The following is a 57,671-nucleotide window of genomic DNA, read 5'->3' as shown; positions in this document are numbered from 1 at the left end:
CCAAATAATGTGCCGCGGTCCCAAACAAGATTAAACTCAACATAACGACCACGACGATACAATTGAAAGTCGCGTTGCTGATCGGTTGTTGGCGTGTCTTTGCGGCGCTCAATTATAGGAAGGTAAGCATCTAAATAGCCATTTCCTACCGCCTGCATAAAGGCAAAGCTTTGTTCAAAGCCAAGCTCATTTAAATCATCAAAGAATAAGCCACCAACACCACGTGTTTCACTGCGGTGTTTTAGATAAAAGTAATCATCACACCAGTTTTTATATTTATCATAAACCTCTGCACCGAATGGCTGACATAAATCGCTAGCCACCTGATGCCAATGTTGTACATCTGCAAAAACAGGGTAATAAGGGGTTAAATCAAAACCACCACCAAACCACCAAATTGGCTCTTCGCCTTCTTTTTCGGCAATAAAGAAACGGACATTGGCATGGCTAGTTGGAATATGTGGATTATTAGGATGGATCACTAATGACACACCACATGCATGAAAGCTACGACCAGCGAGCTCTGGACGATGTGCTGTTGCTGATGCTGGCATTGACGCGCCAAATACATGCGAGTAGTTTACCCCACCCTGTTCGATGACATTACCACCTTGGATAACACGAGTACGACCACCACCGCCTTCTGCACGTTGCCAATTGTCTTCAACAAATTTTGCTTTGCCGTCAGCATTTTCAAGGCCCTGACAAATTGTATCTTGTAAGGCCATTAAATAGGTTTTAACTTGTTCGAGTAGCTCGCTTTGCATGTTTATCCTCTAAATACTTTACCGGTCGCTGCGTCTTTAATCACACTTGGTTGGCTGTTGCCACCTAACGGCTCATCAACATAAAAATCTACTGTGTCTGCAAATTCGCTTTTCGCTTGTACGATAGTCATTACAGTTTCTTGACCGGTTAAGTTTGCACTTGTTGAAACCAACGGCTTACCAAATTGCTGACACAGGGCTTTTACCGTTGGATGATCAGTAACACGTACCGCAATAGTATCAAACTGGCCTGTTAGCCACTTTGGCGTTTCTTTTGCTGCTGGCATCACCCAAGTGATAGCACCTGGCCATTGTGAAAAGATATCAGCACGTTTATCCATCGGGATTTTGGCATCATCTACATACTTTAATAACTGGCCATAATTGTCAGCAATTAAAATTAAGCCTTTTTCTACAGGGCGTTGTTTGATGGCTAAAAGCTTTTCAACCGCAGCTTGGTTATCAGGATCGCAACCAAGACCAAAAACAGCTTCGGTTGGGTAAACAATTACACCGCCTTGCTGCAAAGCGTCAATTGCATTGGCTGGTTGTGCAACAGGATCAGACAAAGAAACTCTCCTAAATAAACAAATTACAAGTGCATTAAGATTCGACTAACTTATGCATACACGACTTCTGCGGGCATTGTAACACAACACCTGAAGCTGTTTTCTTTTCGGTCATAATTGGCCACTGGCAGGCCGGGCACTCAGTCGCCACAGGTTTGTGATTAAGGGTATATTTACAACGCGGATAGCCATCACAAGAATAAAAGGTTTTGCCAAACTTATTATTACGCGCAACCAGCTGGCCTTTTTTGCATTTAGGGCAAGCAGGTAATTGAGGGGCATCGTCAGGCTCTTCATCATGAGCAATGTAATGGCACTCAGGATAGCCGGTACACCCAATAAACATACCGTAGCGGCCATTTTTAATTACTAATGGCTTACCACACTCTGGGCAGGCACTGTCTTCGAGTACTTTTATTTGTTGGCTATCGTGATGAGCTAATGGGCGGATAAAGTCACACTTTGGGTAACTGGCACAGCCTAAGAACGGCCCTGACTTTGAGTTGCGCATAACCAATTCAGAACCGCATTTAGGGCAAACCTCATACTCTTTTTCGAGTGCATGTTTATCTGCAGAAAAAAGAGAATGGTCGATTTTACTCATAAGATTCCTTTGGGGTTGGCTAATTTTCGCCTAATATACCCAAACTCAACAAAGATACAAGCAAAGTCGAATTAATGTAATACATCGGCTGGCTCGTCAAATATTAAGTCTTCCATTTGTGCGTAAGCTTGCTCTGACCCTGGTACATTAAATAACACCATAAGCACTACCCACTTTAGATCTTCCAAAGAAATAAATGGTTTATCTAGAGCACAAAGCCTATCTATCACCATTTCGCGAGTTACGGTGTTAATTACACCTATTTGCTCGATAAACATTAAAAAGCCGCGACACTCAACACTTAACATTTGGCATTCACTATCAGTGTAAATACGCATAGCATGTTGTGGTTGGGCATTAAGGTACGGGTAGATATCGCTTTGTTGTAAGTCAGCAAGTTGCTCTAGCCAATCAAGGGCTTTGTAGATTTCAGGTTTATTGAAGCCAGCACGAACCAACTCATCGGTAAGTTCGTTCTCTTCAGTAAAGATTTCAGCTTCACTATGGATATAGTTTTCAAAAAGATACATGAGGATGTCAAACATGTTTATGTCCTCCTAGTCTTATATAACCATCTAGTACTCGTTCGATTTTATCTGCGAGCTCTAGGTCGAGTAACCGAGCTTGTACTTCGTCTACAGGTAATTGGCTGCGCTGTGTTATTTGATCAACACTTGTTACCTCATACCCTATACTTTTGAACACTGGGCAGTCGGGTTCATCTGCAATAGGCTGTTCTATACTATATAGACTGTTTTCACAGAAAAAGCTCACTTCATCAAGAATATCAGTAATATTTTCTGTCAATTTAGCGCCTTGCTTAATTAAAAAATGGCTTGCCTCTGATAGTGGGCTTTTTATCGAACCCGGCACGGCAAACACCTCTTTATTTTGCTCAAGCGCATAGCGCACTGTCACCAATGAGCCACTTTTAATTTGCGCTTCGACAATCAATACACCTAATGACAACCCAGAGATAATGCGGTTTCGGCGCGGAAAATTAGCGGCATTAGCAGCCGTTCCCGGTAAGAACTCAGAAACCAACAAGCCCCGCTCAGCAACCTGTTTAATGAGTAAGCGATGGCGTTTTGGATAAGCAATATCGATACCCGTACCAAGTACGGCAATCGTATTGCCTGACCCTGCTAATGCGCCTTTATGGGCTGCACCATCAATTCCCATAGCCATACCTGATGTCACCGTCATGCCAACAGCAGAAAGTTGATGGGCAAACTCAGCAGCGACTTCAAGCCCTGTCGGTGTTGCATTACGGCTACCGACAATTGCTATTTGCGGTGACAGTAGTAGATCCGTATTACCTAAACAAAATAATAAGATAGGTGCACTGGCTATTTGTTTGAGTAAAGGCGGATAGCTGCTATCAAAATAGCTTATGACTTTGATTTTAAGTCTTGCTATTAATTCTTGGTAGTGGGCTACTAACTGCCAGTCAGTATTAACTAAGTTATCGGCTTGGCTTTGTGATAAACCCAGTTGCTGAAGCTCTAAACTAGATAGCTTAAATAGCTCATCCAGTGGCTGTCTTTGACTTAATGCAATAAGGCTTTTTATTCCAAGCCCTTTACATAAATAAAAGGCAAGCCAATGGGATAGCTTGCCTGAAACCTGTGCCATGCTCCCTCCTTAGAGCGCCCAAATTGTGAGTTAGTTTATAACTGCATAATCTCCAACTCGGATCGGGTGCTGATTCTTAACAATCAATGCATAGCTAACGTTGTCATATACCTTAAACACCATTAACTCACCGACTTTTTCCTTTGGCATGTGCCATACATTACTGTCTTCGTCGCTTTCAATTCCTAACACATCATTTGCATCAGTCATGAATTTCTCAAGACTGTTTGAATCTTCGCGGTAACGCGGACCATTGCGGCCGTCATACACTTCAGGTGATTGACGCTGAATATCAAGTACAAAACCTGGTTTCACTTGGTCTGAACCTAAGTTTAGTACAACAATGTCCATGGTACTAAATTCACGCATTTCATTAGCTGCGGCGATAATAGTGCCATCTAAAGTAGCTTCAGGGCGTTTCATAGTGAAATAGGCTGGCAACATTTGCCCTTCCATCGCCGGCATTAAAAAGTCATGCGGCTTAATTTCTTGTTTTACCAGTTCAACTTTAACTGAGGCAGGTACGCCGTTTTCTACGTCACCGCTTCTAAATGCGCGAACAATCGCCACTAATTCCGCTTTATTCGCTAGTACTTCATTGGTATTTGGATCAACAAGATCATTGCCTTTACGGTATACGCCATAAGCTTCGTTAAGTGTTAAGTCACCTTTAACGTAAAGCGTATGGCCCATAGTATTCATTTTGGTATTAACACTGGCACCCAAAATATATGGTTTTTGTGCAATAACATCGGCGCTAATCGCTTGCTCATAACTCAAATATGGGCGCAGCAACTCCAAAGGCAACGTCGGCACTGCTTGCTTGCCTTTTGGTGTAATTCGCCCTTCTGGAGAGAGTTTTTTATAACGCGCATTTTTAACTAAACGAGGATTTCCGTCTTTATCGTAAATTAAAGTGAGCGCATCACCCGGGTATATTAAATGCGGATTCGCAATTTGCGGGTTCATTTGCCATAAATCAGGCCATTGCCAAGGTTCATCAAGATACACGCCCGAGATATCCCAAAGCGTATCGCCTTTTTTGACAACATATTGTTTTGGTGCATCTTTTTTAATTGTTAAAACATCAGCAGCTACCGGAAAAGCACAGCTAATGGCTAACAAAGCCGCAACTAGTGGGTATCTCATTTGGCTTCCTTGAGTTGTTTTTAGATTATTATCGACCAAAACCTGTTAAAGGTGAACACGAATGGCTAAAATAAGAGCATACAATACCCTAAATGAATCACAAGTGTAAAAGGTAACTATGGCTAGGTTAGAAGTTTTGAGATTTCCGGATGAGCGTTTACGTACAATCGCGAAAGAAGTACCAGAAGTAAACGATGAAGTTCGTCAAATCGTCAAAGACATGCTTGAAACTATGTATGACGAAAACGGTATCGGCTTAGCAGCGACGCAAGTAGATATCCACCAGCGAATTGTGGTGATCGACGTATCTGAAGAGCGCGACCAACCGTTAGTGTTAATCAACCCAGAAATCACCAAAAAAGATGGTTCAACTGTGAGTGAAGAAGGCTGTTTATCTGTTCCTTACTCATACGCAAAAGTTGACCGCGCAGAAACAGTTACTGTTAAAGCGCTTAATGAAAACGGTGAAGAGTTTAGCCTTGACGCTGACGAGCTATTAGCGATTTGTATTCAGCATGAGCTTGATCACCTTAAAGGCACCCTATTTATTGATTATCTATCGCCTTTAAAGCGCCAACGTATCCGTAAAAAGCTTGAAAAAGAAGCTAAGCTGGCTGCTAAATCATAAGTTAATCAATAGGAATATCTGTGACACAACCATTACGCATTATTTTTGCTGGTACGCCGGATTTCGCTGCGCGCCATTTACAAGCACTGATTGACTCAGAGCACGAAGTTGTTGGTGTATATAGCCAACCGGATCGACCAGCGGGCCGAGGTAAAAAGCTAAAAGCCAGTGAAGTTAAAGAACTGGCACTTGCTCATGATTTACCTGTATTTCAACCGCAATCACTAAAATCAGATGAAGCATTTGCAGAGCTTACCAGCCTGAACGCCGATATTATGATTGTGGTGGCGTACGGCTTACTGTTACCAAAAGCGATTTTAGATGCACCGCGCTTAGGCTGCTTAAACGTGCATGGCTCTATTTTACCGCGCTGGCGTGGTGCTGCACCGATCCAACGTGCTATTTGGGCTGGTGACAATGAAACCGGTGTAACAATAATGCAAATGGATGAAGGCTTAGATACCGGCGATATGCTGCATATCAGCCGTTGCCCGATTGATAGCACAGAAACCAGTAGCTCTTTATACGATAAATTAGCTGCACTGGGTCCTGATGCACTGATCAGTACAATCAATCGTCTTGCTGCAGGTGAAATCACCCCAGAAAAGCAAGATGACGCACAAGCAAATTACGCCAAGAAGCTATCAAAAGACGAAGCCAATATTGATTGGTCAATGGATGCTGCGCAAATTGAGCGTAATATCCGTGCCTTTAATCCATGGCCTGTTTGCTTTACTGAAATGGCAGGACAAACGGTAAAAATTTGGCAAGCCGAAGTTGTATCGCAAACTGCACAAGCCGGTAAAATCATTGCTGCTGATAAGCAAGGTATTACCGTTGGCTGTGGGCAAGATGCACTTAAAATCACCCTTCTTCAACCACAAGGTAAAAAACCAATGGCTGTTACTGACTTTTTAAATGGTCGCAGTGATTGGGTTGAACCTGGCTCAGTATTAGGTCAAAGCAATGAGTAATGTAAGAGCACTTGCTGCTGAAACCCTCTATAACGTGGTCGATAAAGGTGCATCGCTAAATCAAGAACTACCTTTTGCAAGCCAAGGATTATCGCCGAAAGATAAAGCCCTACTACAACAAATTTGCTACGGTGTGCTGCGCTATTTACCTAGCCTAGAAAATTATTGTCAGCAACTTTTAGATCAACCACTAAAAGGTAAGCGCCGTATTTTCCAGTTCTTGTTGTATGTGGGTATTTACCAACTTCAACACATGCGTGTACCGCCTCATGCAGCAATCAGCGAAACGGTTAATGCGCTTCAGCAAATGCGCGCACTGGGTTTAAAAGGCCTGATTAACGCTATTTTACGCAGTTTCCAACGTGAACAAGTTGAGCTTGAAGAAAAAGCAAAGCAAATTCATGTTTGCAAATTTAACCACCCAGGTTGGTTTATCAGACAAGTAACCGCTGCTTACCCTGATAACTGGCAAGAAATCCTTGAAGCGAATCAGCTGCAAGCACCTATGTGGTTACGTGTAAACCAAGCGCAATATAGCACCCAAGAATACAGCGAGATGCTTAAAGCAAATGATATTGAGCATACCCTTAATGCTGATTTTCCTGATGGTATTAAACTAGCTAAACCGTGTGATGTATACGCACTGCCAGAATTTGATACCGGTGCCTGCTCAGTTCAAGATGCTGCGGCACAATTAGCAGCACGCTTTTTAGATCCACAAAATGATGATGTCATTTTAGATGCGTGTGCAGCGCCAGGTGGTAAAACGTGCCATATCCTAGAGCTTGCTGATGCCGACGTATTAGCACTTGATAGCGACAGCGAGCGCCTAGAACGCGTTAAACAAAACTTAGTGCGTATTGGTTTAGCTGCCGATTTACAATGTGCCGATGCTTCACAACCTCACATCTGGTGGGATGAGCAGCAATTTGACCGTATTTTGCTTGATGTGCCTTGTTCAGCTACTGGCGTGATCCGTCGTCACCCTGATATTAAATGGTTACGTCGTGCATCTGATATCGAAGATCTGGCTAATTTACAAGGCGATATCTTAAATAGCATCTGGCCTCTACTTAAGCCAGGTGGTACGTTAGTTTACGCGACCTGCTCAGTATTACCGCAAGAGAACCAACAACAAGTTGCTAAGTTCCTTGCCAATAATCAAAGTGCTGAACACATACCTTTGCATGAAAACGACACCCCAACGATGCCTGGCCTGCAATTACTGCCTGGTGAAAGTGACGGTTTCTATTATGCAAAGCTAGTTAAAAAACACTAATAAGAACACGCTATGAAAATAATCATACTCGGTGCCGGACAAGTTGGTGGCACACTGGCAGAAAACCTCGTAGGTGAGCAAAATGAGATCACCGTTGTCGATATCGACGGTAACCGTTTGCGAGAGCTACAAGATAAGTACGACTTACAAGGTGTTACTGGTCACAGTGCGCATCCCGATGTATTGCGTCGCGCAGGCGCAGAAGACGCCGATATGATTATTGCCGTAACCAGTTCTGATGAAGTGAACATGGTTGCTTGCCAAGTTGCTTATAGTATTTTTAACACGCCAACCAAAATTGCCCGTATTCGCTCAGAGCAATACTTAAAGTACCGTGAAAAGCTATTTCATAACGACGACTTACCTGTTGACCACTACATTGCTCCAGAAGCGCTGGTAACTAAGTATATTCGTCGCTTAATCGACTATCCGGGTGCTTTGCAGGTATTACAATTTGCCGATGGCATGTTATCGCTGGTTGCGGTAAAAGCCTATTACGGTGGTTTGCTGGTGGGTTATGCTCTTTCAGCCTTGAAAGAACACATCCCGAATGTCGAAACCCGGGTAGCGGCTATTTATCGTCAAGGTAAAGCGATTAAACCGCTTGGCACAACGGTTATCGAAGCGGACGATGAAGTGTTCTTTATCGCTGCAACAAAGCATATTCGAGCAGTCATGAATGAGCTTCAAAAGCTCGAACGTTCATACAAAAAGATCATGATAGCCGGTGGTGGTAATATCGGTGCGGGCCTTGCGCGTTCACTTGAGAAAAACCACAGCGTGAAGCTGCTTGAGCGCAATAAAGAGCGCGCAGCACAGCTCTCAGAAATGCTTGATAACACCGTAGTGTTCTGTGGCGATGCTTCTGATCAAGAGCTGCTATCTGAAGAACATATTGAACAAGTGGATGTCTTCATCGCAGTAACTAACGACGATGAAGCAAACATTATGTCTGCGATGCTGGCAAAGCGTATGGGCGCACAAAAAACCATGGTGCTTATTCAGCGTGGCGCTTATGTTGACTTAGTACAAGGCGGTGAAATTGATATTGCTATTTCGCCTCAGCAAGCCACTATCTCGGCGCTGTTAACACACGTTCGCCGTGGTGACATTGTTAATGTTTATTCGTTACGTAAAGGCGCAGCAGAAGCCATTGAGGCTGTCGCTCATGGTGATGAGCATACTTCTAAAGTTGTTGGCCGCGCAATTGCTGATATCAAACTACCAGCTGGAACAACCATTGGTGCAATTGTGCGTAACGATGATGTACTGATTGCCCATGACGATACAGTTATTCAGTCGGGTGACCATGTAATCATGTTCTTGATTGATAAAAAGCACATTACGGTTGTTGAAAAACTATTCCAAGTAAGTGCTATCTTCTTGTAAACGAACGCATATAAACGAAAAAAGCAGCCATGACAGCTGCTTTACGACTCTTGAAGTGAAAGTACCTAACTTTTCTAAAAGATTCTATTGAATTTGAGCGAACTCTTCTTTTGAAAGTTCGCCATTACCATCGCTATCTAGCTCTGGAAATAACTTTTCAAGCTGCATATTTGCAGACGCTTCTTCTTTGCTGATCACACCATCACCGTCGGTATCGAATGTTGAAAAGCTTACGCCTTGTGCAAAGGCTGCTGATGATGTTGCTAGTGCTAAAATTGCGACTGTTGTGCTTAACTGTTTCATAATAACTACCTTAAAATTTGAAAAGAGTGAAATCCGTTTCTGAGATCCCTGTTTAGTGGAAATTGGTATAACTACTTATTAATTCAGTTATTCGGCTTCAGAGAACTCAGCTTCTGTAAGAACGCCGTCGCCATTCACGTCTAATGTTTTAAACTGCGACATAATTTTTGCGTCAACGGCTGCTTCACTTTTGCTAACCACGCCGTTACCGTCTACGTCTAAGGTGTCAAAATCAGTTGCTGCAAAAGCTGCTGAAGAAGATACAAGTGCGATTAAAGCTAATGTTTTGTTTACTGTTTTCATAATCATATTCCTTCAATTTTAAGAGTGTTAGCTGATCACACTTCCAGTGTTGTCCTTTGTCATGGATTCCCTTATCCATTTAGGCTGTCTTTGGCAGCTCAGAACTAATCAGCTAAATAAACTGATTTGCTTAATCACATTAAGCTTTTGAAAATTCTTGTTTCGATAACTCACCGTTACCGTCAGTGTCTAATTCACTGAATTTGCTCATTAGCTCTGCATCTACCGATGCTTCGCTTTGGCTGATAACACCATTGCCATCAACATCTAGAGTATCGAAATCACTCATCGCAAACGCTGCAGATGAAGATACAAGTGCCATAAGTGCTAGTGTTTTATTTACTGTGTTCATAATGTCATTCCTTCAAAATGTGTTGTCTTGAGTTAGAAGTCCTTTTCAGTGTGTCCTTACAATGAAATTAAGCTTTTGAGTACTCTTGTTTAGACAGCTCACCGTTGCCGTCTGTATCAAGCTCTTTAAATTGGCTCATTAACGTTTCGCTTACTGATGCTTCGCTTTTGCTGATAGCGCCATCGCCATTAACATCCAGTGTGTCAAAGTCAGCGGCAAACGCTGCTGATGAAGTTGCAAGAGCTACAAGTGCTAAAGTTTTGTGTAACGTTTTCATAATCACTATTCCTTCAATGTTGTCTCAACTGTGATAAAGGATATGTTCCTGAATCAGTTTTTCTCTGTGTTCGCTAAGACTATTTCAACTTCGATGCCAAAGTTAAAAAGAACAATAAAATCAGTGCATTAAATTAAAATAGCGAGAATTAGGGGTAAATAACGCGATTTATTTGTTGCTGTTTTGCAACAAGCTCGGTGGTTGGTTTTACGCTTCTTTTAAAATCAATAACTTACAAAGATTAAAATGGAGACAATAGCGATTAACTCGGATTAGAAAACAGAAAAATTAGAAATTTGAAAATAAACTCTATCTGAACAACAAAACTTGAAGAAAAAAATCGAAATTAATTTAATTAATAAAACATTGATTTAATTGGTTATTTAAATTTATTTATAAGTTAATTTTAATATTTATAGGGTTAAACCGGAGGAAATAGCCATTTTGTTGCAAAATGGCGAATTGGTATTAGTTATCCAACACAGAAAGGTCAATTAAGTGCTCTTTCATAAACGCTTTCATTTCATCTTCACTCGTATCAAGCTGTACACCGAACATAAAACCGCCTGCTCTTTTGCGCACGCTACATACTGTGCCATTAAACTCACGTTTACTAAGTGTGATTTGGCAGCTTTGCCCTTTAAAAGCGCTTAAGTCCTCCTTGCTATTAAGATCAAACTGCACGCCTGTGAGTGAAATATCTTTAATAAGCCCTGCCAGTTTTTGCTCTGCAATGACTAAGTTTGCAGGGAATAACGTAGGAATACGTGCTTCACTACGTAAGCTATAAAGCTGCACTTGCTGAGGAAACTCGAGAAAAATTAAACGATGAGGGTGCGATGCCAAGGCGCTTATTTGCTGACGAAAAGCAATTACTTGTCCACCACCCGCTTCAAGTACCGCGCGTATAACAACCATCACACCATCTTTGATGAAATCACTGCTATTCGCTAAACGCTTTACTGATGGATAGTTAAGAATTATGTACTGATCATTCATCAGTCCAATAAATTCTGTTTTTACGCGTTTACTGTCGGTTGGTGTAGTAATTTCAACATCCACCAAGCTGCCTGCAGGGATACAGGTTAGCTTCTCAAGATTACGTTGTTTTTGAGTTTTTGGCACAGTAATGCCTCCACTTCTAGATAATCACCTTACTATGGTTAGCCTCGCCAGAAGGTTGGCGTAAACAACACTAATAAGGTGAATATTTCTAAACGACCAAATACCATCGCAATAGTAAGTAGCCATTTTGCCGTATCAGAAATCGCTCCGTAATGAGCAGCGACTTCACCTAAACCTGGGCCTAAGTTATTTAAGCAAGCAGCTGTTGCTGAGAATGCACTGATGTTATCCATGCCGGTGCCCATCAGCGCCAACATGATAATGACAAACACCAAAGCATACGCAGAGAAGAAGCCCCAAACGGCTTCTACAACTTTATCTGGGAGTGCTTTTCGGCCTAATTTAATTGAATAAATAGCCCTTGGATGCACAAGACGATTGAGCTCACGAATACCTTGTAAGTAAAGTAAGAACACCCGCACGACCTTCATACCACCACCGGTAGAGCCGGCACAGCCGCCAATAAAACTTGAGAAAATAAGTAAAATAGGTAAGAACAGTGGCCATGCTGAGAAGTTGTCTGTCGCAAAGCCCGCGGTAGTACTCATTGATACCGCTTGGAACATAGCTTGGTCGAGAGTCTCATCACCATCGGCATAAATATTATTTGATGACAGCACAGTAAAGCAGACAATGACCAATGCTAATTGAATCAATAAGAACACTTTGAATTCAGGGTCACGTAAATAAACACGAATGTTGCGCGAAGCTACCGCCGCATAGTGCAGCGAGAAGTTAATAGCTGCGATCAGCAAAAACACGACACAAATAAAGTTAATTAATGGGCTGTCAAACTGCCCCATTGATGCATCGTAGGTAGAGAAGCCACCAATCGCAATCGTAGAGAACGCATGACAGATTGCATCAAACCAATCCATACCTGCAGCCCAGTACGCAAGCGTACAAGCAATCGTCAGCGATACATAAATATACCAAAGATGCTTTGCAGTATCGGCAATACGCGGCGTCATTTTTGAGTCTTTAACCGGACCGGGCGTTTCTGCACGGTATAGCTGCATGCCACCGACCCCTAGCATAGGCAGTACCGCGACCGCGAGTACGATGATCCCCATACCACCTAGCCATTGCAGTTGCTGGCGATAAAAGAGCACTGATTTAGGCAAGTATTCTATGCCCGTAAGTACGGTAGCCCCTGTCGTTGTCAACCCTGAAAAGGCCTCAAATACCGAGTCAGCTAAGGAAAGGTTAGGCTCTTGTAAGAACACTAAAGGCACCGCAGCGAAGGTGCCTAGTACCAGCCAGAACAAGACTACAATCAAGAAGCCTTCACGGGCTTTAAGATCACCATGTTCATGACGGTTTGGATAATAAGCTGCTAAACCAATTACAACACTAAAGATAAAAGCGAGAACGAATGGCACACCACCACCGTCTTTGTAAATCAAAGACACCAGTGCCGGAGGCACCATAGTGATACTAAATAGCGCCACCAGCTGGCCGAGAATTTTTATTATGGTACGAAATTGCATCTAGGCGTATCGCTTTCTTATTAAATGTTTAGCTAATACAGTTTATTGTCTTACAGCCTTAATTGTAAGTAAACGGAATGTATTATTTTTACATTTCAAACTTTTCTGACTTTTAGGCTAACTTCGCCATGAGTCAATTCATGGATATCATCAATCGCTTGCTCTGCCTGACGGCTATCGATTTCAATTTGCCATATGATGTTCTCTGCAAATTGTTTTTCGATATTAAGCACCTGATACTGATTTTTTAATAACTGCTCAATTGCACCTTGTACGCTGTAATCACTTTGGCCAACCAGTTCAACACTCGGTACCTTGGTAATGGTTTTAAGCTCTCGCATGGCATTATTTAAACTACCGCCGTAAGCGCGAACTAGCCCACCTGTACCAAGCTTGATGCCCCCGAAATAACGGGTTACCACCGCTGTAATTTCACCAATACCAGAGCCTGTTAATACATTAAGCATTGGCTTACCTGCTGTGCCATTGGGCTCACCATCATCAGAAAAGCCATACACATGACTACCACCGGGGTTACCCGCAACATGTGCCCAGCAATTATGACGAGCATCGCTGTATTTATCTTGAATTTCTTTGATAAAGGCTTTTGCTGACGCAAGATCTGGGGTGTGGGCAATATGCACAATAAAGGTGCTTTTTTTGATTTCTTCTTGGTAAAAAACCGGCTCAGCCGGATATTGGTATTCAGACATAATTGCTTATCTAAAAAAATGGGGCCTATTGGCCCCGACATTCACTAACCTTTATCGTTAATCTAAGTGTAGATCACGAGTCATGTTTTCTAGGCTATCTTCATGAACGATAATATTATCTTCAATACGGATACCGCCAAATGGCTTAAGCTCTTCAACTTTTTCCCAGTTAATAAACTGTTTGTTGTCAGTTTGCGCAAGGTCACCTAATAACGAGTCGATAAAGTATAAACCAGGTTCAATAGTAAATACTTGGTTCTTTTCGATTAAGCGAGTGCAACGTAAGAACGGATGACCTTCAGGTGGTGCTTGGTGCGCACCTGTATCATCAGCCATAAAGCCACCCATATCGTGAACTTGTAAACCAAGATGATGACCAAGACCATGCGGGAAGAACGTCGACGTAATACCACGCTCAACAATTTCAGCGGCTGGTAACTTCACAATATTAAAGTCGCTTAGTACTTGCGCTACACGCTGGTGACAATCTAAATGCAATTCACCGTATAACAAGCCAGGCTTTAATGCTTTACCTAAAGCGATTTGATGCTCAGTCATTACTTTAATTAAGTCGCTAAACTCACCTGACTTTTTAAAGTCATAAGTACGTGTGATATCAGCAGCATAACCATTAAAGTTTGCACCTGCGTCAATAAGGAAAGAGTGATGCGTTTGCGGCGCTTTAGGTTCAAAATGCGTGTAATGCAAAATTGCACAGTTCTCATTTAGTGCAACGATATTGCCGTAAGGCATCTCGTTTTCACTCTGGCGGGTAGCCATGAGGTAAGCTTGTTGGATATCAAACTCTGAACCACCAGCAAAAAACGTATCACGTGCTGCTTTGTGGCCATCGACTGCGATACGGTTAGCTTGGCGTAAACACTCAAGCTCGTACTGTGTTTTATAAGCACGATGAAAGTGCAAGTAGTTCATCACTGGCTCTGGGTTCATAATACTAAAGCCCAGCGCTTGCGCTACTTCTAGGTATTCACCGATATAAGCATATTTAGCTTTATCATAAGGAAGTAGCTTTTCTACCTGATCTGGCTGTACTAATAATTCAATATCAAAATACTCAGCCCAAAAATCACGTGGTTCATCAGGTACTTTATGCCAAAAGTCCACAGGACGATAAAAAATCAGTTTTGGCTTAGATGCACCATCAACCACAATCCAACAATGTGGGTTGTCGATCACTGGTAACCAAGCTTTAAATTGCGGATTCACCTTAAACGGATAATACATGTCATCTAAAAACTGACGTTTAGCCTGACCTGAGTGAATTACTAACCCTTCTAAACCTTCACGCTCTGTAATTGTACGAGTGCGTTGTTGCAAGGTTGCAATATGTTCGGCGTATAGCACCGCTAATTTATCCATAGTAAACCCATCTTTAGTAAATTTAACTTGTTAGAAGTCTATCATAGCCAGCACCATCCCCCAACTGAGGGAGGATAGTGCGACAAATCGAGTTTAACCACCCATCGACATATCAAGGATTGGCGCTAGAACATTGCCATCGCGTCCTAATCGAGTGTGATAAACCTGTCTGTAAGCAAACACGTTCTTAACGTAGTTTCGTGTTTCTGTATAAGGAATTAACTCAATCCACAGCTCAGCTGGCATAGCTTGCTCTGGGATCCAGCGTTTAATACGATGATAACCCGCATTATAAGAAGCCGTTGCCAAGATTTCGTTGCCATGATTTTTCTTTTTCAAATACTGCAAATACTTACTACCAAGACGAATATTAGTACGAGGCTGGTATAACTGTTTTCGTGATACAGAGCTTTTATTCATATACTTAGCAGTGCTTGGTAACAACTGCATCAAACCATGGGCATTGGCATGAGAACGTGCATCCGGTGCAAAAGAGCTTTCACGGCGTGAAATTGCAATGCTCCAAGCAACATCAATATGGCTGCGACTACTATAAGTGGCAAACACATTCTTAAACGCAAATGGGAAACGTAAGTCGACATAATCCCACTCTTTTATTTGCGCCAAGGTATAGATAGTACTGTCGTACCAATCAAGTTCAGCTGCAAGTAAAGAAGCTGCGAGCTTTTCTTCTTTGGTTGATGTACCCGTTAAATAATTCCACTCTCGACGCGCAGATGTAAAGCGCTCAAGCTCATATAAAGCACGAGCTCGCTTAAAGCCAGGGGCATTCGCCACTTCAAGCTTTAGCTTATTACTAATATTAATCTCTTTATTATTTAAGCTAACCGGAATACCTAAGCGTGCAGATGCTAAAAAGCCGTAATAATCACGCTCTTTAGCTACTGTTTGCCAGATTTCACGAGCACGCTCGACTTCACCACGTTGATTTAAGCTATATGCCAACCAATATTGTTGACCTAGGCTCAGGTTTTCTTTGCCTGTAAAAAACGCCACAATGCCAGACCAATCTTGCCTCTCTAGCATATTACCGAGCTGCCATTGCATTAACTTACGAGTTTGGCGTTCTTTAGGTACTTTATTTAACCAAAAGCGTGCTTGTTGATGACCACTTGAGGCAAGCGACAAGGCAAAGCTGTAATAAACATCCGCTTTTTGCTCATCAGTGTAATTAAACATGGTTTCGAGTTTTTCCCATGCACGTAATGCAAGGTCTTTATCTCGCCATACTAAACGCTTCACACCATAAATCGCAATCTGCCCTTCTTTAGCCGACTTTTTCTTGTAACGATAAAGACCCGCTGAAGCACTTGGATCTCTTCGAACGGTTAAATATAAATCAGCTAGATATTGATCAGCACGAGGCAATAATGTTTTTAAGTACGGGATTAAACTTGATGAGCCGCCTTCGGCAGCTAAGCTAATGCGCTGCCAAACCCGCTCGTCGGTCTGGTAACCTTTTTTCTTCCAAAGAGAGAACAACTTATCACATTCTTTTGGCTGTGATTTTCCTACCACCCATAAATCTGTAACTTGATTCATAATGGCATTTTCAGGCGCCCCTAAGTCCAGTTGAAAACTTAAATAAGGACAGGTGAATTCGTTATTGCTTGTTTCGCGATAGTTACGAATATAAGCCGCTTTTTTATTGTACTTTTTTAAGTAATTAAGCCATGCCTTACGTACAGGCCACTCTAGTGGCGTGTTTTGGTAAACATTAAGATAGTTCTCGATTTCTGTCTGGTGTTTAAGGCTTGGGTTGCGTTGCCAATAAGCCTTTTCGACATAAGGTTTCAACGGGTGGTCAAGCCCACTTGCCGCCTCTTTCATGTCTTGATAATCACCGTAACGCGCCTTTTTTTCTGCTTTTAAAAAAGCGTCATGTTTATCGTTGGCTTCAGCTGCAAAAAAAGGAAAAAGTAATGCGGCAGCTGTCCAACCAAGGAGTTGTTTTTTCATGATGACCTTTAACAAAAATTAAAGAATTAATAACAAAAAACTTCTCCTACACCTTAGCACCAAACCAGCTATATTTTAACCAATCGCGATAAAGCGCAGTAAATTTTTCGTTGCATTTTCATTTTAAAGCAAGCACACTGATTGAAATGCAAACTCATCGTACCAGTCTTAGTTAATAAACTAGGGAGAATAATAATGTTATATAAAAGCGATTCATTTGAAGTTGCTTTCATCAAGGACAACATCGCCGAGTTTAAGTTCTGTGCAGACGGCTCAGTAAATAAACTTTCGCAGCAAACCTTGCAAGATTGCGCTTTAGCATTAAAAGAATTGGCAACAAACTCAGATATCAAAGGCATGGTGTTCACCAGCGATAAAGATCACTTCATTATCGGTGCCGACATTTTCGAATTTTTACCTACCTTCACTAAACCTCAAGAAGAACTTGTTGCATGGATCAAAAATGCAACTGACGTTTTTGATGCAATTGAAGATTTACCTTTCCCAACGCTAAGTGCTGTAAACGGCATGGCGCTTGGCGGTGGATGTGAGTGGGCACTTGCTACCGATTACCGCGTTGCTAGCTCTAACGCTAAAATTGGCCTACCTGAAGTTAAACTAGGCATCATGCCTGGTTTTGGTGGTACAGTTCGCCTTCCACGCCTTATTGGCGCTGATAATGCGATGACATGGATCACTACAGGTAAAGAAAACCGCGCAGCTGATGCCTTAAAAGTAGGTGCTTTTGACGCAGTAGTTAGTGCTGACAAACTTTTAGAGTCAAGTATTGCAACACTTGAGCAAGCAATTGCTGGCAAGCTAGATTGGCAAGCAAAACGACAAGTAAAATTACAGCCACTGAAAATGAACCGTGTTGAGCAAGGTATGAGCTTTGCGATGGCTGAAGGCATGGTAATGGGTCAGACAAAAGGTCACTACCCAGCACCTGTTATGGCTGTAAAAACAATCAAAGCTGCAGCAAACTGTGAACGCGCTGAAGCAATGGCGATTGAAAATGCTAACTTTGCTAAATTAGCAGCAACAAGCGAAGCTGCTGCGCAAACAGGTATTTTCTTAGCTGACCAATACATTAAAGGTAAAGCGAAGAAGCAAGCTAAACACAGTGAACTTGAGATCAAACAAGCAGCTGTATTAGGCGCAGGTATTATGGGCGGCGGTATAGCATACCAGTCTGCTTATAAAGGCACACCTATTATCATGAAAGACATCAACCAAGATGCACTTGATTTAGGTATGGGCGAAGCATCTAAGCTACTTGGTAAAAAAGTACAACGTGGCCATATGGCGATGGATAAGATGGTTGCTACCTTAGGTAAGATCAAGCCAACGCTAAACGATGCAGACTTACAAAGCGCAGACATTGTTGTTGAAGCCGTGGTTGAAAACCCTAAAGTGAAGCAAGCCGTTCTTGCGGGCCTTGAAAAAGACTTACCAGCGGGCACTATCCTAACTTCAAATACCTCAACAATTCGTATTGACGAGTTAGCATCGGCACTTGAAAAACCAGAAAACTTCTGTGGTATGCACTTCTTTAACCCAGTGCCAAAAATGCCATTAGTAGAAATCATTCGTGGTGAAAAAACATCAGAAGCTACTATTAATGCGGTTGTTGATTACGCATTAAAACTTGGTAAATCACCAATCGTTGTAAACGACTGTCCAGGTTTCTTTGTAAACCGCGTACTATTCCCTTACTTTGCAGGTTTCAGCAAACTTGTTGTTGAAGGTGCTGACTTCACTAAAGTTGATAAAGTGATGGAAAATGTATTTGGTTGGCCTATGGGTCCTGCATATCTTCTTGATGTTGTAGGTATCGATACAGCTTACCACTGTACTGGTGTAATGGCTGACGGTTTCCCTGAGCGTATGGCTCGCCAAGATAAAGACCCAGTTACTGTATTTGCAAACGAAAAACGCTTTGGTCAGAAAAATGGTGCAGGTTTCTACCAATACGCGCCAGACCGTCGTGGTCGCCTGAAAAAAGCAAAAGATGCAACTGCAACAGAGTTACTAAGTGCTATCACTGATGCACCTAAAGATTTCGACAAACAAGAAATCATTGACCGTTGTATGATCCCGATGATCAACGAAGTACTACTTTGTTTACAAGAAGGTATCGTAGCGTCTCCACAAGAAGCTGACATGGCGCTAATTTACGGCATTGGTTTCCCTCCATTTAGAGGCGGTGCATTCCGTTACTTAGATCAAACTGGTTTAGCTAACTTTGTTGCGACAGCAGACAAATACGCTCACTTAGGTGCGATTTACCAAGTATCAGATGAAACTCGCAAGTGGGCCGAAGAAGGCCGTGTATTCTATAAGGTGGAAGGATAAGAAACATGAATAATCCAGTAATCGTAGATTGTATCCGCACACCAATGGGTCGTTCAAAGAACGGCGTATTCAAAAACAAGCGTGCGGAAGATTTAAGTGCTCACTTAATGAAAGGTTTGTTAGACCGCAACCCAGCCGTTGATCCAGCATCAATTGATGATATTTACTGGGGCTGTGTACAACAAACTTTAGAGCAAGGTTTTAACATTGCTCGTAACGCAGCACTACTAGCCGGTATCCCTCACTCAGTACCAGCTGTCACAGTTAACCGTTTATGTGGTTCATCAATGCAAGCATTACACGATGCAGCACGCGCTATTATGACTGGCGCTGGTGATACCTACATCATTGGTGGTGTTGAACACATGGGTCACGTACCTATGACTCACGGTAATGATTTTCACCCAGGTTTATCAACGTCTGTAGCACAAGCTGCTGGCGTAATGGGTTTAACTGCAGAATACCTTGCTACGCTGCACGGCATTAGCCGCGAGCAACAAGACGAATTTGCTTACCGTTCACACCAACGTGCACACGCAGCAACTGTTGAAGGTCGTTTCCGTCGCGAAATCCTGCCAATGGAAGGTCACGATGCAGATGGTTCTTTAATCTTAGTTGAAGACGATGAAGTAATCCGCCCAGAGACAACTGTTGAAGGCTTATCGCAACTACGCCCTGTATTCAATCCAGCATCAGGTAGCGTAACGGCAGGTACTTCTTCTGCACTGTCTGACGGCGCGTCAGCAATGCTTGTAATGAGCGAAGAGAAAGCAAAAGAACTTGGTTTACCAATTCGTGCGCGTATTAAATCAATGGCTGTTGCAGGTTGCGATCCATCAATCATGGGTTACGGCCCAGTTCCTGCTTCGCAAAAAGCACTTCAACAAGCAGGTATTACTATTGACGATATCGATGTTGCAGAGCTTAACGAAGCGTTCGCAGCGCAATCTCTACCAGTGTTAAAAGACCTAGGTCTGATGGATGTGGTAGATGAGAAAGTTAACCTAAATGGTGGTGCAATTGCACTTGGTCACCCACTTGGTTGTTCTGGTTCACGTATTAGCACAACGCTTGTTCACCTAATGGAAGACAAGAATGCTAAATACGGTCTAGCAACTATGTGTATTGGTTTAGGCCAAGGTATTGCAACTGTATTTGAGCGCGTAGAATAACGAGCTCACACCAAACATCTTGGTGATAAAAAGGCGTACTGAATTACTCAGTGCGCCTTTTTTATTTGCTTTGCTTTCGGTTATTGAAACTGGCGGCAATAGAAAGTTAAAATGGCCGCCTATTAATCGTCTCTTTCACCTAAAAGGTCAGCCATGAGTTTTGATAATCCCGATCACCAATTAGATGCACTTGGCCTACGTTGTCCAGAACCTGTCATGATGGTGCGTGGCGCAGTACGAAAAATGAAAGATGGCGAAACCTTACTTATCATCGCCGACGACCCATCAACCACCCGTGATATACCAAGCTTTTGTACTTTTATGGATCACACACTTGTGGCTAAAGATGTAGAACAAGCACCGTATCGATACTTGGTGAAGAAAGGGTTGTAACGATTTGCTAGTTGCTAGTTGCTAGTTGCTAGTTGCTAGTTGCTAGTTGCTAGTTGCCAATATATTGTGTCCTAATTAAATTTTTCCGCTTAAAGTAATGTATATTATTTTTTTCTTCTAGATAGTGCGCTACTCTAAACCACTCAAAGTCTAAAGAAAACCTCCTTTCTTTATTGATAAAAATAGAGGCTGGTGAAAATAGTAGCTTTTTATCAAAATATTTTTCATTCAACCTTGCAAAGTAGTCTTCAGCATCCCTTATTGATGTCGTTGCCAAACTACGTAGCTTTGTCATTTGATCAAATATACCTTCAAAGTACCCATCAATTACTCGATTTAGATCAATCTTGTCTTTTTCTAGTAGCTCTTGCTTGAAGTCTGGATCAAGCTTTTTAAGTAACAATTTTTTATCACTTCTTTTTAAAGAAGATATTACTAATGGAATATGAAAGCCGCTAGTTACATCTTTCCCATTGACTCCTAAGGAAGGAAATTGAAATGTTAATCTATTTATAGGTAACAGTTTGTGCTGACACAAATTTCTCAGATTGCAACTTAACAAGTAACTTTGATTCTCATTAAAAACTTTTTCTCTCTCAAGAAGAAAGCTATCAACTAATGATTCATCTATTTCATTTAAAATCGAAAATTTACTATTCTCATAATAAAAGCGATCTAAAACTAATTTTCCAATATTCAAAATACTTAAATACGATACATTTAACTTAGTCCGTATTCTTTGATTTTCAATATATGCATATACTTCAGAAAACTGTGAGAACTCTTGAGAAAACTGAACTTCCGAAAGTAGCGATTTAAAAGTTATAAACTCTTCAACAAAAACATCGAATAAATTTTCTATCTCTAACTTTCTTGATAATGTCTTATATCTTTTTAAACACTCATCAGCGTCTTGGTCCGTTAAATAACTCTGCTGAAATTTAGGGCTATCATTTTCCATTAAACAATACTCAATATAATTTTCCATTCATTATTCTCTTCTGCATTGTTAAACACCCGAACCAAGAGCTTAGCCTATGGAACCTTCTACTTTCGAGTTACTATCACTTTTGGTTGATTACTATTGCGGTAATCAAAGCTCACTACATACACACCTTTTGCAGCGGGTTTAAAGCTGAAATAATTGTAGATGGTATTACAGTCAGCATTAGCAGCTTGGCCTAAAACCAATGATTGCCCTGCTGGGTCCATATCACTGTAACCACAGTTATAGCCTTCGCTAAAATCTGCATCCGCTACTTTGAATTCATAAACCTTACCAGGTGTAGAAAATTTAACGTCGGTTTGAAATATGCCTGGAGCAACTTGCTCTAATTGATACTGCGGCTCGGCATCCCACAAGGTGAAATCACCACGTAAATACATAGTACGGTCAAGCTCTTTACTTGGCAGAATATCGTCAATGCTTGGCATTTGCATTTGGCTAGAACAGGCTGTTAATAAGCCTGCTAATGCTAAAGTAATTACACGTTTCATTACTGTTCCTTATGCTACAAAAAAGCCAGCACTGAGCTGGCTTTTATTAATTGGCTACTGCTTACTTCTGAAGTACAGAAATATCAGCAATATCTAAAAACAGACGGCTTAGTTGGCTTAACAATGCTAAACGATTTTGTTTAACCGCTTCGTCATCAGCCATTACCATGACGTTATCGAAGAAGTTATCAACACTCTCACGGATACCCGCAAGTTGTGACAATGCTTCTTGGTAATCGCCATTTGCATATAAAGGTGCAAGCTCAGTTGCAAACTTAGCAACGTGTGACGCTAATACTTTTTCTGCGTCATCGCTTAATAAGCTCTCATTTACATCACCTTGTGTTGTGATGTCATTTTTAGCCAATATATTGCTTACACGTTTATTTGCTGCTGCAAGCGCTTCTGCTGCGTCTAATGTACGGAAGTGACTTACTGCTTTAACACGGCGGTCGAAATCAACTGGTTTAGTTGGGCGACGTGCTAGCACTGCTTGAATGACATCAACTTCGATACCTTCATCTTGATACCATGCGCGGAAACGACCTAACATAAACTCAAACACATCTGTTGATACGTTTAGGTTAGTTAGCTTTTCACCGAATAGCGTTTGTGATTTAGCAACAAGGTCTAAGATATCTAGTGGTAATGATTTTTCAACCATGATGCGTAATGCACCAATTGCTGCACGGCGAAGTGCAAATGGGTCTTTGTCGCCTTTTGGCGCTTGACCAATACCAAAAATACCCACCAGCGTATCAAACTTATCAGCAATTGCGACCGCACAGCTGATCACATTTGTTGGTAAGTTATCACCCGCGAAGCGAGGCATATATTGTTCGTTTTGCGCGAGTGCAACTTCTTCTGCTTCACCGTCGTGACGAGCGTAATGCATACCCATTACACCTTGTACGTCGGTAAACTCCATGACCATTTCGGTCATTAAGTCTGTTTTACTTAATAAACCTGCTCGCTTAGCCAGCTCTGCATCAGCACCTAATTGCTCAGCAATGTAACCTGCAAGTTCACTAATACGCTCAGATTTGTCTTTCAACGTACCAAGTTGCTTTTGGAATAAAACAGTATCTAGAGACTCTAAGCGACTCTCTAGCGTTTTCTTCTTATCTGTTTCGTAGAAGAACTGTGCATCCGCTAAACGAGGACGAACAACTTTTTCGTTACCAGCAATTACCACGCTTGGATCTTTACTTTCGATATTTGAAACAAATAGGAACTTGTTAAGTAAGTTGCCATCTTGGTCTAATAACGGGAAGTACTTTTGGTCGTCCTTCATGGTATAGATAAGCGCTTCTGAAGGAACATCTAAGAATGCTTCTTCGAATGTTGCTGTCAGCGTTACTGGCCATTCAACCAAGGATGTTACTTCTTCAAGTAAGTCTTCATCCATCGCTACTTTTGCATTTACAGCGCTAGCTGCTGCTTCAATTTGTTCGCGAATTTGTGCTTTACGTGCTTCGAAGTCAGCGACAACGTAAGCAGATTTCAGCACATCAAACACATCGTCAGCGTGGTTGATTGTGACTTTTTCTGGATGATGGAAACGGTGACCTTGTAATTGGTTGCCAACTTGCTTACCAAGGATTTCGCCTTCAATCAGCGTGCTACCAAACAAAATAGTTGCAGTGTGTACTGGGCGAATAAATTGTGTTTTATTTGCCCCCCAACGCATTGGTTTAGGGATAGGTAATTTAGCAAGAGCTTTGTTTACTGCATCACTCATAAGCGATGTAGTTGCTTGACCTTCAACCTGTGCTTTATGTAATAACCAAGCGCCTTTATCTGTCTCAAGTGTTTGTGCATCGCTTACATCGATACCACAACCACGAGCCCAACCCATTGCTGCTTTAGTTGGATTACCATCGGCATCAAAAGCTGCTGCAACTGCAGGACCACGCTTTTCTACAACCTTGTCACTTTGTTTTGCTTCAAGTGCACTAACACGTAAACCTAAACGACGTGGTGATGCGTACCAGTTAACGCCTTGGTGATTTAATTCTAAGCTTGCAAGCTCAGTTGCTAAGTTCTCAGCAAACGACTCAGCAAGTTTACGAAGTGCTTTCGGTGGCAACTCTTCTGTGCCAATTTCTACTAATAAATTTTCTGCTGACATGCTAATTCTTAATCCTTACAAAGCGGGAAACCAAGAGCTTCACGGGCATCATAGTAACTTTGCGCACATGCTTTAGATAAAGCACGAACACGTAAGATATAACGTTGACGTTCTGTTACTGAGATAGCGTGACGAGCGTCTAATAAGTTAAACGCATGTGATGCTTTCATTACTTGCTCATAAGCTGGTAATGGTAGGCCTGCTTCAATTAGCTTTTCGCTTTCTTTTTCACAGTGATCGAACTGTGCAAATAAGAACTCAACATCCGCTTGTTCGAAGTTATAAGCTGACTGCTCTACTTCATTTTGATGGAATACATCACCATATGTCACACGACCCATAGGACCGTCTGCCCATACTAGGTCATAGATACTATCTACGCCCTGAATATACATTGCTAAACGCTCAAGACCATAAGTGATTTCACCGGTTACTGGTGAGCACTCTAAGCCACCTACTTGCTGGAAGTAAGTGAACTGAGTTACTTCCATGCCGTTTAACCAGATTTCCCAACCCAGACCCCAAGCACCTAATGTAGGCGACTCCCAGTTGTCTTCTACGAAGCGAACTTCATCAGTTAGTGTATCGATACCAACAGCAGCTAAAGAACCTAAATAAAGCTCCTGGATGTTTTCTGGTGATGGTTTTAATACTACTTGGAATTGGTAGTAATGCTGTAAACGGTTCGGGTTTTCACCATAACGACCATCAGTTGGACGGCGGCATGGTTGAACATACGCGCTCGACATTGGCTCTGGGCCAATCGACTTTAAGAAAGTTAACGGATGAAATGTCCCTGCTCCCACTTCCATATCGAGTGGTTGAGCAATTACACAGCCTTGCTGTGCCCAATAGTCCTGTAAAGCCAGGATCAAACCTTGAAAGGTTTTAACGTCATATTTTTGCATATTTGGCTTATAGTATCTGGTGCGTTTAGTCTGAAAATTGCTCTCAGTATACCTTGTGTGCAGTAAGGTTTTAAGCAGTTTGTGCTTTTTCAGCAATAAAAAAGGAGCCAGTTGGCTCCTTTTTAATTCTTAATTTCGCGTTATACGTCTAGGTTAACTACACGTAGCGCATTCGTTTCGATGAAATCACGACGCGGCTCAACTTGGTCACCCATTAGAGTCGCGAACAATTGGTCTGCAGCTACGGCATCTTCAATTGTTACTTTCAACATACGACGAGCATCTGGGTCCATAGTGGTTTCCCAAAGCTGATCAGGGTTCATCTCACCGAGTCCTTTATAACGTTGAATATAAAGGCCACGCTTCGATTCATTAATTAACCACTCTAATGCATCCACAAAGTTATCAACAGCAAGAGTTTTCTCACCGCGTTGAACATATGCCCCTTCTTCAAGTAAGTTAGCAATGTTTACGCCTGTCGCTGCTATGCGTTTGTAGTCACGCGATGTAATGAAGTCATGGTTTAGTACATGTGCTTTATCCACACCATGCTGACGAATATTCACAACAGGATAATACATGTTGCGCTCAGTATCGTGCTCAGTGCCCGCATGGAAGATAGTTGCATCTTCATCACGTGCAATTAAGTCGTCAACTAGAGTGTTAGTCCACTCTTTAACTTTTGCTTCATCTGCTAAATCAGCTTCGGTAATTTCGCTTTGATAAATTAAACGTTCCATAATTGAATTTGGATATTTACGTTTTAAGCGTTCAATCACTTTAACTGTATTTTGATAATCGTGAACGATTCTTTCTAGTTCTTCACCTTCAAGTGCAGATGCACCTTCGCTTGTATAAAGTGCAGCATTGTTTAATGCTAATGATGTTAAGTAATCAACAAGCGCTGGATCATCTTTAATGTAGCGTTCTTGCTTACCTTTTTTCACTTTATAAAGTGGTGGTTGCGCAATATAGATAAAGCCTTTTTCTACAATCTCTGGCATTTGACGGTAGAAGAAAGTCAGTAGTAAGGTACGAATGTGAGAACCATCCACGTCCGCATCGGTCATGATAATGATACGATGATAACGTAGCTTTTCTGGGTCATATTCATCACGACCAATACCACAGCCTAATGCAGTGATTAGAGTTGCTACTTCTTGAGAAGAAAGCATCTTATCAAAGCGTGCTTTTTCAACGTTAAGAATCTTACCTTTAAGTGGCAAAATTGCTTGGTTTTTACGGTTACGACCCTGCTTAGCTGAACCACCTGCAGAGTCACCCTCCACTATGTATAGTTCAGAAAGTGCTGGATCTTTTTCTTGGCAGTCTGCCAATTTACCTGGTAAACCAGCTAAATCCATTGCACCTTTACGGCGTGTCATCTCACGTGCTTTACGCGCAGCTTCACGAGCACGTGCTGCATCGATAATTTTGCCAACTACCGTTTTAGCATCAACTGGGTTTTCTAATAAGAACTCTGTTAATTTTTCTGCCATTGCTTGTTCTACAGCAGACTTAACTTCACTTGATACTAGTTTGTCTTTAGTTTGTGATGAGAACTTAGGATCAGGAACTTTAACACTTACAACCGCAGTTAAGCCTTCACGAGCATCATCACCCGTCGCATTGCTTGTTGTTTTCGCTTTTTTGTTAAAGCCTTCTTTTTCCATGTAGTTATTTAGCGTACGCGTTAATGCAGCTCTAAAGCCAGCTAAGTGCGTACCACCATCACGTTGTGGAATGTTGTTTGTGAAACAGTAAATGCTTTCTTGGAAGCCATCGTTCCATTGCATTGAAACTTCTACACTAATACCGTCTTCTTCACGCTCATGGGTAAAGTGGAAAACACTTTTATGTACAGGTGTTTTGTTACGGTTTAGATATTCTACGAATGCTTGGATACCACCGTCATATTTGAAGTGGTCATTCTTAGATTCTTCACGCTCATCAGTAAGAATGATACTTACACCAGAGTTTAAGAACGAAAGCTCACGCAAACGTTTTGCTAAGATATCGTAGTGGAAGTTAAGGTCACTGAATGTTTCACCACTTGGCCAGAAACGTAATTCAGTACCTGTGTCTGTTGCGTCACCAATTATAGCTAATGGCGCATCTGGTACACCCATAGTATATGTTTGTTGGTGAATTTTGCCTTCACGACGAATGGTCAGTTGCAGCTTTTCAGATAGTGCATTTACTACCGAAACACCTACACCGTGTAAGCCACCAGATACTTTATATGAGTTATCATCGAACTTACCACCAGCATGAAGTACCGTCATGATAACTTCAGCCGCAGAAACACCTTCTTCTTCGTGAATAGATGTAGGAATACCACGACCGTTATCTCTTACAGAGACTGAACCGTCTAAGTGAATCGTTACAAAAATATCATCACAATGACCAGCTAAGGCTTCATCGATAGAGTTATCAACAACCTCAAACACCATATGGTGAAGGCCTGTACCGTCATCGGTGTCCCCTATATACATTCCTGGACGCTTTCTTACTGCGTCTAATCCTTTAAGTACTTTAATACTCGACGAATCGTAATTCTCAGACATGGTTAATCCCACTTATCTTGTTATTAGGTTGCCATGTTTCACGTGGAACATTTTTAGTTCTCGTTGCATGGGTTCCACCACAGCAGAAATACTTTCAGATAAAATTGATGAGATAAAAAGTTGCGAATCGCAATGAGTCAAAAGCTGACCCACTTTTTCTTTTGTATCTTCACCCAGTTCTGAAGGTAAGTCATCTATTAGCAATATAGATTGCTTATCTGTTTCTGACTCAATTAAGCTATTTTGCGTTACTTTTAACGCATAAAGCAAGAGCTTCAATTGACCGCGAGAAAAGGTATTTTCTACACTGTTACCAGAAACACTAAAACTAAAATCAGCTTTATGCGGACCTTTACTTGTGAAACCTTGTTTGGCATCACGTTCAAAGCTTTGCTCAAGCGCCTCTGAGAGCGTTTCACTCTCTTTCCAGCCCGCATGAAAGTTAATTTCTAAATCGCTTACAAGCGTTAATTCTGCACACATTTTATCAAAAAACTGCTGCTTAAACCTACTTATATACGCGATTCTTAGATTATTTATTTGTTCAGCTAGTCTAACAAATTCTTTATCCCAAAACTTGATCTGCTCGAAATAATCTCTAGGTTTACTTTTTAATAAAGCATTACGTTGTTTCAGTACTTTATTAAAAGACTGCCACAGATAAAAAAAGTCATGTTCCACGTGGAACAATCCTAAATCGAGAAATTTTCTACGCTCTTTTGGGCCGCCAAAAAACAATGAATAGCTTTCTGGAGTAATCACTTGCACCGGCACTAGCTGAGCTAATTCAGAGATTTTACGGCTCGTTTTTCCCTGAATCTTTAAAGACGTTTCACCCGCTTGGTTTTTGCTTATACCAATCGGAATAGACAAATCATGCAGCGCTTTACGACCATGAATCACAAACTTGTCTTGTTGATGCTGAATGATATTTTTATGTTTGGCGGTACGAAATGATTTACCGTGAGAAAGGAAATATATCGCCTCAAGGAGACTGGTTTTTCCGCTGCCATTTTCGCCATAGATAATGTTTATGCCATTAACCGGCTCAAGTGTCAGCGCCTCAATATTCCGAAAATTATTGAGGCTTAAATGACTTAAACTCATATAAGCTTATAGGCGCATCGGCATTACAACGTACATAGCTTCTTCGTCACCTGCACCTTCAATTAGCGCACTGCTATTAGAGTCTGCAAGCGTAAAGGTTACATCTTCTGTTTTTAATGTATTAAGTACATCAAGCACATAAGAAACGTTAAAGCCAATTTCAAGTTCGCCGCCTTGGTACATTACTTCAACCACCTCTTCAGCTTGCTCTTGCTCAGGGTTGTTTGCTGTAATTTTTAATAAACCTTCAGACAAGTTTAAACGTACACCACGGAATTTTTCATTCGATAAAATAGACACACGCTGGAAAGCACTGCGCAACCATTCACGATTAGCTGTAATTACTTTGTCACCACCACGCGGCAATACTCGACGATAATCCGGAAAACGACCATCAACTAGTTTACTAGTAAATGTAAACTCAGTATCAATAATACGAATATGGTTAGCACCAAATTGAATGGTAACTAGCTCATCATCAGCCACCATTAGGCGCATAATTTCTTGCACACCTTTACGTGGAATAATTAACTGACGCTGTGTATTTAAAGACTGTGGTAATTGCTTTTGTGCAATCGCCAAACGGTGGCCATCTGTAGCCACTGTTTTAATATCTGCGTTATCAACTTCAAATGACATACCGTTTAAGTAATAACGTACGTCTTGATTCGCCATAGAAAAGTGCGTGCTTTCTAAAAGTTTACGCAATTCTAAACGCGTTAGTTGAAATTCAACTTCACCATCCCACTGCTCAAGATTCGGAAAATCTTCAGCGGCCAGCGTAGTTAAAGAAAAACGGCTTTTACCGCTTGTTAATAGTAACTGATGATCTTGGCTACTTAACGTTAGGTCTGAGCCATCAGGTAAACTTTTACAAATATCGAGTAACTTTTTAGCTGGTAAAGTGAGTTGCGTATCTGTGGTATCTTCACCGACAAACACACTCGCCACTAACTCAATTTCAAGATCGGTACCCGTCATCGAAAGTTGCCCGTTTTCAACAACTAACAGTACGTTCGATAAAATCGGTAAGGTGTGCTTACGCTCAATCGCACCAGACACTTGAACTAAAGGTTTTAAAAATTGCTCTCTTGATATTGTTATTTGCATAATAAAGTCGGCCTTAAGATGACAAGGTTCTTATTAAGTTTTGATAATCTTCTTTCACTTCGTGGCTTTCGTCACGTAGTGATTTAACTTTACGACAAGCGTGTAATACAGTTGTGTGATCACGACCACCAAAGGCGTCACCAATCTCAGGTAAACTGTGATTTGTAAGTTCTTTTGATAATGCCATGGCCACTTGACGTGGTCTTGCTACTGAACGGCTACGGCGTTTAGAGAGTAAATCTGATACACGAATGCGGTAATACTCAGCAACAGTGCGTTGAATATTATCTATCGTTACCAGTTTATCTTGCAGCGCAAGTAAGTCACGTAGCGCTTCTTTTACAAAGTCGATTGAAATCGGACGACCAGTAAAGTTTGCATTAGCAATAACGCGGTTTAACGCCCCTTCTAATTCACGCACATTTGAACGCAACTTTTTAGCGATAAAAAAGGCAACTTCGTGAGGTAAATTGATTTTACTTTGCTGCGCTTTTTTCATCAAAATAGCAACGCGCGTTTCAAGTTCTGGTGGCTCAATAGCAATTGTTAAGCCCCAACCAAAACGTGATTTAAGGCGATCTTCAACCCCTTCTATCTCTTTAGGATAGCGGTCTGAAGTTAAAATAATTTGTTGATTTCCTTCAAGTAAAGCATTGAAGGTATGAAAGAACTCTTCTTGTGAGCGTTCTTTATTAGCGAAAAATTGAATGTCATCGATCATCAATGCATCAACACTTCGGTAATAACGTTTAAATTCTTCTATGGCATTATTTTGTAGCGCTTTAACCATGTCTTGCACAAATCTCTCTGAGTGCATATAAACAATTTTCGCGTCTGGCTTATTAGCCATAATACCGTTACCAACAGCGTGTAATAAGTGAGTTTTACCTAAGCCAGTACCACCGTATATAAATACAGGGTTAAATGCTGAACCTGGGTTATCTGCAACTTGAGTCGCTGCAGCTTTTGCTAATTGGTTTGATTTACCTTCAACAAAGCTATCAAAGGTATAATTTTCTTTAATGTTTGATTTATAGCCTGATTTTGGTGCAGGTTCGACCGCTGCTTTTTCAGGTTTTGGCTGTTGCTTTTCAGCAGTTTGTTGTGGAACAGATGCGCTTGTTTCTGCTGCAGCCGGTGCAGATGCCACTTGGGCATTTAAAATAGGTTTACTACCAACATCAAAACGTAACTCAGGTGCTTCATCACCACAAATTTCAACGAGTAGTTCATTAATACGGTTTAAATACTTTTCTCTCACCCAATCCAAAACAAAACGGTTAGGTGCATATATAGTCAACGTATCTTCGGTACTTTCTGCTTGAAGTGGTCTTACCCACATACTGAATTGCTGTGAAGGCAATTCATCTTGCAATACATATAAACAACTTTGCCAAACCGACAGATACACAGTTAAACTCCCAGAGATTTAATTTTTATTCCCGTTCATCTTTAATGATGGAAAATCAAACATTTATTGCTAATCTTTGACCAACTTTCTTGGCCCAGACCGACTATTATGAAGGTACTTTATCCACAAGTACAAGATTGATTTTTATGAAAAATATGATCTCAGCAACATAAAAGAATAAAGCACTGATTTTTAAGAAAATTATTTTTTAAGCTCGAACAGTGATCATAACAAATTTGCAGCCAGATCGCGATCAAATTCTACGATCGAATTGGCTTTTCCCAAGCTTTTATTCACTTTTTATACAAAGGCTGTGGAAAACTTCTTATTTATGATGATCCTATATGATCAGTTAAAAGGATCCTTTATAATTACGGCCTCTGCAGCGTTTTAATGATTGACTTTTGTTGTCTTCATCTATAATATCTCGCGCTCGCAATGGCACCTGTGCCAGGATCGCGACCTGCATAGGATGTTTTAACCTTAACCGATCGGATGGAATTGTTATGAAAAGAACTTTTCAACCTAGCGTTTTAAAACGCAAACGTACACACGGTTTCCGTGCTCGTATGGCAACAGCAAATGGCCGTAAAGTATTAGCTCGTCGTCGTGCTAAAGGCCGTAAAGTTCTTTCTGCTTAATATATAAGTGGAAGACTTTAGCTTCAGCAGGGAGTTACGTCTGTTAACTCCCTCGCATTACTCTCGAATCTTTAATGAACCAGCACGCGCTGCGACTCCTTTTTTTACCCTATTAGCTAAACGCAATGACCAAACTAATCCTCGATTAGGTCTTACGGTCGCAAAAAAACGCGTTAAAAAAGCCTGTCAACGTAATCGAATTAAACGACTTGCTCGCGAAAGTTTCCGTTTAAATCAGCACAAACTCGATAACATTGATATTGTGCTTATGGTTAAAAGTGGTATTGATGAACAGTCAAACGAAGAGCTAACAAAGCAACTAAATAAATTGTGGCGAAAAATTAACGAACGCTGCAAGCCTGGTGCACCTAAACCACCACCATTTAAAAAACGCCCGAATAAATCAGCTAAATCTAATAAACAAGCCTGATAGCAATAGAATTACAGGCTTAATTAAGGTATCTTTAGCTCACCTTTTAATCATGCATTTAAAATTCTACGATGGGAATTTAAATTCATGGTATCCATTGACTAAATTAACGCAGGGGCAGACACATCATGAGGTTACTTAAACCACTTGTTGCTATTCCAAAGCGCTGTTTAGTCATGCTAATACGTGGCTATCAAAAATGGATAAGCCCACTATTAGGCCCGCATTGTCGTTTTAATCCAACCTGCTCTAGTTACGCTATTCAAGCAATTAATTTGCATGGAAGTGTAAAAGGCAGTTGGTTAGCTGTTAAACGCATATTAAAATGCCACCCTTTACATGCTGGTGGGGATGATCCCGTACCGGCAAAAAATCATATTAACCACCAACACGAGAAATAAGAGCTGTTATGGAATCGCAACGCACGTTTTTATTAATCGGCTTGATGCTTGTGTCGTTTTTATTATTTCAAGAATGGAATAACGACTACAACGCACCAAAGGCTGATCCAAGTGCCACAACACAAACACTAGGCGCAACAACACCAGAATCTGATGACTTTATTCCAGCATCATCTGACGGTGAAGTTCCAGCTGTAACGACAGCAAAGCGCTCAGTTATTGATGTAACAACTGATGTATTCACTGTTAAAATTGACACCCGTGGTGGTGACATCATTGAAACAGACTTACTTCAGTACGAAGAAGAAAAAGGCAGTAACACACCTTACATGCTATTAGGTGAGTTCGATGGTAAGCAATACTTCTCGCAAAGTGGCTTAATTGGTTTAAATGGTCCTGACGCAACTGTTGCTGGTCGCCCTGTTTATAAAACCACACAAAAAGCATTCACTTTAACGGGTGATGAGCTACGTGTACCACTTGAGTTTACTGACAGTAAAGGTGTGACATTTACTAAAACTTATATCTTCAAAAAAGGCGACTACGCTGTAGATTTAGAGTACACAGTAAACAACGTAACAGCTGATCCAATTCAAGTTCAGTTATACACACAAGTAAAACGCACAGTACAAGAAAAAGGCAGCTTAGTAGATCAAAACTACTTAGGTGCAGCATACGGTACTGAAGAAGAGCCATACGAAAAGTACAGCTTCTCAGACATGGCTGATAAGAACCTTAACATCACTACAGCTGGCGGCTACATTGCATTTATCCAACACTACTTTGTAAGTGCGTGGGTACCAAAGCAAGACCAACAAAATACCCTTTACAGCAAATTAGTTGCTGGTAATGCGGCAATTATTGGTACTAAAGGTGAAGCAGTTAACGTACAAGCTGGTACGCAAGCAACACTTAGCTCAACTTATTACATGGGCCCGAAAGAGTCTGATGTACTAGAAGCAATCCACCCAGACTTAGACCTAACTGTAGACTACGGTTGGTTATGGTTTATTTCACAACCATTATTCGTACTACTTAAGTGGTTACACAGCATCCTAGGTAACTGGGGTCTAGCTATCATTGCAATCACGGTTATCGTTAAAACGGCAATGTACCCGCTTACTAAAGCACAATACACGTCAATGGCGAAGATGCGTGCCTTACAGCCTAAAATGGCTGCACTAAAAGAAAAGTATGGTGATGACCGTCAAAAATTTGGTCAGGCTATGATGGAAATGTACCGCAAAGAAAAAGTGAACCCTATGGGTGGCTGTTTCCCGCTGTTACTACAAATGCCAATCTTCTTAGCATTATTCTACGTATTCTTAGAATCAACAGAGCTACGTCATGCTGAATTCATTTTATGGCTAAATGACTTATCAGCAATGGACCCATACTACGTATTACCTGTTTTATTTGGTTTAAGTATGTTCATCACTCAAAAGCTGCAACCTATGACGGTTACTGACCCTATGCAGCAAAAAATGATGACCTTTATGCCTGTAGTATTCTCTATTTTCTTCTTATGGTTCCCATCTGGCCTAGTACTTTACTGGTTAGTATCGAACCTTATCTCAATCGCTCAGATGCTAATCATCTACCGCGGTATGGAGAAAAAAGGTATTAAGGTAAGAGGTTAAACTCTTAATCCAATAAAAAAGGCGCTAACTGCGCCTTTTTTAATGCCTAAAAATAAATAAATAGCTAACCGAGAATAGGAGAATAAACTTGATTGGGCACACTGCGTTCAGTAAAGCTCAAACTCGTTGTTAGTAACGAAGCAACCACCAAACCGATTGCAATCATCCCAGATAAACCAAGCCACTTTCCAGTCGTTGTTTTACGCTTAACCCTAAGCCAACTCATATAGATGCCAGCAGCGCTTACAAAGCTCATCAATGCACCAAATAACCCCCAAATAAGCTTGGTACCAATGCCTGCAAAGTTACCAAAGTGCAGCGGATCAGCGGTGTCTTTAATTCGTGGAAGCAGGTTTAGTTCTTCCCCTTTTTGTATACCAAGAACTTCACCGGAACTTGGTTTTAAATAAACCCGGTTAGCACGCAGGCGCAATAAAATATCATCGTTATAACCACGCACTTCAATAGGCTGATCCGCTTTATTAGGATAACGAATATAGGAATATCAAGGCTAGGAAACGCCTGTTGAGCAGCTTCATAAGCAGCAGATAAACTAATTGGCGATAGACCTTTGCTAGGGCTTTGTTTTTTAAACTCACTCACGGCTGGTGGACTAGAGACATAGTGAGGTACATTCGCAGTTTGCAGCCCATGTTCTACCAGATACCAAACCCCTGTGATGGCCATCACAGCAATAAACCATAAACTCCAAAGCCCTAACAGCTTATGCCAATCAGACCAACTACTACGTTTATCAAGGCTTAGCGCAGCAGGCTTTTTCATAAAGCCTTGCCACCAGCGCCGATACACATAAAAACTCGAAACCAATAAAATAACGAGTAAAACACTCAAACTGGTGACGATTAGTTTACCCATCCAGCCCATCGACAAGTTCATATGCCAGTTACGTAAAAACCGCGATATCCGCGCCCACTCTCCTTCACCTAGTAAGCGACCCGTTGCAGCATCTAAATAAACAAAGCGAAATGAATCACCAACTTTAAGAGCCGCTTCAGTGGCAAGGTAATCTTGCTTATGACGTTGGATATAAAGTAACTGAGCTTGCGGATAATGCTTATTAAGGGTGTTTTCGAGAGCTGGGTAGTTAGTCGAAGCAGAAGAAGTTAAAGCACGGTACTTAGCGTCTGTTAAGTACTCGAGTTCATGACTTAACGTAGCGAGTGTTCCCGATACGCAGGTAACAAAAAGCAGGACTCCAACAAAGAGTCCTGCCCAAGAATGTAAGTTAAACCAACTTTTAGCGTTCACACGCCACCATTAAAAACTGTATTTAGCACTTAAATAGACACGGCGTGGCTCACCAGGAAAGTGCCCTGTTCGCTCGATAAAACCACTGCTTGCGTATTCTTTATCAAATAGGTTCTTAACTGATAGCTGCCATTGCCAGTTATCAACGGTTGTTTGCCACGCCATATTATAAACAGTGTAAGGTTTAACACGTTGACCACCTAAACTAAGCTGTTCATCAACATAGTCTAAGCCAGCAGAAATAGATGACGATAAGCTAGGTAGCTCATAGCGTGTCCATATACCTAGGGTATTTTGCGGTGCGTTAGCAAATTTATCGCTATCTGGAATTTGGTTACGAATGCTGTCGTTGGCTTTAGTAATACGGGTATCATTATAAGCGTAGCTTGCAGTCACTACCCAGCGCTCAGTGATGTCACCAACCACTTCAAGTTCAAAGCCCTTACTTTGTACTTCACCAACGGCAACTAGGTCATCAACGCCGTCACCTGCAACATCACCTAATAAGCTAGGCTGCAGGATGTTTTCACGGACAATATCGTACACAGCCATATTAACAGCAAGTGTGTCTGCTAATAGCTTAGTTCTTAAACCTAACTCGTTAATACGGCTAGTCTCTGGAGAGAACGGACCGCCCTTTGCTGTTTCTTGATTACTCGCACTTTGCGGCACAAAGCCAGTGCCATGTAGCGCATAAGGGAAGAACATATTGTTAATGTTATAGCTAGTACCAATACGGTAAGTTAAGTCGCTATCAGAAAACTCGGTTTGATTTAACAGATCTTTATCTTCAAAGCGGTCATACCTTAAACCAGCTGTCACACTCCAATTAGCGGTGATATCTAGTTGATCTTGCAAGTAGGCACCAAAGCGGGTGCTATTCGTTTTGCCAAGCCTAGGTGTAATACTATCAAGATCATAATCATCAGCAGAGGTTAAACCATACTCAGGGTTGTTAAGATCAAGTCCTGGTACTGGGCCACCTTTACTTTGTTGCGTAGCTGTACGGTAAACGCTTTCAAAATCATGTTCATACCAATCACTACCAAACAGCACTTGATGCTGCATGTCTGCAACTGTAAATTCTGCAATCGCATTAGCTGTTAAGCTAAAACCTTCGTTCTCACGTACTTGATCACGAAACTCACGATAGCTCCAATCAACAATACCGTCGTCATCTGTATCTACGAGGCCTCTTGGTTCATGGTAGTTTTGCACTTCTTTGTTATCAAAATAACGTGCTGTGACATCTGTGCGCCAAACATCATTAAACTCATGTTTTAAAGTTGCCTGATAGACATGGGCTTCAACATTTTGAAAGTCTGTCGCCTCGTTATGATTCCAGCTAATATCAGTTAAAAAATTGCCATTATCATCAGCAGGTACACCACGTAAACGTGCCCCACCCAACTCTTGCTCTATATAGGTATACTGAGTGGTCAATTCGGTTGCACTGTTAATAAGCCACGTATAACCAAGATCAACAATGGTATTATCGCTGCTAGTATTAGCACGGAATGGCTTTTCAGTATCACGGTAAAGACCAACACGGTAAGCATGATTATCAAGTGATTCACTCAAGGTTCCTGTGCTTTCTAATGCACCACTGAAAAAGTCATCATTACCTACTTCAACTTCAATACTGTGTTCACTGGTGAATTTAGGCTTCTTAGTTACATAGTTAATAATACCACCCGGATTACCACTACCGTATATAGCGCCAGCAGGTCCTTTTAAAACCGCAACTTGTTCAATATTAAATAATTGCGGTACAGCAAAGCCATTGAAAGGGTCGCCCTTTACGCCATCGTATAAAATCTCATCTTGGCGAAAGCCACGAAATGTCACACCTGAATAACTAAAGGCATTAACGCCAGCAATATTGCTATAAAGGTCGGTAATTTGGCGAGCAGCCTGATCACTGATCAGCTCCTGCGGCAAAATTTGAATTGACTGAGGAATTTTCTCTAAAGGTGTATTGGTACGAGTAGCAAAACTTGACTCGGTTGGGCGATATAAAGAGAACGCACGGCCAACAACTTCTATTTTTTCGAGTTCTTTAGAATCACTTTGATCAGAAGTAGTTACATCAGTTTGAGCATGGGCAACGCCCGAAAAACCAGCAGCAAGTGCAATAAAAACAGCAGAAAGACGCATAATAAAAAACGATAAGATTTAGAATGCGCAACATGGTAATGAATATAATTATCATTTGCAATGGTCGTTTATTATTAATTAAAGCTAAATAAAGTATTACTTACATCAGACTTTTGCTACCTCATTACTCAAACAGCTATTCGCATGAAATTAAGCCATAGGTTACAATAGAGCCAGCATTCATTCTTTTATTGGCATTATTTCATCGCATGATTAATCAAGACACAATTGCAGCACAAGCGACCGCACCAGGACGTGGTGGGGTTGGTATTATTCGCGTCTCTGGCAGCTTAGCTAAAACAGTGGCAGAACAGATTATTGGCCGTTGTCCTAAAACACGTTACGCAGACTATGTACCATTTAAAAGCTTGAGCGGTGAACAGCTTGACCAAGGTATTGCTATTTACTTCCAAGGGCCAAATTCATTTACCGGCGAAGACGTACTAGAACTACAAGGTCACGGCGGCCCTGTCGTATTAGATATGCTATTAAAAGAAATTAGCCAAATTGACGGTGTACGTTTAGCAAAACCAGGTGAGTTCTCTGAACGCGCATTCATGAATGATAAGCTTGATTTAACTCAAGCAGAGGCAATTGCCGATTTAATTAATGCAACCAGTGAACAAGCAGCAAAAAGCGCCCTCCAATCACTGCAAGGTGAATTCTCTAAACATATTGAAACGCTGGTGGAGAAAGTCATTCACCTACGTATGTATGTTGAAGCCGCAATTGATTTTCCAGATGAAGAAATCGACTTTTTATCAGACGGTAAAGTATCCGCAGATCTCAATGCCATTATTGATCAATTAGAGAATGTAACTCAGCAAGCTAAACAAGGTAGCATCATGCGTGAAGGTATGCGTGTTGTTATTGCGGGTCGCCCTAACGCTGGTAAATCAAGCCTACTTAATGCGTTAGCTGGCCGTGATGCTGCTATCGTTACCGAAATAGCAGGTACAACACGTGACGTATTACGCGAACATATCCACATTGATGGTATGCCACTACATATTATTGATACCGCAGGCCTGCGTGAAAGCCCAGATAAAGTAGAGCAAATTGGTATTGAACGCGCATGGGATGAAATTAACCAAGCCGATCGCGTACTATTTATGTTAGACGGCACAGACACATCAGCCACTGATCCTCATGATATTTGGCCAGAGTTTATGGCCAAGTTGCCAGAGGGTATGGGTGTTACTGTGATCCGAAATAAAGCCGATATTTCCGGTGAAAATGTCGGTATGGATGAACATGATCAATATCCGGTGATCCGTTTAAGCGCTAAAAATGCAGAGGGTATAGAGTTAGTTCGTACTCACTTAAAGGCATGTATAGGTTTCCAAGGCGCCACAGAAGGTGGATTTATGGCACGCCGTCGTCACTTAGATGCTCTTGAGCATGCAGCCTATCATTTAAACACAGGCAAAGAGCAATTAGAGATGCATATTGCTGGTGAGATCTTGGCTGAAGAGTTACGCCTAACTCAACAGTTCTTAAATGAGATAACGGGTGAATTTACTTCTGATGACTTGCTAGGGAAAATCTTTAGTTCGTTCTGTATCGGTAAATAAATTCCGGTCATCAATATTATAAAAAAGAGTCGCAAGACTCTTTTTTGTTTTTAGTCTAGTAATCAATTATCGGTTCAGGGCCGAAACCAGCCAGTAATTAACCTCATATCAATTAGTCTAGCGATGTCATTAAACGGAGGACATCATGGACAAATATCAACTCTTTCACCAATTACACCACCAGCAAAGCGGCTTTATACTTGCCAATGCGTGGGATCTTAGTTCAGCACAATTCATCCAAGCTGCGGGAGCTAAAGCAGTAGCAACAACCAGCTGGGGAATTGCTGCCAGTTTAGGGTTAGCTGATGGTGAAAACATCTCTTTTAAAACTCAATTAGCACTGGCTAAAAGCTTAACCGAACACCTTCATATTCCACTCTCTGTGGATATAGAGTCAGGCTACAGTAATGATCCGCTGAAAATTAGCGAAAACGTTTTAGCGTTAGCAAGATTAGGAGTTGTAGGCATCAACATAGAAGACTCAGACACTTACGCACTGAGATCTACCGAGCAGCAATGCACTATTATTAGTGAAATAAAGAAAGTACTTAACGAAAATGGCTTCGGTGGTTTATTTATAAACGCCAGAACCGATACCTACTTTGTTAGTGACTCCCCTTTTCAAGCAACATTAAAGCGAGCAAAAGCGTATCAAAATGCAGGTGCAGACGGTCTGTTTGTGCCCGGCTTAACTAACATAGAGCACATAACCAGCTTAGCTAACACAATAGATATGCCATTAAATGTTATGGCAATGAGCAATTTTAACTCAGCAAAAGCCGCTTTCGCTGGTGGTGCAAAACGGTTTTCATTGGGTAATTCACTCTATGATCTAGTCGGTAATACGATAAAAACCAGTTTAACTCAGATCGAAAACTAACTTAGCGAGCTAAAAAATTAGATCAAAACAGCTTTTAAGATCGAATTTAGCTAAAAATGTTATCCACATTTGGGGCTTTTTTAGATCTAAAGGCTGATTTGATCATAAAAAAACGCGGAAATTTGAATTTACTTTCATACAACAGCCCTTTTTGATAACTAATTTTCTTAAAAACAGCCTTTATTAGCGCTTATTTAAGTTTATTTCGATCTATTTTATTGATCGCAAATTGCAAACCGATCGTTATCAACAAGCGATCTATCCACAAAACGATCATACTCACTATTTTTATCAGATCTGAAAAATTAAGCGCTTACACATAATTAAAGATCAACAACTTAGCAAAGTTATACAGTTTCCAATATTTAGCTTGATCAGAACTTTCCCCAAATTTATTAACAGCTTGATCAAAGGGTTTAATTTATGAATAAATATAAAAAACTATTAAAAACAGTACATTATAAAAATAATTAAATTAAAGCTGTCATTTTAAGCAGAAAAACTTATTCAGATCGTAATTCAACGCTTTACTCACACCCTAACTTAGTTATCATGTGGCCACTTATTTCTATACATGATCAATCACATGCAATCAGTAAATATCATCGTTGGCAGCCAAATGGGATCTGCAGAATACGTGGCAGAGCAACTAGCAGAAGCCCTTGAACAACAAGGGATCCAAGTGCAGCTTCATGAACAGCCTGTATTTGATGATATTGATCAGCAAGATACTATTTGGTTGTTATGTACTTCTACATACGGCGCGGGAGACTACCCAGAGAACCTACTGCCATTTGTTGAGTCTATTAACCAACAGGCTGATCTTAAAGGATTAAACTACAGTGTGATCGGATTGGGTGACACTAGTTACGACACCTATAACTATGCAGGCCGTAATCTAGATGAGTTATTAGCTAATAAAGGCGCAAACCGCGTGGCAGAACGCTTAGAGCTAAATATTCTTGATGAAGCATTGCCAGAAGACACGGCATTAGCCTGGTTACCAAGCTGGATCGAATCAGCAGGGCTCAATTAAGCCAATCGGTGTTGATCGTTGTTATAAAAGTTACCCACAATTTACTGATAATTTAGATCGGATTGTGGATAAACACTGATCTAACTGCGATTTTAACCTAGTTTATCCCTTGGATAAGATCCAACCGATATTGCCCTGTGTATAAATAGCCCTTTTGATCAAAGCTTTTACGCGGGAAGATCCGATCATATTAACACCTTTAGATCTGCGTTAAGATCATGTTTTAAATAGTAAAGCGAACATTATCAACAGATCTAACCGTTACTAGTAGTAAGAGTAATAAAAGATCTCTTTAAAAGATCCTTTATATTATTAGAGATCACCCACTTAGATCTTGAGCACTGTTTAATCATTTATCTTCTCTAAATTTCTAGGTAGAATACGCTCCCTTTACAAAGTTTTGCTGGTCGATTAAGTAGGATCCCATAAATGATTTTTCACGAACGTTTTGATGTTATTGTTGTAGGTGGTGGACATGCAGGTACTGAAGCTGCATTAGCATCTGCTCGCATGGGCATGAATACCCTATTGCTAACTCATAATATGGATACCCTTGGTCAAATGTCTTGTAACCCGGCAATTGGCGGTATTGGTAAAGGCCATTTAGTTAAAGAGATCGATGCACTTGGTGGTGCAATGGCTCAGGCTATTGATAAAGGCGGTATTCAATTTCGTACTTTAAATTCATCTAAAGGCCCTGCAGTACGTGCTACACGTGCACAAGCTGACCGTGCTTTGTATAAAGCAGCTATTCAACATACTTTACAACATCAAGAAAACTTAAAGATCTTCCAACAATCATGTGGCGATCTAATCGTTGAAGGTGATCGAGTAATTGGTGTTGTAACGCAAATGGGTCTTCGTTTTAGCGCACCTTCTGTGGTTCTTACCGTAGGTACTTTCTTAGGTGGTCAGATCCATATTGGTTTAGAGAACTTCAAAGGCGGTCGTGCCGGTGATCCACCTTCAATTGCACTTGCTGAGCGTTTACGTGAATTACCTTTCCGTGTTGATCGCTTAAAAACAGGCACGCCTCCTCGTATTGATGCGCGAACTGTTGATTTTAGCAAGATGCAAGAACAGCCTGGTGATACCCCTACACCTGTATTCTCATTTATGGGTAAACAATCGGATCACCCACAGCAGATCCCGTGTTACATCACTTATACAAATGAAAAAACACATGATGTGATCCGCAATAACTTACATCGCTCACCTATGTATTCAGGTGTAATTGAAGGTATTGGTCCACGTTACTGCCCTTCAATCGAAGATAAGATCGTACGTTTTGCAGATAAAGACAAACATCAAATCTTTGTTGAGCCTGAAGGTTTAACATCATACGAATTATATCCAAATGGTATTTCAACAAGCTTACCGTTTGATGTACAGCTTGAAATTGTGCAATCAATCACTGGTTTTGAAAATGCACACATTTGCCGTCCTGGTTATGCGATTGAGTATGACTTCTTTGATCCGCGGGACTTAAAGCAATCATTAGAAACTAAGTTTATTAATGGTTTATTCTTCGCAGGCCAAATCAATGGTACAACCGGTTACGAAGAAGCTGGCGCACAAGGTTTAATTGCGGGTATGAACGCCGCATTACAAGTACAAGGCAAAGAGTCTTGGACACCTCGTCGTGATGAAGCATACACAGGTGTACTAATTGACGACCTAGCAACATTAGGTACTAAAGAACCGTACCGTATGTTTACTAGCCGTGCTGAATACCGTTTATTACTTCGTGAAGATAATGCCGACATTCGTTTAACTGAGAAAGGTCGTGAACTAGGCTTAGTTGACGATGCTCGTTGGGCTGCCTTTAACGAAAAAATGGAAATCATCGAAAAAGAAACGCAACGTTTAAAAGAAACATGGATCCACAAAGATCACGTTGCTGTTGATCAAGTAAATGCATTATTAAAAACACCACTGACGCGTGAAGCGAGCCTTGAAGATCTGATCCGCCGTCCTGAAATTCGTTATAACGACTTAATGGCAATAGATGGTTTGGGTTCTGAGTTTGATAACCAAGCTGCACTTGAGCAAGTTGAGATCCATACTAAGTACGCAGGCTATATTGCTCGTCAGCAAGATGAGATCAATAAGCAGCTACGTCATGAACAAACTGTATTACCAAAAGACTTTGATTATTCAACTGTTTCTGGTTTATCAAATGAGGTTATCGCAAAGCTTACTGATAGTCGTCCAGATACAATTGGCCAAGCGTCACGTATTTCAGGTATCACCCCTGCTGCTATTTCGCTATTATTAGTCTATCTGAAAAAGCAAGGCTTACTGCGCAAGACTGCGTAGTTGGTGAGGAATACAGTGTTACAACAACAATTAACTTCGCTGTTAGCGCAAACTGATATTGCGCTAACAAAAAAACAGCAACAACAACTTGTGCAATATGTTGAATTATTATACAAGTGGAACAAAGCGTATAACTTAACCTCTGTTCGTTTACCTGAAGAAATGATGGTTAAACATATTATGGATAGCTTAGTTGTTGCACCACACCTTAAAGGCAAACATTACATTGATGTAGGTACCGGTCCTGGTTTACCGGGTATCGTATTAGCCATCGCTTTACCTGATACACAATTTGTATTGTTAGATAGTTTAGGTAAACGCGTACGCTTTTTGATGCAGGTAAAACATGCACTTGGTCTTGAAAATGTAACCCCAGTTCAGTCTAGAGTTGAAGAATATCAACCAAGTGTTAAATTAGATGGTGTATTAAGTCGTGCATTCGCCTCTTTACAAGATATGGTTGACTGGTGTGCGCACTTGATTGATCATTCAGGTAAATTTATCGCCTTAAAAGGCGTATTTCCGAGCGAAGAACTAGACTCATTACCTAAAGGTATTAAGTTTGATGAAAAAATCAGCTTGGAAGTACCTGAGTTAGATGCGCAAAGACATCTAATCATTCTATCTAAAGACTAGGGATCAGAGCACTGTGGCAAAAGTCATCGCATTAGCAAACCAAAAAGGTGGTGTTGGTAAAACAACCACCGCTGTGAATCTCGCGGCATCGATGGCCGCGACGAAGCGTAAAGTGTTATTAATCGATCTTGATCCGCAAGGAAACGCTACTATGGGTAGTGGTGTCGATAAATACGGTGATGTTGCGACTATTTACGATTTATTGATTGAAGAAACACCAATCGATGAAGTGATCAATAAAGAAACCTCAGGTGAGTATCACTTAATTGCTGCTAATGGCGATGTGACTGCCGCTGAAGTTAAACTAATGGAATTGTTTGCTCGTGAAGTGCGTTTACGTAATGCGCTTGAACAAATTCAAGATCAATACGATTTCATTTTTATCGACTGCCCGCCTTCACTTAACATGCTTACTGTTAATGCAATGGCTGCCGCAGATTCGATTTTAGTTCCGATGCAATGTGAGTATTATGCCCTTGAAGGTTTAACGGCATTAATGGATACCATTACTCAGCTATCTAAGCTAGTAAATCCAGCGTTAACAATTGAAGGGATTTTGCGCACCATGTATGATCCGCGCAATCGCCTTGCAAATGATGTATCAGAACAACTCAAACAACATTTTGGCGATAAAGTATATCGTACCGTTATCCCACGTAATGTCCGTTTAGCAGAAGCGCCGAGTTTTGGTGCCCCTGCCATGTATTATGACCGTGCATCAAGTGGTGCTAAAGCTTACTTAGCCCTAGCCGGCGAAATGTTACGTAGAAAAGAGAAAACATCTTCAGCAGTAGCCTAACTTCGAGGTAAAAAAATAACATGTCTGCTAAAAAACGCGGTTTAGGCCGAGGACTCGACGCTTTATTAAGTTCATCAAAACCTGCCCCAAGTGCAAATAATCAGCAACAAGCGACAGCAACACCAGAGCAAGTCTCTGAAGTAGTTGCAGAGCAAAGCAAAGGTGAGCTGCAAAAATTAGCGATTGAGTTTTTACAATCGGGTAAATATCAACCGCGTAAAGACATGTCTGAAGAAGCGCTAGAAGAGTTAGCCAGCTCAATTCGTGCTCAAGGCATCATTCAGCCAATTGTTGTGCGCCAAATTGGTGCAGACAAATATGAAATTATTGCTGGTGAACGTCGTTGGCGTGCTGCTCAACTTGCAAAATTAGATGCTGTTCCATGTATCATCAAAGATGTACCAGATGAAGCAGCCGTTGCAATCGCATTGATTGAAAATATCCAACGTGAAGACCTAAACGCGATGGAAGAAGCGATTGCATTGAATCGTTTACTTAACGAATTTGAACTCACTCATCAACAAGTCGCCGAAGCTGTTGGTAAATCGCGTACGACTGTGACTAATTTACTACGTCTAAATAATCTTAACGAAGATGTTAAAATCTTGTTAGAGCATGGCGACATCGAAATGGGTCATGCACGTTGTTTATTGGCACTTGAAGGCGAAGCGCAGTCAGATGCTGCTAGATTAGCGGTTGCTAAAGCGTTGACTGTTCGTGAAACTGAGAAATTAGTTCGCTCTATCTTAGAACCAGCCCCGAAAAAAGAAGTGCAAGAAAAGGATCCGGATGTCAAACAGTTAGAACAAAAACTTGCTGAAAATTTAGGCGCCAAAGTAGAAATAAACTACAATAAAAAAGGCAAAGGCAAACTGGTTATCTCTTATACAACTCTTGATGAGTTGGATGGCATTTTAAGCCGTATAAATTAAGACTATTCCCGTCATTAATTAATAACATGTCCAAAAAGAGACATTTGTGGTGTTTTTGCACTACAAAGGGTCGACTCAAGTTGCAAAACTGGTAGGAATCAGTATAATTTCGCCAGTTTTCATACCCTGACAATTTAACGTTCTAAAGGTTAACAAAACGTGACTAATAGGTTAGCAAGGCCGTATAGGCTTGCCGCATTTAAATTAATTTGTCTTCAGGGTATCGTAGCATTAATCGCTGCAGTAATTGTTTTTATAGGTTGGGGAGTCAATGCCGGCCAGTCAGCGCTTGCTGGCGGAGCTGTTGCACTACTCCCTAATTTTGTATTTGCTGTCTATGCATTCCGTTATATGGGTGCAAGTCGAGTAAATCAAGTGTATGCCTCGCTAAAGCGCGGCAACGGATTAAAATTTATGCTAACAATCGTTTTGTTTGCACTGATACTGAAGTCTTACACGGTCGTTTTATTACCGTTTTTCTGTGTTTATGTATTGGTGTTATTTAGCGGATTGTTTGCGCCCGTTTTTTTTAATCATTAACTTTTGGGATATAACATGGCTGCAGAAGAAGTAACTCTATCAAGCCATATTCAGCACCACTTAACTAACGCTAAGATGTGCTCGACCGACGCTGGTCTTGCCTTCAACAAAGCGTGTGCAGACAGTGGTTTCTGGACATGGAATATAGATACCCTCGCATGGTCAATCGGTCTAGGTCTTGTATTTTTATGGATCTTCCGTAGTGCCGCTAAGAAAGCAAATACCGGTGTACCTGGTAAATTTCAGTGTTTCATTGAAATGATCGTTGAGTTCGTTGGCGACAACGTACGTGACACATACCACGGTAAAAGCGCATTAATCGCTCCATTAGCTCTAACGATTTTCGTTTGGGTGTTCTTAATGAACTTAATGGACTTGATTCCGGTTGATTTCCTACCTGCATTCGCTGGCTTCGTTGGCGAGCAAGCATTTGGTATGGATTCTCACGACGTTTACATGAAGATTGTACCTACAACAGACATCAACATGACTGCTGCACTTGCTATTGGTGTATTCATTCTGATGATCGGTTACGCAATCAAAATCAAAGGGATTGGCGGATTCTTAGCTGAATTAACGCTTCACCCGTTTAGCTCTAATAACAAGCTAGCAATGGTGTTCTTAATCCCATGTAACTTATTACTAGAAACAATCGCTTTAGTTGCTAAGCCGTTCTCGTTAGCACTGCGTTTATTCGGTAACTTATATGCTGGTGAGTTGATTTTCATCTTGATCGGCGCAGTTGGTTTAATGCAACTACCGTTGCACTTTATTTGGGCTGTATTCCACATCTTAGTAATCGTACTGCAAGCATTCGTATTCATGATGCTTACAATCGTATACCTAAGCATGGCAAGCTCAGATAATCACTAATTTTTTACACTTTTAAAATTTAATTTTAATTTACAATTGAAACTTTGGAGAAAAAAATGGAACTAGTATTAGGTCTTAAGTATATCGCTGTTGCTCTACTTATCGGCTTCGGTGCAATCGGTACTGCAATCGGCTTCGGTAACATGGGTGGTAAATTCCTAGAAGCTTGTGCTCGTCAACCTGAACTTGCACCTTCATTACAAGTTAAGATGTTCATCCTTGCTGGTCTAATCGATGCCGTAGCTATGATCGGTGTTGGTATCGCAATGGTATTGTTGTTCGTACTTTAATATTATTTTTTGAACAGCTTACTATTTTAAGGAGGAGCGGTCGTGAACTTAACAGCCACTCTTATCGGTGAATTAATTGCATTTACGGTTTTCGTACTTTTCTGTATGAAATACGTATGGCCACCACTAAATGGTGCAATTGAAGCTCGCCAGAAGAAAATCGAAGATGGTTTAGCTGCCTCTGATAGAGCCGAAAAAGACTTAGAACTTGCGCAAAAGAAAGCTGCTGAGCAGCTTAAAGAGGCAAAAGCTCAAGCGGCTGATATCATTGAACAAGCTAAAAAGCGTGCCACGCTAATCGTTGACGAAGAAACTGTTCGTGGTCAACAAGAGCGTGAAAAAATTATTGCTCAAGGGCACTCTGAAATCGAAGCAGAGCGTAACCGTGTAACAGAAGAACTACGTAAACAAGTAGCGACGCTGGCAGTGGTTGGTGCTGAGAAGATTTTAGAGCGCGAAATCAATCAAGCCGCACACAGTGACATCGTTGAAAAACTTGTCGCTGAGCTGTAATTAGGAGGGTATGAGCATGTCTGAATTGGCTACTATCGCTCGCCCATACGCTAAAGCGGCTTTTGAACTTGCCGTTGAAAAAGGCACTGTTGAAAGTTGGAACGACATGCTGTTCTTTGCTGGCCATGTTGCCAGCAACGAGCAAGCCGCTGCCGCGCTAGCTGGATTGCCTACTGCTACTGAACAAGCAGATCTGTTTATCAAGATCTGTGCAGAGCAGCTCAACGAACAAGGTCAGAACCTAATCAAGGTGATGGCTGAAAATGGACGTTTAGTTGCACTGCCTGCTGTTGCTGAGTTATTCGCTGAATTTAAAGCGGACTACGACAAAGAAATCGACGTTGATGTGATTTCTGCAACACCGCTTGCTGCTGAGCAGCAAGCAACATTGGTAGCGGCACTTGAAAAACGTTTCGCACGCAAAGTTAAGCTGAATTGTAGTGAAGATACTACAGTTGTTGGCGGTCTTATCATTAAGGCGGGTGACACTGTAATCGACGGCTCAGTACGTGGCAAATTAGCCCGCTTAGCTACATCACTACAATCGTAATTGGGAAAAAGAGCATGCAACTTAATTCCACTGAAATTTCAGATCTGATCAAACAACGTATTGAGCAGTTCGAAGTTGTAAGTGAAGCTCGTAACGAAGGTACTATCGTATCTGTTACTGACGGTATCATCCGCATCCACGGTCTTGCTGACTGTATGCAAGGTGAGATGATCGAGCTTCCTGGCAACCGTTATGCTATCGCACTAAACCTTGAGCGTGACTCAGTAGGTGCTGTAGTAATGGGTCCTTACGCTGACCTTAAAGAAGGCGTAAAAGTTAAATCAACTGGTCGAATCCTAGAGGTTCCTGTTGGTCGTGGTCTACTTGGTCGTGTTGTTAACACACTAGGTGCACCTATCGACGGTAAAGGCGCTTTAGATAACGACGGTTTTGAACCTGTTGAGAAAATCGCACCAGGCGTTATCGAACGTCAATCAGTAGATGAGCCAGTACAAACTGGTTATAAATCTATCGATGCGATGATCCCAGTAGGTCGTGGTCAACGTGAGCTTGTGATCGGTGACCGCCAAACTGGTAAAACTGCATTAGCAATCGATGCTATCATCAACCAAAAAGGTACAGGCGTTAAGTGTGTGTACGTTGCAGTTGGTCAAAAAGCATCTACTATCGCTAACGTAGTACGTAAATTAGAAGAGCACGGTGCATTAGAAAACACGATTGTTGTTGTTGCATCTGCTTCTGAATCTGCGGCACTTCAGTACCTAGCACCATTCTCTGGTTGTACTATGGGTGAATACTTCCGTGACCGTGGTGAAGACGCGCTAATCGTATATGATGATTTATCTAAGCAAGCTGTTGCTTACCGTCAAATCTCATTACTACTTAAGCGTCCACCAGGCCGTGAAGCATACCCAGGTGACGTATTCTACCTTCACTCACGTCTTCTAGAGCGTGCATCACGTGTAAACGCTGATTACGTTGAGAAGTTCACTAACGGTGAAGTGAAAGGTAAAACAGGTTCATTGACGGCATTGCCAATCATTGAAACTCAAGGCGGCGACGTTTCTGCGTTCGTACCGACAAACGTTATCTCTATCACCGATGGTCAGATCTTCTTAGAAACTGACTTATTCAACTCAGGTATCCGTCCAGCTGTTAACGCTGGTATCTCGGTATCTCGTGTTGGTGGTGCAGCGCAAACTAAAATCGTTAAGAAACTAGGTGGTGGTATCCGTCTAGCGTTAGCTCAGTACCGTGAATTAGCTGCGTTCTCGCAGTTCGCGTCTGACCTTGACGATGCAACACGTGCTCAATTAGAGCATGGTGAGCGCGTAACAGAGCTAATGAAGCAGAAACAGTACGCACCAATGTCTGTTGCTGAAATGTCTCTGTCGCTATTTGCTGCTGAAAAAGGCTACCTAAAAGACATCGAAATCGCGAAAATCATGGATTTCGAAGCTGGCCTAATTTCTTATGCAAACAGCACATACGCAGAGCTAATGGCTCAAATCAATGAAACTGGTAACTACAACGCTGAGATTGAAGCTCAACTTAAAGAACTTCTAGAGAAGTTCAAGTCGACGCAAACTTGGTAATTTAGTTATGAATGGTGAGCTTTAGGCAACTAAAGCCCACCTGATTCGGAGAGAGAGTCATGGCCAGCGGAAAAGAGATTAAAAGCAAGATCGGGAGTATCAAGAATACTCAAAAGATCACCAGCGCAATGGAAATGGTTGCTGCGTCTAAAATGAAAAGAGCGCAGGAACGTGTGGCGTCAAGCCGTCCATACGCTGAAAACTTACGCCAAGTGATTGGTCGTGTTGCTCAAGCAAATCTTGATTTTACTCACCCTTTCTTAGAAGAGCGTGAAGTAAAACGAGTTGGTTATATTGTTATCTCTACTGACCGTGGTCTATGTGGTGGCTTGAACTCAAACGAGTTCAAAAAAGTTGCCCTAGATGTTAAAGCGTGGAAAGAAAAAGGCGTTGAAGCTGAATTTACTACTTTAGGTAGCAAAGCAGCTGGCTTTTTCCAACGTTTTGGCGGTAAGTTAGTCGCTAAAAAAGCGAACTTAGGAGATACACCTTCACTACAAGACGTTATTGGTCCTGTAAAGACAATGCTAGATGCATACTCTGAAGGTAAAATTGACCGCTTATACGTAGTATTCAACAAGTTCGTTAATACTATGAAGCAAGAGCCAACAATCGATCAGTTACTCCCTTTGCCAAAAGCTGAAGAAGAAGTATCTCAACATTCTTGGGATTACTTATATGAGCCAAACCCAGAAGCAATTTTAGAAGCTCTGTTAGTACGCTTTATTGAGTCTCAAGTATACCAAGGTGTAGTTGAGAACGCTGCCTCTGAACAGGCTGCCCGTATGGTTGCAATGAAAGCTGCAACTGATAACGCAGGCGACCTTATGGATGAGTTACAGCTTGTTTATAACAAGGCTCGTCAAGCTGCAATCACACAAGAAATTAGTGAGATTGTTGGCGGTTCGGCAGCAGTTTAACGCTTCGGCAAAGTTTAATGAGAGGAATAGACATGAGTTTAGGTAAGGTCGTCCAAATTATCGGCGCCGTTGTGGATATCGAATTTCCACAAGACAACGTGCCAGCCGTATATGACGCACTAAAAGTAACAGATGGCGACTTAGCTGGTTTAACTTTAGAAGTTCAACAACAGCTAGGTGGCGGTGTGGTACGTGGTATCGCACTTGGTACTACTGACGGTTTACGTCGTGGTACTGCAGTAGAAGGTACAGGTCAGCCAATCCACGTTCCAGTAGGTACGAAGACACTAGGTCGTATCATGGACGTTTTAGGTAACCCTATTGATGAAGCTGGTCCAATTGGTGAAGAAGAGCGTATGTCTATTCACCGTGCAGCACCTTCTTATGAAGAACAATCAAGTTCAGTAGAACTTTTAGAGACTGGTATCAAGGTAATCGACCTTGTATGTCCATTCGCTAAAGGTGGTAAAGTTGGTCTATTCGGTGGTGCCGGTGTTGGTAAAACCGTAAACATGATGGAACTTATCCGTAACATCGCAATCGAGCACAGCGGTTACTCAGTATTCGCAGGTGTTGGTGAGCGTACTCGTGAGGGTAATGACTTCTACCATGAGATGAACGACTCAAACGTACTAGACAAAGTATCTCTAGTATACGGTCAAATGAATGAGCCACCGGGTAACCGTTTACGCGTAGCGTTAACTGGTCTTACTATGGCTGAGAAGTTCCGTGACGAAGGTCGTGACGTACTTTTCTTCGTTGATAACATCTACCGTTATACTCTAGCGGGTACAGAGGTATCAGCACTTCTAGGTCGTATGCCTTCAGCAGTAGGTTACCAACCAACTCTTGCTGAAGAAATGGGTGTACTTCAAGAGCGTATCGCATCTACTAAGACGGGTTCAATCACTTCAATCCAAGCGGTATACGTACCTGCGGATGACTTAACTGATCCATCTCCAGCAACAACGTTTGCTCACTTAGATGCAACAGTAGTACTTTCTCGTGATATCGCTTCACTTGGTATCTACCCTGCGGTAGACCCACTTGATTCATCTTCACGTCAACTTGACCCACTAGTAATCGGTCAAGAGCACTACGATACAGCGCGTGGCGTTCAAACAGTTCTTCAACGTTATAAAGAACTTAAAGACATCATCGCAATCCTAGGTATGGACGAGCTTTCTGACGAAGATAAGCAAGTTGTATCTCGTGCACGTAAAATCCAGCGTTTCCTATCTCAGCCGTTCTTCGTTGCTGAGGTATTCACAGGCGCGCCTGGTAAATACGTGTCACTTAAAGATACAATTGCTGGCTTCAAAGGTATCTTAAACGGTGAGTTTGATGATATGCCAGAGCAAGCGTTCTACATGGTTGGCTCTATTGAAGAAGCTCAAGAAAAAGCCAAAAGCATGTAATTAGGAGGGTAGTATGGCGGCTATGACTGTACATCTTGACGTAGTAAGCGCAGAAGAGAGCTTGTTCTCTGGTCTGGTTGAATCGATTCAAGTGAGTGGTAGTGAAGGTGACCTTGGTGTTAACTATGGTCACGCTCCATTATTAACTGCCCTAAAACCTGGTATGGTACGTTTAGTTAAGCAATTTGGTCACGAAGACGTGATGTATATTGCTGGCGGCACGCTAGAAGTTCAACCGGATCGCATCACGATTCTTGCAGATACTGCAGTACGTGGTGAAGACCTAGACGAGCAAGCGGCTGAAAAAGCTAAACGTGATGCTGAAGAGCAAATGGCGAATACGTCAACTGCTGAGTTAGATTATCAACAAGCTGCAGTGCAACTTGCTGAAGCAATCGCTCAACTTCGCGTAATTCAACAATTACGTAAAAAGTAAGCCTACTCGGTTTTCGAAAAGCCCACTTAATGTGGGCTTTTTTGTGTCTAAAATTCACCGCTAAGCATCCTACTTTAATATTTATACTTATATCCTTCATCAAAGCTCGCTACAATAGTGTAAATTAATAGTGAATAGCTGTTTCATTCAAGGTTCAGTCCAACACATTAGGATTGCGTATTTACACATGATGTGACTTACACAACTTTGTATGTTTTCCAGAACTCACAAAATATTGCACACCTAAAACAAAGAAAGAAGGATATTGTTTTAATGTCTCTGACTACCGTTATTCTTGCTGCGGGTAAAGGCACCCGTATGCGCTCTGCTCTACCTAAGGTATTACACAAAGTTGCTGGCAAACCTATGGTTCAGCACGTTATTGATAATGCCACTGCCCTTGGCGCTCGTGAAACAAACCTTGTTTATGGTCATGGCCGTGAGCAGCTTCAAGAAGCCCTATCGCACAACCAAGTAAACTGGGTATTACAAGAAGAACAACTCGGTACGGGTCATGCTGTTGCTGTTGCTAAAGAACACATTGCCGATGATGACACCGTATTAATACTCTATGGTGATGTGCCACTAACAAAACGCGCGACCTTAGAAAAGCTACTTGCTGCGACTCCAGAAAAAGGCTTAGCAGTATTAACGGTTACCCTAGATGACCCATCAGGTTATGGCCGAATGATCCGTGAAAATGGCAAGCTAGTTGGTATTGTTGAACAAAAAGACGCTTCACCTGAGCAACTTGCGATTAAAGAAATCAATACCGGTATTATGGCTGCTAATGGTGCGCTACTTAAACGTTGGTTAGGTAACCTATCTAACAATAACGCCCAAGGTGAATACTACCTAACAGACATTGTTGCGATGGCACACAGTGAAGGTGTTGAAATTACCTCTGCACAGCCTGAGCATCCGATGGAAGTTGAAGGTGCTAATAATCGCGTACAACTTTCAGCGCTTGAACGTGCATATCAAGCATGGCAAGCAGAAGAGCTAATGCTAAACGGCGCAACACTTGCTGATCCTGCTCGTATTGATGTACGTGGTGAAGTAACGACTGGCGAAGATGTTCTCATCGACGTTAATGTTATTTTCGAAGGTAAAGTAACTCTGGGTAACAACGTACAAATTGGCCCAAATTGCGTACTTAAAGATTGTACTATCGGCGATAACGTTGTTATTAAAGCTAACTCACTTGTTGAAGAAGCCAGTGTTGCTGCTAAATGTACTTTAGGCCCATATGCCCGCCTTCGCCCTGGTGCGATTATGGAAGAAGACTCGCACATTGGTAACTTCGTTGAGATGAAAAAGACCCGCTTAGGCAAAGGTTCAAAAGCAAACCACCTAACCTACTTAGGCGACACTGAAGTTGGCGAAAAAGTTAATATTGGCGCAGGTACTATTACTTGTAACTATGATGGCGTAAATAAATCAAAAACCATTATTGGAGATAACGCCTTTATCGGTTCTAATTCATCACTGGTGGCCCCTGTTAATATTGGCTCAATGGCAACGATTGGCGCAGGCTCTGTTATCACTAATACTGTTGAAGATGATCAGCTTGCAGTCGCTCGTGGTAAACAACGTAACCTTACTGGTTGGAAGCGTCCAACTAAAAAGTAATGAGCTACCCTACTAATTTATAAATAAAAAGCGAGTTTATACTCGCTTTTTTTGTGGCTGCAGTTTGTTCTCATAAAAGTGCCATATAGTTGTAATGCCTGCGTGTTGTAATTGCGTTAATACAATACGAAGGAAAAATAATAATGTTAAAAAGATCAATTATTGCGCTATCACTTTTAACCATTCTTACTGGTTGTTCATTAGACGGTGACGACGGCAAAGACGGCTTACAAGGTGAACAAGGCCCTGCAGGTCAAAATGGTACTAATGGAACTGATGGGGTAAATGGCACCGATGGTACAAACGGAACTGACGGAGCAAATGGTACAGATGCAAACGCTGCTTTAACTATAAATCTTATCGGCCGTGCAGTGCTGAACGCAGAAAGCCCTGAAGGTGCTGCGGAAATTGTTGCTTACCAAGCATCTAAACAACGAATATTTGCTATCAATAGTTCCGGTGATTCTGCGGTCGTTAATATCATGAAAGCCGATAGCTTTGACCGTGCAGCTTTAGTTAAAGATAACGAAGGGGTTATAAATGGCACTAATTTAACCTCAGAGATTACCCTTGCACTTAATGAGCACAGTGTGGGTGATGCAAACAGTATCGCTATTGATGCTAATAATGAACTTTTAGCCGTCGCAATGGCAGCTAGTAATACCGGTGATGCTGGTTTAATCGCATTTTATGATATCAGTGGCAACGAGCCTCAGTTTATTAAAAATGTCACTGTTGGCGCCCTACCCGACATGGTTACTTTTAGCCATGATGGCAATAAAGTATTGGTTGCAAATGAAGGCGAACCTAATGGTGACTACAGTATTGACCCTGAAGGCTCTATCAGCATTATTAATATTAATGATGGTGTAATTGCAGATACTGCTATTAGCATTACTTTTTCGGCTTATAACGACAAACAAGCAGAGCTTGAAGAACTTGGGATTGTATTTGCTAACCCGACAGGTCGGACAATCAACGGTAACTTGATTAATACAACCGTAGCAATGGATTTAGAACCTGAATACATCAGCATTTCAAAAGACAATAAGTTTGCCTACGTGTCACTACAAGAAAATAACGCCCTTGCTATCGTCAATCTTGAAGATAATAGCCTAGAGCTTAAAGGCTTAGGATTTAAAGATTGGTCTAATTTACTTTTTGATGCATCAGATAAAGACGGTGGTGTTAACTTTAAATCGTACCCTGGTCTCTATGGCATGTATCAACCTGATACGATTTCAAGCTTTACTTGGAAAGGTGCTAACTTCATTGTCACAGCGAACGAAGGTGATGCACGAGAATACTTCTTTGATACAACCGACGAAGCTGATTGTTTAGCAAAGGGTGGTCTAGATTATGATGAAGATGATGGTTGTTTATCATATATAGATGAAACCAGAGCTAAAGACTTAACACTGGCAAGCAATTTTGATTACCTGAACAATGACAACAGTGATATTGGCCGTTTAAAAGTGACCACTGTTAAAGGTGATGAAGATAATAATGGCGAATATGAATCACTCTATGCATATGGTGCCCGCTCTTTTACCATTTGGGATAGTAACGGCATGGTTGTTTTTGACTCGGGCGATCAAATCTCACGTATTACTGCATCAGTTCACGGAGCAGCATTCAATAATAACGAAGATGAAAATGACGGTGATAGTCGCTCTGATGACAAAGGTGCAGAACCAGAAGCGTTAGCACTGGGTACGATTGGCGAACGTACATTTGCATTTATTGGTTTAGAGCGTATGGGTGGCATTATGGTGTTTGATATTACTAATCCATACAATGTGACATTCCAAGATTACTTTTTTAATCGTGGCCTAGAAGCTGATGCAGATATAACAGGTGATCTTGCTCCTGAAGGTATGGCATTTATACCTGCAGAACAAAGTGCAACGAATGAAGCATTGCTAGTTGTTGGTAATGAAATTTCGGGGTCAATCGCTGTTTGGGAAATTTCTACTAACTAATCCGCCTTATAAAAATAAAAAGCGACATACCTAATTTAAAGTATGTCGCTTTTTCTATGCCATTTTATCCTCACAAAAATGACTGCTTTTTGAGCTAAAACCCCTCTGCAGCCCTTTATTTGTATGGTTATTGTACTAATTTGAAAATAATCAAAAAAACCTTCAAAAAGTGCTTGCGTTAATTCTTCGCATCCCTATAATGCGCATCCACTGACACGGCGGGCAGCAATGAAAAGCGCTGAACAAAGTGACAGAGAGTTAAGTAAAACTTCGGTTTAAAACGGTCTAAAAAGAAAGTTTAAAATTAAGTGTTGACTCGAAAAATTAAGGATGTATTATACGCATCCCTAGCGACAACGTCGCAACGTTCTTTAACAATATAAAGCAATCATCTGTGTGGGCACTCGTACAGGTTGAGTTCTAACAGCGAAGCTTAGTTTACTAAGTAACGCAAACAAATTTAGAGTCTCAAATGTAACTGAGTGACTTCATAGTCAATTCGATATCGAAAGATATCAAAATCAGAATTCATTGAGCACGAAACTTCGGTTTCAAAAAACTTTTAATTGAAGAGTTTGATCATGGCTCAGATTGAACGCTGGCGGCAGGCCTAACACATGCAAGTCGAGCGGAAACGAAGAGGTGCTTGCACCTCTGGCGTCGAGCGGCGGACGGGTGA

The 57,671-nt window shown here is 41.4% G+C and carries 55 protein-coding genes and 1 rRNA gene (1 of these 56 running past the window's edge); 30 read left to right on the top strand and 26 right to left on the bottom strand.

Translation table 11 applies throughout. The features are described 5' to 3' along the window. The 6 genes from hemF to ABMY41_RS11420 form a co-directional block, all read right to left on the bottom strand. Nucleotides 1-767: the 5' portion of an oxygen-dependent coproporphyrinogen oxidase gene (gene hemF, locus ABMY41_RS11445; protein ID WP_349274688.1), read on the bottom strand. Its footprint begins 184 nt before the window's first position; 767 of the gene's 951 nt are visible here — the first part of the coding sequence; its start codon is at nt 765-767; its stop codon lies beyond the left edge, outside the window. Nucleotides 768-769: 2 nt separating this feature from the next. Then, nucleotides 770-1,336, bottom strand: a complete 567-nt coding sequence (locus ABMY41_RS11440; RefSeq protein WP_252949306.1) for an L-threonylcarbamoyladenylate synthase — start codon at nt 1,334-1,336, stop codon at nt 770-772. 34 nt (nt 1,337-1,370) lie between these two features. Beyond that, nucleotides 1,371-1,940: a type I DNA topoisomerase gene (locus tag ABMY41_RS11435; protein WP_058583687.1), complete on the bottom strand. Its 570-nt coding sequence runs from the start codon at nt 1,938-1,940 to the stop codon at nt 1,371-1,373. A 71-nt stretch (nt 1,941-2,011) separates the two neighbouring features. Then, on the bottom strand, nt 2,012-2,485 hold the full coding sequence (locus ABMY41_RS11430; protein WP_054563780.1) for a DUF494 family protein: 474 nt from the start codon (nt 2,483-2,485) through the stop codon (nt 2,012-2,014). Further along, nucleotides 2,478-3,575, bottom strand: a complete 1,098-nt coding sequence (gene dprA, locus ABMY41_RS11425; RefSeq protein WP_175083303.1) for a DNA-processing protein DprA — start codon at nt 3,573-3,575, stop codon at nt 2,478-2,480. Before dprA ends, ABMY41_RS11430 begins: the two co-directional genes overlap by 8 nt. Nucleotides 3,576-3,605: 30 nt before the next feature. Further along, a complete protein-coding gene (locus tag ABMY41_RS11420; protein WP_054563778.1) occupies nt 3,606-4,724 on the bottom strand; it encodes a LysM peptidoglycan-binding domain-containing protein in 1,119 nt (372 codons plus the stop codon). Nucleotides 4,725-4,842: 118 nt separating this feature from the next. On the opposite strand from ABMY41_RS11420, the gene def reads away from it, so the two are divergent. Genes def through trkA form a run of 4 tightly spaced genes read left to right on the top strand, consistent with a single transcriptional unit; the run spans nt 4,843 to nt 8,994 of the window. Further along, nucleotides 4,843-5,352, top strand: coding sequence for a peptide deformylase (gene def / locus ABMY41_RS11415; RefSeq protein WP_054554770.1), 510 nt, complete (start codon nt 4,843-4,845; stop codon nt 5,350-5,352). A gap of 20 nt (nt 5,353-5,372) precedes the next feature. Then, complete coding sequence (fmt, locus tag ABMY41_RS11410; protein ID WP_349274687.1) at nt 5,373-6,326, top strand: methionyl-tRNA formyltransferase; 954 nt, start codon at nt 5,373-5,375, stop codon at nt 6,324-6,326. Further along, complete coding sequence (rsmB, locus tag ABMY41_RS11405) at nt 6,319-7,605, top strand: 16S rRNA (cytosine(967)-C(5))-methyltransferase RsmB (protein WP_349274686.1); 1,287 nt, start codon at nt 6,319-6,321, stop codon at nt 7,603-7,605. The genes fmt and rsmB overlap by 8 nt, the downstream gene beginning before the upstream one ends. Before the next feature lie 12 nt (nt 7,606-7,617). After that, nucleotides 7,618-8,994 carry a Trk system potassium transporter TrkA gene (trkA, locus tag ABMY41_RS11400; protein WP_054563775.1) on the top strand — a complete coding sequence of 459 codons (1,377 nt, stop codon included), beginning with the start codon at nt 7,618-7,620 and terminating at the stop codon, nt 8,992-8,994. 84 nt (nt 8,995-9,078) lie between these two features. Here the strand turns inward: trkA and ABMY41_RS11395 are convergent, their stop codons facing one another. From ABMY41_RS11395 to ABMY41_RS11355, 9 genes are all read right to left on the bottom strand, one after another. Beyond that, nucleotides 9,079-9,297 (bottom strand): EF-hand domain-containing protein, encoded by a 219-nt coding sequence (locus tag ABMY41_RS11395; protein WP_349274685.1) that lies wholly within the window; start codon nt 9,295-9,297, stop codon nt 9,079-9,081. A gap of 87 nt (nt 9,298-9,384) precedes the next feature. Then, nucleotides 9,385-9,600, bottom strand: coding sequence for a calmodulin (locus ABMY41_RS11390; RefSeq protein ID WP_349274684.1), 216 nt, complete (start codon nt 9,598-9,600; stop codon nt 9,385-9,387). Between the two features lie 139 nt (nt 9,601-9,739). Next, entirely contained in the window at nt 9,740-9,952 is a 213-nt protein-coding gene (locus tag ABMY41_RS11385; protein WP_054554776.1) for a calmodulin, read from the bottom strand. 67 nt (nt 9,953-10,019) lie between these two features. Then, nucleotides 10,020-10,229 (bottom strand): calmodulin, encoded by a 210-nt coding sequence (locus tag ABMY41_RS11380; RefSeq protein ID WP_054563772.1) that lies wholly within the window; start codon nt 10,227-10,229, stop codon nt 10,020-10,022. 468 nt (nt 10,230-10,697) lie between these two features. Continuing rightward, a complete protein-coding gene (locus ABMY41_RS11375) occupies nt 10,698-11,354 on the bottom strand; it encodes a flagellar brake protein (protein WP_349274683.1) in 657 nt (218 codons plus the stop codon). A gap of 38 nt (nt 11,355-11,392) precedes the next feature. Beyond that, the gene (locus ABMY41_RS11370; RefSeq protein ID WP_054563770.1) at nt 11,393-12,844 is read right to left on the bottom strand and encodes a TrkH family potassium uptake protein; all 1,452 of its coding nucleotides are present in this window, start codon (nt 12,842-12,844) and stop codon (nt 11,393-11,395) included. 95 nt (nt 12,845-12,939) lie between these two features. Beyond that, nucleotides 12,940-13,557, bottom strand: coding sequence for a YigZ family protein (locus ABMY41_RS11365; protein WP_349274682.1), 618 nt, complete (start codon nt 13,555-13,557; stop codon nt 12,940-12,942). 57 nt (nt 13,558-13,614) lie between these two features. After that, on the bottom strand, nt 13,615-14,937 hold the full coding sequence (pepQ, locus tag ABMY41_RS11360; RefSeq protein ID WP_175083296.1) for a Xaa-Pro dipeptidase: 1,323 nt from the start codon (nt 14,935-14,937) through the stop codon (nt 13,615-13,617). A gap of 93 nt (nt 14,938-15,030) precedes the next feature. After that, nucleotides 15,031-16,917, bottom strand: coding sequence for a transglycosylase SLT domain-containing protein (locus tag ABMY41_RS11355; RefSeq protein WP_289098288.1), 1,887 nt, complete (start codon nt 16,915-16,917; stop codon nt 15,031-15,033). Nucleotides 16,918-17,112: 195 nt separating this feature from the next. Between ABMY41_RS11355 and fadB the strand changes: the two genes are divergently transcribed. From fadB to tusA, 3 genes are all read left to right on the top strand, one after another. Further along, the gene (gene fadB / locus ABMY41_RS11350; protein WP_054554783.1) at nt 17,113-19,272 is read left to right on the top strand and encodes a fatty acid oxidation complex subunit alpha FadB; all 2,160 of its coding nucleotides are present in this window, start codon (nt 17,113-17,115) and stop codon (nt 19,270-19,272) included. A gap of 5 nt (nt 19,273-19,277) precedes the next feature. Continuing rightward, the gene (fadA, locus tag ABMY41_RS11345; RefSeq protein WP_054554784.1) at nt 19,278-20,444 is read left to right on the top strand and encodes an acetyl-CoA C-acyltransferase FadA; all 1,167 of its coding nucleotides are present in this window, start codon (nt 19,278-19,280) and stop codon (nt 20,442-20,444) included. A 153-nt stretch (nt 20,445-20,597) separates the two neighbouring features. Beyond that, complete coding sequence (gene tusA / locus ABMY41_RS11340; protein WP_054554785.1) at nt 20,598-20,837, top strand: sulfurtransferase TusA; 240 nt, start codon at nt 20,598-20,600, stop codon at nt 20,835-20,837. Between the two features lie 49 nt (nt 20,838-20,886). Here the strand turns inward: tusA and ABMY41_RS11335 are convergent, their stop codons facing one another. The 8 genes from ABMY41_RS11335 to dnaA all read right to left on the bottom strand — a co-directional run bounded on the left by ABMY41_RS11335 (nt 20,887) and on the right by dnaA (nt 31,568). Then, a complete protein-coding gene (locus tag ABMY41_RS11335) occupies nt 20,887-21,825 on the bottom strand; it encodes a hypothetical protein (protein ID WP_349274681.1) in 939 nt (312 codons plus the stop codon). 59 nt (nt 21,826-21,884) lie between these two features. Then, nucleotides 21,885-22,334: a hypothetical protein gene (locus ABMY41_RS11330; RefSeq protein WP_349274680.1), complete on the bottom strand. Its 450-nt coding sequence runs from the start codon at nt 22,332-22,334 to the stop codon at nt 21,885-21,887. A gap of 61 nt (nt 22,335-22,395) precedes the next feature. Continuing rightward, nucleotides 22,396-24,465 carry a glycine--tRNA ligase subunit beta gene (glyS, locus tag ABMY41_RS11325; RefSeq protein ID WP_062564602.1) on the bottom strand — a complete coding sequence of 690 codons (2,070 nt, stop codon included), beginning with the start codon at nt 24,463-24,465 and terminating at the stop codon, nt 22,396-22,398. Nucleotides 24,466-24,473: 8 nt separating this feature from the next. Continuing rightward, complete coding sequence (gene glyQ / locus ABMY41_RS11320; RefSeq protein ID WP_054554789.1) at nt 24,474-25,373, bottom strand: glycine--tRNA ligase subunit alpha; 900 nt, start codon at nt 25,371-25,373, stop codon at nt 24,474-24,476. Nucleotides 25,374-25,513: 140 nt separating this feature from the next. Continuing rightward, a complete protein-coding gene (gyrB, locus tag ABMY41_RS11315; protein ID WP_175080859.1) occupies nt 25,514-27,940 on the bottom strand; it encodes a DNA topoisomerase (ATP-hydrolyzing) subunit B in 2,427 nt (808 codons plus the stop codon). A gap of 12 nt (nt 27,941-27,952) precedes the next feature. Next, nucleotides 27,953-29,047: a DNA replication/repair protein RecF gene (gene recF / locus ABMY41_RS11310; RefSeq protein WP_054563761.1), complete on the bottom strand. Its 1,095-nt coding sequence runs from the start codon at nt 29,045-29,047 to the stop codon at nt 27,953-27,955. A 6-nt stretch (nt 29,048-29,053) separates the two neighbouring features. Further along, a complete protein-coding gene (dnaN, locus tag ABMY41_RS11305; RefSeq protein ID WP_054563760.1) occupies nt 29,054-30,157 on the bottom strand; it encodes a DNA polymerase III subunit beta in 1,104 nt (367 codons plus the stop codon). Between the two features lie 13 nt (nt 30,158-30,170). Beyond that, nucleotides 30,171-31,568, bottom strand: coding sequence for a chromosomal replication initiator protein DnaA (gene dnaA / locus ABMY41_RS11300; RefSeq protein WP_058583674.1), 1,398 nt, complete (start codon nt 31,566-31,568; stop codon nt 30,171-30,173). A 506-nt stretch (nt 31,569-32,074) separates the two neighbouring features. On the opposite strand from dnaA, the gene rpmH reads away from it, so the two are divergent. The 4 genes from rpmH (at nt 32,075) to yidC (ending at nt 34,680) form a co-directional block, all read left to right on the top strand. Beyond that, complete coding sequence (rpmH, locus tag ABMY41_RS11295; protein ID WP_008488847.1) at nt 32,075-32,209, top strand: 50S ribosomal protein L34; 135 nt, start codon at nt 32,075-32,077, stop codon at nt 32,207-32,209. A gap of 7 nt (nt 32,210-32,216) precedes the next feature. Further along, the gene (gene rnpA / locus ABMY41_RS11290; protein WP_058583673.1) at nt 32,217-32,639 is read left to right on the top strand and encodes a ribonuclease P protein component; all 423 of its coding nucleotides are present in this window, start codon (nt 32,217-32,219) and stop codon (nt 32,637-32,639) included. Nucleotides 32,640-32,767: 128 nt separating this feature from the next. Continuing rightward, a complete protein-coding gene (yidD, locus tag ABMY41_RS11285) occupies nt 32,768-33,040 on the top strand; it encodes a membrane protein insertion efficiency factor YidD (protein WP_054563758.1) in 273 nt (90 codons plus the stop codon). An 8-nt stretch (nt 33,041-33,048) separates the two neighbouring features. Further along, entirely contained in the window at nt 33,049-34,680 is a 1,632-nt protein-coding gene (gene yidC / locus ABMY41_RS11280) for a membrane protein insertase YidC (RefSeq protein WP_289098294.1), read from the top strand. Between the two features lie 64 nt (nt 34,681-34,744). Here yidC and ABMY41_RS11275 read toward each other — a convergent pair whose 3' ends face one another. The 3 genes from ABMY41_RS11275 to ABMY41_RS11265 are packed head-to-tail and all read right to left on the bottom strand — an operon-like array spanning nt 34,745 to nt 38,106. Continuing rightward, complete coding sequence (locus tag ABMY41_RS11275) at nt 34,745-35,140, bottom strand: PepSY-associated TM helix domain-containing protein (protein ID WP_349274679.1); 396 nt, start codon at nt 35,138-35,140, stop codon at nt 34,745-34,747. Then, on the bottom strand, nt 35,083-35,949 hold the full coding sequence (locus ABMY41_RS11270) for a PepSY-associated TM helix domain-containing protein (protein WP_349274678.1): 867 nt from the start codon (nt 35,947-35,949) through the stop codon (nt 35,083-35,085). Before ABMY41_RS11270 ends, ABMY41_RS11275 begins: the two co-directional genes overlap by 58 nt. 9 nt (nt 35,950-35,958) lie before the next feature. Then, complete coding sequence (locus ABMY41_RS11265) at nt 35,959-38,106, bottom strand: TonB-dependent siderophore receptor (protein WP_349274677.1); 2,148 nt, start codon at nt 38,104-38,106, stop codon at nt 35,959-35,961. A gap of 209 nt (nt 38,107-38,315) precedes the next feature. On the opposite strand from ABMY41_RS11265, the gene mnmE reads away from it, so the two are divergent. The 19 genes from mnmE to ABMY41_RS11170 form a co-directional block, all read left to right on the top strand. Beyond that, nucleotides 38,316-39,680, top strand: a complete 1,365-nt coding sequence (gene mnmE, locus ABMY41_RS11260) for a tRNA uridine-5-carboxymethylaminomethyl(34) synthesis GTPase MnmE (RefSeq protein ID WP_349274676.1) — start codon at nt 38,316-38,318, stop codon at nt 39,678-39,680. Nucleotides 39,681-39,825: 145 nt separating this feature from the next. Next, a complete protein-coding gene (locus tag ABMY41_RS11255; protein WP_349274675.1) occupies nt 39,826-40,560 on the top strand; it encodes an isocitrate lyase/phosphoenolpyruvate mutase family protein in 735 nt (244 codons plus the stop codon). 586 nt (nt 40,561-41,146) lie between these two features. Beyond that, nucleotides 41,147-41,596 carry an FMN-binding protein MioC gene (gene mioC, locus ABMY41_RS11250; protein ID WP_054554800.1) on the top strand — a complete coding sequence of 150 codons (450 nt, stop codon included), beginning with the start codon at nt 41,147-41,149 and terminating at the stop codon, nt 41,594-41,596. Nucleotides 41,597-42,025: 429 nt separating this feature from the next. Beyond that, nucleotides 42,026-43,915 (top strand): tRNA uridine-5-carboxymethylaminomethyl(34) synthesis enzyme MnmG, encoded by a 1,890-nt coding sequence (mnmG, locus tag ABMY41_RS11245; protein ID WP_349274674.1) that lies wholly within the window; start codon nt 42,026-42,028, stop codon nt 43,913-43,915. 15 nt (nt 43,916-43,930) lie between these two features. Continuing rightward, the gene (gene rsmG / locus ABMY41_RS11240; protein WP_349274673.1) at nt 43,931-44,551 is read left to right on the top strand and encodes a 16S rRNA (guanine(527)-N(7))-methyltransferase RsmG; all 621 of its coding nucleotides are present in this window, start codon (nt 43,931-43,933) and stop codon (nt 44,549-44,551) included. Between the two features lie 13 nt (nt 44,552-44,564). Further along, nucleotides 44,565-45,350, top strand: a complete 786-nt coding sequence (locus tag ABMY41_RS11235; protein ID WP_054554803.1) for a ParA family protein — start codon at nt 44,565-44,567, stop codon at nt 45,348-45,350. Nucleotides 45,351-45,370: 20 nt separating this feature from the next. After that, nucleotides 45,371-46,282 carry a ParB/RepB/Spo0J family partition protein gene (locus tag ABMY41_RS11230; protein WP_054554804.1) on the top strand — a complete coding sequence of 304 codons (912 nt, stop codon included), beginning with the start codon at nt 45,371-45,373 and terminating at the stop codon, nt 46,280-46,282. A gap of 159 nt (nt 46,283-46,441) precedes the next feature. Further along, nucleotides 46,442-46,822 (top strand): ATP synthase subunit I, encoded by a 381-nt coding sequence (locus ABMY41_RS11225; RefSeq protein ID WP_054554805.1) that lies wholly within the window; start codon nt 46,442-46,444, stop codon nt 46,820-46,822. Between the two features lie 15 nt (nt 46,823-46,837). Next, nucleotides 46,838-47,695 (top strand): F0F1 ATP synthase subunit A, encoded by an 858-nt coding sequence (gene atpB / locus ABMY41_RS11220; RefSeq protein WP_054554806.1) that lies wholly within the window; start codon nt 46,838-46,840, stop codon nt 47,693-47,695. Between the two features lie 56 nt (nt 47,696-47,751). Next, entirely contained in the window at nt 47,752-47,985 is a 234-nt protein-coding gene (gene atpE / locus ABMY41_RS11215) for a F0F1 ATP synthase subunit C (protein ID WP_004335261.1), read from the top strand. 42 nt (nt 47,986-48,027) lie between these two features. Beyond that, on the top strand, nt 48,028-48,498 hold the full coding sequence (atpF, locus tag ABMY41_RS11210; protein WP_054554807.1) for a F0F1 ATP synthase subunit B: 471 nt from the start codon (nt 48,028-48,030) through the stop codon (nt 48,496-48,498). 16 nt (nt 48,499-48,514) lie between these two features. Then, nucleotides 48,515-49,048 carry a F0F1 ATP synthase subunit delta gene (atpH, locus tag ABMY41_RS11205; protein ID WP_054554808.1) on the top strand — a complete coding sequence of 178 codons (534 nt, stop codon included), beginning with the start codon at nt 48,515-48,517 and terminating at the stop codon, nt 49,046-49,048. Between the two features lie 14 nt (nt 49,049-49,062). Further along, a complete protein-coding gene (gene atpA / locus ABMY41_RS11200) occupies nt 49,063-50,604 on the top strand; it encodes a F0F1 ATP synthase subunit alpha (RefSeq protein ID WP_054554809.1) in 1,542 nt (513 codons plus the stop codon). A gap of 59 nt (nt 50,605-50,663) precedes the next feature. Then, nucleotides 50,664-51,524: a F0F1 ATP synthase subunit gamma gene (gene atpG, locus ABMY41_RS11195; protein WP_054563740.1), complete on the top strand. Its 861-nt coding sequence runs from the start codon at nt 50,664-50,666 to the stop codon at nt 51,522-51,524. A gap of 32 nt (nt 51,525-51,556) precedes the next feature. Continuing rightward, complete coding sequence (gene atpD / locus ABMY41_RS11190) at nt 51,557-52,942, top strand: F0F1 ATP synthase subunit beta (RefSeq protein WP_054554811.1); 1,386 nt, start codon at nt 51,557-51,559, stop codon at nt 52,940-52,942. Nucleotides 52,943-52,955: 13 nt separating this feature from the next. After that, nucleotides 52,956-53,378 carry a F0F1 ATP synthase subunit epsilon gene (locus ABMY41_RS11185; protein ID WP_054554812.1) on the top strand — a complete coding sequence of 141 codons (423 nt, stop codon included), beginning with the start codon at nt 52,956-52,958 and terminating at the stop codon, nt 53,376-53,378. Nucleotides 53,379-53,651: 273 nt separating this feature from the next. Continuing rightward, on the top strand, nt 53,652-55,010 hold the full coding sequence (gene glmU, locus ABMY41_RS11180) for a bifunctional UDP-N-acetylglucosamine diphosphorylase/glucosamine-1-phosphate N-acetyltransferase GlmU (protein ID WP_063528634.1): 1,359 nt from the start codon (nt 53,652-53,654) through the stop codon (nt 55,008-55,010). Between the two features lie 143 nt (nt 55,011-55,153). Next, nucleotides 55,154-56,992, top strand: coding sequence for a choice-of-anchor I family protein (locus tag ABMY41_RS11175; protein WP_349274672.1), 1,839 nt, complete (start codon nt 55,154-55,156; stop codon nt 56,990-56,992). A 563-nt stretch (nt 56,993-57,555) separates the two neighbouring features. Continuing rightward, nucleotides 57,556-57,671 (top strand): 16S ribosomal RNA (locus ABMY41_RS11170); the annotation flags it as partial.

It is taken from the genome of Pseudoalteromonas sp. BZA4, from assembly GCF_040104395.1.
GTDB lineage: Bacteria > Pseudomonadota > Gammaproteobacteria > Enterobacterales > Alteromonadaceae > Pseudoalteromonas.
Note: the sequence above shows the minus strand (reverse complement) of the source record. Positions and strands in the feature narration are given on the sequence as shown.

What these genes read in the sequence shown, in the direction of transcription:
- ABMY41_RS11435 (WP_058583687.1), bottom strand. Translation starts at nt 1,940, where the DNA reads ATGAGTAAAATCGACCATTCTCTTTTTTCTGCAGATAAACATGCACTC.
- ABMY41_RS11430 (WP_054563780.1), bottom strand. Translation starts at nt 2,485, where the DNA reads ATGTTTGACATCCTCATGTATCTTTTTGAAAACTATATCCATAGTGAA.
- dprA (WP_175083303.1), bottom strand. Translation starts at nt 3,575, where the DNA reads ATGGCACAGGTTTCAGGCAAGCTATCCCATTGGCTTGCCTTTTATTTA.
- ABMY41_RS11420 (WP_054563778.1), bottom strand. Translation starts at nt 4,724, where the DNA reads ATGAGATACCCACTAGTTGCGGCTTTGTTAGCCATTAGCTGTGCTTTT.
- def (WP_054554770.1), top strand. Translation starts at nt 4,843, where the DNA reads ATGGCTAGGTTAGAAGTTTTGAGATTTCCGGATGAGCGTTTACGTACA.
- rsmB (WP_349274686.1), top strand. Translation starts at nt 6,319, where the DNA reads ATGAGTAATGTAAGAGCACTTGCTGCTGAAACCCTCTATAACGTGGTC.
- trkA (WP_054563775.1), top strand. Translation starts at nt 7,618, where the DNA reads ATGAAAATAATCATACTCGGTGCCGGACAAGTTGGTGGCACACTGGCA.
- ABMY41_RS11395 (WP_349274685.1), bottom strand. Translation starts at nt 9,297, where the DNA reads ATGAAACAGTTAAGCACAACAGTCGCAATTTTAGCACTAGCAACATCA.
- ABMY41_RS11390 (WP_349274684.1), bottom strand. Translation starts at nt 9,600, where the DNA reads ATGAAAACAGTAAACAAAACATTAGCTTTAATCGCACTTGTATCTTCT.
- ABMY41_RS11385 (WP_054554776.1), bottom strand. Translation starts at nt 9,952, where the DNA reads ATGAACACAGTAAATAAAACACTAGCACTTATGGCACTTGTATCTTCA.
- ABMY41_RS11380 (WP_054563772.1), bottom strand. Translation starts at nt 10,229, where the DNA reads ATGAAAACGTTACACAAAACTTTAGCACTTGTAGCTCTTGCAACTTCA.
- ABMY41_RS11370 (WP_054563770.1), bottom strand. Translation starts at nt 12,844, where the DNA reads ATGCAATTTCGTACCATAATAAAAATTCTCGGCCAGCTGGTGGCGCTA.
- ABMY41_RS11365 (WP_349274682.1), bottom strand. Translation starts at nt 13,557, where the DNA reads ATGTCTGAATACCAATATCCGGCTGAGCCGGTTTTTTACCAAGAAGAA.
- pepQ (WP_175083296.1), bottom strand. Translation starts at nt 14,937, where the DNA reads ATGGATAAATTAGCGGTGCTATACGCCGAACATATTGCAACCTTGCAA.
- ABMY41_RS11355 (WP_289098288.1), bottom strand. Translation starts at nt 16,917, where the DNA reads ATGAAAAAACAACTCCTTGGTTGGACAGCTGCCGCATTACTTTTTCCT.
- fadB (WP_054554783.1), top strand. Translation starts at nt 17,113, where the DNA reads ATGTTATATAAAAGCGATTCATTTGAAGTTGCTTTCATCAAGGACAAC.
- fadA (WP_054554784.1), top strand. Translation starts at nt 19,278, where the DNA reads ATGAATAATCCAGTAATCGTAGATTGTATCCGCACACCAATGGGTCGT.
- tusA (WP_054554785.1), top strand. Translation starts at nt 20,598, where the DNA reads ATGAGTTTTGATAATCCCGATCACCAATTAGATGCACTTGGCCTACGT.
- ABMY41_RS11335 (WP_349274681.1), bottom strand. Translation starts at nt 21,825, where the DNA reads ATGGAAAATTATATTGAGTATTGTTTAATGGAAAATGATAGCCCTAAA.
- ABMY41_RS11330 (WP_349274680.1), bottom strand. Translation starts at nt 22,334, where the DNA reads ATGAAACGTGTAATTACTTTAGCATTAGCAGGCTTATTAACAGCCTGT.
- glyS (WP_062564602.1), bottom strand. Translation starts at nt 24,465, where the DNA reads ATGTCAGCAGAAAATTTATTAGTAGAAATTGGCACAGAAGAGTTGCCA.
- glyQ (WP_054554789.1), bottom strand. Translation starts at nt 25,373, where the DNA reads ATGCAAAAATATGACGTTAAAACCTTTCAAGGTTTGATCCTGGCTTTA.
- gyrB (WP_175080859.1), bottom strand. Translation starts at nt 27,940, where the DNA reads ATGTCTGAGAATTACGATTCGTCGAGTATTAAAGTACTTAAAGGATTA.
- recF (WP_054563761.1), bottom strand. Translation starts at nt 29,047, where the DNA reads ATGAGTTTAAGTCATTTAAGCCTCAATAATTTTCGGAATATTGAGGCG.
- dnaN (WP_054563760.1), bottom strand. Translation starts at nt 30,157, where the DNA reads ATGCAAATAACAATATCAAGAGAGCAATTTTTAAAACCTTTAGTTCAA.
- rpmH (WP_008488847.1), top strand. Translation starts at nt 32,075, where the DNA reads ATGAAAAGAACTTTTCAACCTAGCGTTTTAAAACGCAAACGTACACAC.
- yidD (WP_054563758.1), top strand. Translation starts at nt 32,768, where the DNA reads ATGAGGTTACTTAAACCACTTGTTGCTATTCCAAAGCGCTGTTTAGTC.
- yidC (WP_289098294.1), top strand. Translation starts at nt 33,049, where the DNA reads ATGGAATCGCAACGCACGTTTTTATTAATCGGCTTGATGCTTGTGTCG.
- ABMY41_RS11265 (WP_349274677.1), bottom strand. Translation starts at nt 38,106, where the DNA reads ATGCGTCTTTCTGCTGTTTTTATTGCACTTGCTGCTGGTTTTTCGGGC.
- mnmE (WP_349274676.1), top strand. Translation starts at nt 38,316, where the DNA reads ATGATTAATCAAGACACAATTGCAGCACAAGCGACCGCACCAGGACGT.
- ABMY41_RS11255 (WP_349274675.1), top strand. Translation starts at nt 39,826, where the DNA reads ATGGACAAATATCAACTCTTTCACCAATTACACCACCAGCAAAGCGGC.
- mioC (WP_054554800.1), top strand. Translation starts at nt 41,147, where the DNA reads ATGCAATCAGTAAATATCATCGTTGGCAGCCAAATGGGATCTGCAGAA.
- mnmG (WP_349274674.1), top strand. Translation starts at nt 42,026, where the DNA reads ATGATTTTTCACGAACGTTTTGATGTTATTGTTGTAGGTGGTGGACAT.
- ABMY41_RS11230 (WP_054554804.1), top strand. Translation starts at nt 45,371, where the DNA reads ATGTCTGCTAAAAAACGCGGTTTAGGCCGAGGACTCGACGCTTTATTA.
- atpB (WP_054554806.1), top strand. Translation starts at nt 46,838, where the DNA reads ATGGCTGCAGAAGAAGTAACTCTATCAAGCCATATTCAGCACCACTTA.
- atpE (WP_004335261.1), top strand. Translation starts at nt 47,752, where the DNA reads ATGGAACTAGTATTAGGTCTTAAGTATATCGCTGTTGCTCTACTTATC.
- atpH (WP_054554808.1), top strand. Translation starts at nt 48,515, where the DNA reads ATGTCTGAATTGGCTACTATCGCTCGCCCATACGCTAAAGCGGCTTTT.
- atpA (WP_054554809.1), top strand. Translation starts at nt 49,063, where the DNA reads ATGCAACTTAATTCCACTGAAATTTCAGATCTGATCAAACAACGTATT.
- atpG (WP_054563740.1), top strand. Translation starts at nt 50,664, where the DNA reads ATGGCCAGCGGAAAAGAGATTAAAAGCAAGATCGGGAGTATCAAGAAT.
- atpD (WP_054554811.1), top strand. Translation starts at nt 51,557, where the DNA reads ATGAGTTTAGGTAAGGTCGTCCAAATTATCGGCGCCGTTGTGGATATC.
- ABMY41_RS11185 (WP_054554812.1), top strand. Translation starts at nt 52,956, where the DNA reads ATGGCGGCTATGACTGTACATCTTGACGTAGTAAGCGCAGAAGAGAGC.
- glmU (WP_063528634.1), top strand. Translation starts at nt 53,652, where the DNA reads ATGTCTCTGACTACCGTTATTCTTGCTGCGGGTAAAGGCACCCGTATG.
- ABMY41_RS11175 (WP_349274672.1), top strand. Translation starts at nt 55,154, where the DNA reads ATGTTAAAAAGATCAATTATTGCGCTATCACTTTTAACCATTCTTACT.